Here is a 49170-nt window from a genome sequence, read left to right on the forward strand (position 1 = left end):
ACCAGATCATCGGTCAGCAATGCCTGCGCAGCCACCGCGGCGATGTCGGTTTCGACGATCGGCGCGGCCGACGCCGCGGCGTACGGCCCGCCGACGACGTCACCGGCGCGAACCTGCGCCGACCACATGCCGACAAAATTCGACGCAAACACCGCGGGCCGCAGACTCACCCAGTCCAGGCCGGAGTCGACGGCGAGCTGCTCGACCTCCTTGTTGCGGTCACCGCGAAACCGCGACGGTTGGCGCGAGAAGTCATCGTCGGCGTTGATAGCCGACAACGCAACCAGCTTGGTGACCCCGCTGCGCCGCGCGAGCGCAACCACGTCGGCGAGGTCGCCGCCTAGCGCACGGGAATTGAGGAACACCGCCGACGCGCCGGGTAACGCGTCGACGGCCGAGTACACCGCCTCGACACCGTCGGGAAATCCGGCGGCCTCGGGTGTGCGGGTGACCGCCCGCACCGGCGCACCAGCGGCGGCTAGTTCCGAAACAAGCGGGCGGCCGACATTGCCGGTCGCTCCGGTCACGACGATCGTCACGATGGTCTCCTTCGCAAAAGATGCTTTTCATCTATGACGGGCCAGAAGATGGGAAAGTTACTCACCGCACCGCGTAACTTTTTGGCCGACCAGATCGTCGTGAATGAATGAGCCAACCGCAGTCAGCGAAAGACCGGATCACCGAGGCCTGGCGTCGGCATCGCCCGTACCTGGTCAACCTCGCCTATCAGATGGTGGGCGACGTCGGCGAAGCCGAAGACGTTGCGCAGGAGGCGTTTCTGCGGCTCTCTCGCACCGATCCCGACGAGATCGATGATGTCCGCGCCTGGCTGACGGTGGTGGCCGGCCGGCTCTGCCTGGACCAGGTGCGTTCCGCGCGCGCCCGATACGAGCGACCCGGCGACATCAGCCCAGAGGTTGCCGCGCTCAACCAGTCCGGTCGGTTGGACCCGGCTGACCAGATCACCCTCGACGACGAGGTGCGCACGGCGCTGCTGGAGGTGCTGCGCAGGCTGAGTCCTGGCGAGCGGGTGTCGTTTGTGTTGCATGACGTGTTCGCGGTTCCCTTCGACGCGATTGCCGAGACGGTGGGCCGCCCGGTCGGCACCTGCCGTCAGCTGGCACGGCGGGCGCGGGCGAAATTCGCACTGGCGCAGCCGAAGCCGGGCGACGTAGCGGTGGCCGAGCATCAGCTCGTCACCGAGAAATTCATCACCGCCTGCGCCAACGGCGATCTGCAGGCCTTGGCCGCGGTATTGGACCCGACGGTATGGGGCGTCGGGACGGTGCTCCTCGAGCCGGCCCCGCCACCCCAGATCAACCATGGCCCGCACGATGTCGCCGTCAATCTGCTGCGCTACCTGGGGCCGGGTGTGACGATCGTCAGCGGTCCTGCGGGCCAGCCGGTGCTGTTGGCCTTCGCCGACCGGCGGCTTTTCGCCGTGGTCGTGCTGACCATCCGCGGAGACCTGGTCACCAAGATCGAAGCCACCGCGGACCCGTCGGCCCGAGCGCAATGATCAGGGTTGTTCCGGCTTTTCGTCTGGGCGTGCCGCGAAGAATCCCGCCACTGATGCGGCGATACGCAGGAATGTCCGTCGCGTCGCGCGAGCCATCTCGCCCCTCACGTCGATGACGCCGCCGGGCCGCAGGTGCGGGTCGAAGGGCACCTCCACCACGATCTGGCCGCGGTTGAGGAACTGATTCGCCAGAACCGAGCGGGTCTGCTTATCAGAATGCCCGTCGGAATCGTTGAGAACCACCACGGTGTGCTGAAGCAGGGCGGTGCGGCCGTGTGCCGCCAGCCATTCCATCGTCTGCGCGGCCGCGGAAGCCCCGTCTGCCCATGGCGACGACACCACGATCAGCGCATCGAGATCACTCAGCGCCTCCTGGGTGACCGGCGCGTCCATGGTCGAACCGCAGTCGACGATCGAGATCGTGAAGTGACGGTCGAGCCGCGACGTCGCTTCGCGATAAAGCGCGGCATCAAGCACGCGGCGCGGCCCGGCCGTCGGTTCTCCGGCCAGCACGTACAGACCCGCCGAGTTGCTGCCGACGCGCGAGGTGACATCGGCGAACGACTGAAGATTCCGATCGGACGTCAGTTCCCAATACGAGCCACTGATCCGCGGGTCGATCCTGCTGCCAAGCCGACCGAACGCGGTGTCGGCGTCGACCGCCACCACGCGGTCCTGCCGGCGCAACTCAGCGAAGATCGACCCGACGCAGGCGGCGATGGTGGTTTTCCCGACGCCGCCCTTGCCCAGCACGCCCACTTTGAAGCTGCCGTGAAGTGCGGCGACAATGGTGGCCTCATCCGTGGTTTCTTGCTTTTCCTGGGTCGATGGCCCGGGGTTGATCAGGCCGAAAGTCGCTTTGTGAACGATGCGGCGCCAGCCGTACTGGGGGCTGGGGCGCCGCGGTTTGGGCGCAACCGGCGAGATGTCGATGCCGCCCCATCCCGGCGGCTGAGGTGCAGGGCCGGGACGCGGCGGCGCGGTCCACGGCGGCGGCACCGCTCTTGGATCGTTGGCCTGCGGGCGTGGCGGTGGCCCCGCCGGGCCGGGGCGCTGCACAGGCGCTAGCCGGCCCCGCAGGAAATCGTCATGGTTGTTCATCGTCAACTCGAAATCGCAGTCTCGTTAGGTCAGGCGGTCAGCGGCTCGGATGTCCAGTATTCACGCAAGCTGGCGATCCGATCGCCGTCGCATTCCAGGATGGCGACCTCGCGCATGCGCTTGCGGTGTCCCTTGACGACGTCGTCGAACCGCGCCTCCCACTCGGCGATGGCGGTCGTGCCGTCGAGATAGAGGCTGAGCAACTCGGCGGAGATGTTGGCCTGTTCCTTGACGACCTTGGTCTGCCAGTACTCCCGTATGCCGTGGTGGCCGCGGATAGGCTGCTCCAGCACCCGTTCGTGGTAAGTCGCGGACGGGGTGAAGATCGTGAGGATCAGATCGGGGTCCTGCGTCGTCCATGCGCGGATGTAGATGTCGATGAGCCTGCGTGCGTCCTCTTTGGCCAAGCTCATGGATTCTCCGTTAGCTGCTCGAGCGGAATCGGTGCATCGAAGGGGCTACGCCCGACAATGGCATCGTAGATGCGCCGCGGCTCACCCAGCACCACGGTGTTCAGGTCGACACCTTCAGCCGACTGCGGTTCGACGCGGACCCATCGCCATCGTTCGGCAACGACCTGACTGTCACTGAGGAACCCGGTGTAGTAACCGTCGAGCATCGTTTCACCGGGCAGCACCGCAAAGTGCAGCGAACCGTAGAAGTAGCTGTCGTTGATATTGCGCCAGCGCCCGATCAAGTGCCTGCCGAACAGACCCGCCTCGATCTCGTTCGGGAAACCGGACGCGTGTGCTTCGGCGCGCGGTTCGGGCGGGTAATTCCTCGCCGTTACAGCGTTATTCGTGACAGTGATGGTCGACAGGTCCACATGATGTTTGGTGCTGTCGAACACATAGCCGGTAACCCACAGGCCCGCCAACTGGGCGGGTTCGACCGCCGGCGCGATTGACGCGAACAGCGCTTCGTTCGTAGTGGCGGCCTGCTGAGGATCGATGTGGCCGAACAGTTCTCGCGCTGTCCAGCCTGGGAACATCCGCTCCAGCACCAGGCAGTGATAGCCGCGCGGGAGATTCTGAATGTGGCCACCCACCCAGCGATAGTATTGCGCCTTCGTCGGCGCCGACGCATGCCGGGGCAGGTCCAATTCCTTTGCGCGCCGCTCATATTCGACCACGAATTCCGAGTACTCGTGCAGGTGCCGCTGCTGCAGCAGTGACTTCAGCGCGATGGTCACAAGAAGAGGCTAAGGCAAAAAGAGACCAAACGAGACTCGATTAGCGCAAAACGATATCGCCAGGTGGCTGCGGCGCGACTCGGCCCCGACGCACTGTGGGGTGAACTGGCCGCCACCTATGGAAGTTGGCACGTCCACCTATAGAAAGGCCAACAGGGAGGCAGAATGATCAGATCCCTGGCCGAGGTCTTGTCGCCGGAAGCCGTCGTCGGCGCCTGCGTCGACGATCCGGACCGCTGGATAACGACCATCGATGAACAGGCGAAGGCCGCATGCCTTAATTGCCCGCGGCGCTGGTTGTGCGCGCGGGAGGCCTGCGAGATGCCCCGCGCCGAGGGGATGTGGGCCGGCGTCCTCATTCCCGAAGCGGGGCGCGGGCGCACCCACGCGCTTCGCCGGCTGCGTTCACTGGCCGAGCGGGGTGGCTATCCCGTCCGCCAGCCGGCGTGGCGATCGTCCTGAAGGCGGTGGGCTTGCGGGCACTGGCGGCGCAAAAATCCGGGCAATGTCTTCGGCAAAGTTGTCCGGCCCCGGGCGCGGACGGGGTCGCAGAACCTGAAGTTGCTCTCCGAAGCGACCCGTAGATCGGCGCTGCCATGACTAATGGCGAGCTGAATCACCTGGCCTGGCGTGATTCCGGGCGAACCGCCCGGTCGATTTCGTGTCTTTGACCACTTTCACAGCAAACTGTCGCCGCGAGTCACGCGGACGCACGCCCGGGGCTGCCCGCCCAGCAAACGCCGTTCGGCGGGTCCAAACGCGCAGCGACACATACTGACCCGGCAAACCCGCCAACCGGTGCCGCCGCAGCGAAGCGGCGCCCCCGATCGACGGGTTAGTATTGGTCAAGTTGGCATGTCAGGCGGGTTTTGTCATATCGTTTTACGACTTGTCGAGACCGGGTACAGGGCCACCGTTCAGCGCTGCACGGATGCATCCCCAACCGGATCAACCGCCGCCAGGCGACCAGCGTATCGACAAGACCGATGGGGCCTAGCCCGCAAGCCTTCCGGGCGCGGCGCCAACGGAGTGATTGATGAATTCTGCGGCAGAAAGTTCTGGTGGAGGGTCAGGTGAGAATGGCGCCCAACCGCGTCGGGCTCTACAACCCCGCATTCGAGCACGACTCATGCGGTGTGGCCATGGTCGTGGACATGCACGGCCGCCGCAGCCGCGACATCGTGGACAAGGCGATCACCGCGCTGCTCAACCTCGAGCATCGCGGCGCACAAGGCGCCGAGCCGCATAGTGGTGACGGCGCCGGCATTCTGATCCAGGTCCCCGATCACTTCTTGCGGTCGATTGTGGACTTCGAGTTGCCCGAAGCCGGTAGTTACGCCACCGGCATCGCATTTTTGCCGCAATCGTCCAAAGAGGCGGCTGCGGCGTGTGCCGCGGTGGAGAAGATCGTCGAGGCCGAGGGTCTGCAGGTGCTCGGCTGGCGCGACGTGCCGACCGACGACTCGTCGCTGGGCGCGCTGTCGCGTGACGCGATGCCCACCTTCCGTCAGCTCTTCATCGCCGGCGCCGGCGGCATGGAATTGGAGCGCCGGGCCTACGTCATCCGCAAGCGTGCCGAGCATGAACTCGGCACCAAGGGCCCGGGCCAGGACGGTCCGGGTCGCGAAACCGTCTATTTCCCAAGCCTTTCCGGGCAGACCTTCGTCTACAAAGGCATGCTGACCACCCCGCAGCTCAAGGCGTTCTACCTCGATCTGCAAGACGACCGGCTGACCAGCGCGCTGGGCATCGTGCACTCTCGGTTTTCGACGAACACCTTCCCGTCCTGGCCGCTGGCGCACCCGTTCCGCCGCATCGCCCACAACGGCGAGATCAACACCGTCACCGGTAACGAGAACTGGATGCGGGCCCGCGAGGCGTTGATCAAGACCGATGTCTTCGGCTCCTACGACGACGTCGACAAGCTGTTCCCGATCTGCACCCCGGGCGCTTCGGACACCGCGCGGTTCGACGAGGCGCTGGAACTGCTGCACCTGGGTGGGCGCAGCCTGGCCCACGCGGTGCTGATGATGATCCCCGAAGCGTGGGAGCGTCACGAGTCGATGGATCCGGCCCGGCGGGCGTTCTACCAGTACCACTCTTCGCTGATGGAGCCGTGGGACGGCCCCGCGTCGATGACGTTCACGGACGGCACCATCATCGGCGCGGTGCTCGACCGTAACGGCCTACGCCCGTCCCGGATCTGGGTAACCGCCGACGGCCTGGTGGTGATGGCTTCCGAGGCCGGCGTGCTAGACCTCGACCCGTCGACGGTGGTCCGGCGGATGCGGTTGCAGCCCGGCCGGATGTTCCTGGTCGACACCGCGCAGGGCCGCATCGTCTCCGATGAGGAGATCAAGGCCGAGCTGGCCGCCGAACAGCCCTATCAGGAGTGGCTGGACAACGGGTTGATTCCACTGGATGAGCTGCCGCAGGGCGACTACGTGCGGATGCTGCACCATCGGGTCGTCTTGCGCCAGCTGGTTTTCGGCTACACCTACGAGGAGCTCAACCTGCTGGTGGCGCCGATGGTGCGGACCGGCGCCGAGCCGATCGGGTCGATGGGAACCGATACGCCGGTAGCGGTGCTCTCTCAGCGGCCGCGGATGCTGTTCGACTACTTCCAGCAATTGTTCGCACAGGTGACCAACCCACCGCTGGACGCGATCCGCGAAGAAGTGGTGACCAGCCTGCAGGGCACCACCGGCGGGGAGGGCGATCTGCTCAACCCGAACGAGAATTCCTGTCGCCAGATCTCGTTGTTGCAGCCGATTCTGCGCAACCACGAACTGGCCAAGCTGATTAACCTCGACCCGGACGTCGAGGTCAACGGCCGTCGGCACGGTATGCGGTCCAAGGTGATTCGCTGTCTGTACCCGGTTGCCGAGAACGGCGCCGGACTGAAGGCGGCGCTCGACGAGGTGCGTGCGCAGACCTCGGCGGCGATCGCGGAGGGCGCGCGGATCATCATCCTGTCCGATCGGGAATCCGACGAGAAGATGGCCCCGATCCCGTCGGTGCTGGCGGTCTCCGCGGTGCACCACCACCTGGTTCGCGAACGCAGCCGTACCAAAGTCGGGCTGGTGGTCGAGTCGGGCGACGCCCGCGAGGTGCACCACATGGCCGCGCTGATCGGCTTCGGCGCAGCGGCGGTGAACCCGTACATGGCGTTCGAGTCGATCGAGGTCATGCTGGACCGCGGCGTGCTCCAGGGCCTCGACCGCGAGACGGCGCTTAAGAACTACATCAAGGCCGCCGGCAAGGGTGTGCTGAAAGTGATGTCCAAGATGGGCATCTCGACGTTGGCGTCCTACACCGGGGCCCAGCTGTTTCAGGCCGTGGGCGTGTCCGAGGAGATTCTCGACGAGTACTTCACCGGATTGACCTGCCCCACCGGCGGAATCACCCTCGCCGACATCGCCGCTGATGTCGCGGCCCGCCACGCGCTGGCTTTCCTGGATCGACCCGACGAACGCGCACACCGCGAACTCGAGGTGGGCGGCGAATACCAGTGGCGCCGTGAAGGTGAGTACCACCTGTTCAACCCGGAGACCGTGTTCAAGCTGCAGCACTCCACCCGCACCGGCCAGTACAAGGTCTTCAAGGATTACAGCCGGCTGGTCGACGACCAGAGCGAGCGGATGGCATCGCTGCGCGGGCTGCTGAAGTTCCGCGAGGGGGTCCGCCCGCCGATCCCGCTCGATGAGGTCGAGCCGGCCAGTGAGATCGTCAAACGCTTTGCCACCGGCGCGATGAGCTACGGCTCGATCTCCGCCGAGGCGCACGAGACGCTGGCCATCGCGATGAACCGGCTGGGCGGCCGGTCGAACTGCGGTGAAGGCGGCGAGGCCGTGAGCCGTTTCGAGCGTGACCCCAATGGGGATTGGCGCCGAAGCGCCATCAAGCAGGTCGCGTCGGCCAGGTTCGGCGTTACCTCGCACTACCTGACCAACTGCTCTGACATCCAGATCAAGATGGCGCAGGGCGCTAAACCCGGTGAAGGCGGCCAACTTCCGGGCAACAAGGTGTATCCCTGGATTGCCGAGGTGCGGCACTCCACACCAGGCGTTGGGTTGATCTCACCACCTCCACATCACGACATCTACTCGATCGAGGATCTGGCCCAGCTGATCCACGACCTGAAGAACGCCAACCCGTCGGCGCGTATCCACGTCAAGCTGGTCTCCGAAAATGGTGTTGGCACAGTGGCTGCCGGCGTCTCGAAGGCCCATGCCGACGTCGTGTTGATCTCCGGGCACGACGGTGGCACCGGCGCCACGCCGTTGACGTCGATGAAGCACGCCGGAGCGCCGTGGGAGCTCGGGCTGGCCGAAACCCAGCAGACGTTGCTACTCAACGGGTTGCGCGACCGGATTGTGGTCCAGGTCGATGGCCAGCTCAAAACCGGCCGTGACGTGATGATCGCGGCGCTGCTCGGCGCGGAGGAGTTCGGCTTCGCCACCGCTCCGCTGGTGGTGTCCGGCTGCGTGATGATGCGGGTGTGCCACCTGGACACTTGCCCGGTCGGGGTGGCCACCCAGAACCCGGTGCTGCGGGAGCGGTTCAGCGGCAAACCGGAGTTCGTGGAGAACTTCTTCCTGTTCGTCGCCGAAGAGGTCCGCGAGTACTTGGCGCAGCTCGGTTTCCGCACCCTCAACGAGGCTGTGGGCCAAGTCGGGTCGCTGGACACCACCTTGGCCCGCGCGCATTGGAAGGCGCACAAACTCGATCTGACACCGGTGCTGCTCGAACCGGAATCGGCGTTCATGAACCAGGATTTGTACTGCAGTTCCAAGCAGGACCATGGGCTGGACAAGGCGCTGGATCAACAATTGATCGTGATGAGCCGCGAGGCACTCGACTCCGGCAAACCCGTCCGATTTTCCACCACGATCGCCAACGTCAACCGAACCGTTGGCACCATGCTCGGCCATGAGGTGACGAAAGCCTATGGCGGCGAAGGGTTGCCGGATGGCACCATCGACATCACTTTCGACGGTTCGGCGGGCAACAGCTTTGGCGCGTTCTTACCCACGGGCATCACGCTGCGGGTGTACGGCGATGCCAACGACTACGTGGGCAAGGGATTGTCCGGGGGTCGGATCGTGGTGCGCCCATCCGACAACGTGCCGTCGGACTATGTCGCCGAGGACAACATCGTCGGCGGCAACGTTATCCTGTTCGGCGCCACCAGCGGCCAGGCATTCCTGCGAGGAGTGGTCGGTGAGCGGTTCGCCGTGCGCAACTCGGGCGCCCACGCGGTGGTCGAAGGCGTCGGCGATCACGGCTGCGAGTATATGACCGGCGGCCGGGTCGTGATTCTGGGTCAAACGGGCCGCAACTTCGCGGCGGGGATGTCCGGCGGCATCGCCTATGTCTACGACCCCGACGACACGTTGTCGGAAAACCTCAATTCGGAGATGGTGGAACTGGAGGCGCTCGACGATGATGACCTGGCCTGGCTGCACGGGATGGTTCAGGCGCACGTCGACGCCACCGACTCCGCGGTCGGTCAGCACATCTTGAACGACTGGACGGACGGACAGCGCCGCTTCGCCAAGGTGATGCCCCGCGATTACAAGCGGGTGCTGGAGGCGGTCGCCGAGGCCGAGCGCAGCGGCGCCGACCCCGACCAAGCGATCATGGCGGCCGCCAGTGCCTGATCCGAAGGGCTTTCTGAAGTACACCCATCGCGAAACGCCGAAACGCCGACCAGTGTCACTGCGGCTGCGCGACTGGCATGAGGTTTACGAGGACTTCCCGCACGAGACGCTGCAGCACCAGGCGACTCGTTGTATGGACTGCGGGATTCCGTTCTGCCACAATGGCTGTCCGCTGGGTAACCTGATACCGGAATGGAATGACCTGGTCCGCACCGGTCGTTGGCGCGACGCGATCGAACGCCTGCATGCGACCAATAACTTTCCGGACTTCACCGGCCGGCTCTGCCCAGCGCCGTGTGAATCATCGTGTGTGCTCGGGATCAACCAGGATCCGGTGACAATCAAGCAGATTGAGCTGGAGACCATCGACAACGCCTTCGATGAAGGCTGGGTGGTGCCGCTGCCACCGGATCAGCTCACCGGCAAGACGGTGGCGGTGGTGGGCTCCGGCCCGGCCGGTCTGGCCGCGGCGCAGCAACTGACCCGGGCCGGACACAAGGTCACGGTGTTCGAGCGCGCCGACCGCATCGGCGGACTGCTGCGCTATGGCATTCCCGAGTTCAAGATGGAAAAGCGCCATCTGGAACGGCGGTTGGACCAGATGCGGGCCGAAGGCACCGAATTCCGTGCCGGTGTCAATGTCGGTGTCGACATCACCGCCGAGCAGTTGCGCGCCGAGTTCGATGCGGTGGTGCTGGCCGGCGGCGCGACCGCGTCGCGGGATCTGCCGATCACCGGCCGCGAGCTCGACGGTATCCACCAGGCGATGGAATACCTGCCCTGGTCCAACCGGGTGCAAGAGGGCGACGATGTGCTTGGCCCAGACGGCGAGCCACCGATCACCGCAAAGGGCAAGAAGGTCATCATCATCGGCGGCGGCGACACCGGCGCCGACTGCCTGGGCACCGCGCACCGTCAGGGTGCGGCCAGCGTGCACCAATTCGAGATCATGCCGCGCCCGCCGGACACCCGCGCCCCGTCCACGCCGTGGCCGACCTACGAGCTGATGTTCCGGGTGTCCTCGGCGCACGAGGAAGGCGGGGAGCGGATGTTCTCGGTCAACACCGAGGAATTCGTCGGCCGTGACGGCCATGTCACCGCGCTGAAAGTGCACGAGGTGACGATGCAGGACGGCAAGTTCGTCAAGACCGAGGACACCGACTTCGAAATCGAAGCCGATCTGGTGTTGTTGGCAATGGGATTCGTCGGGCCGGAGCAGCCGGGACTGCTGACCGACTTGGGGGTTGAGTTCACCGATCGCGGTAATGTCGCGCGCGGCAATAGCTTCGAAACCTCGGTGCCCGGGGTCTTCGTTGCGGGCGACATGGGCCGAGGCCAATCGTTGATCGTTTGGGCAATCGCCGAGGGCCGCGCGGCCGCGGCGGGCGCGGACCGATTCCTGATGGGTGAAACCGCTCTGCCTGCGCCCATCGGGCCGACCGCGGCCCCGCAACGCTAGTCACATCTGCCCCATCGGCAACATTTGATAAATTTTCCGGCGCGTCTTACACTGTTTGCCAGCTATAGGGTGTCTAATTGCTCGATATAGGGCGCCGCGGGGGCGTGGTGCTCGACCACGTTGATCAATCGCAGGAGTGAGCACCGTGTATATCAATCCGATGAGCCGGTCGCGGGTCGGCCGAATCGCCTGGTTATGGTTCCGACACCCAGTTAAGTGCCGGGAATTCCCGGCCAAGCACGAGCGCCTAGTAACCGCGGAAGAGTTGTTGCGCTTCGGCGTGTGAGCGCCACCTCCGTCGGGCTGCTGATTAAGCCGGGCGTTTGCTAAACGTCATCGACTCGTTATGATCCCCGACACGGAGATCTGGAGATTGCTGACAAGGGGTTAGGTGGTCAGCCCCGAGTCTCGGATCGCCTCGGCCAGCGGCTCGAGCACTGCCGGGTCGTGCGGCGGCGCGATGTACACGATGCCGAGGTCCAGGCCTTCGGCGGCCAGGCCGGCCGCATCCTCGACGACCTTCGCGTAGTTGCGATCTGGTTTCAGGCGAAGGTGGGCTGACAGCCGGATCTCCTTGGGATCGCGCCCGATGTCGGCACAGTGTGAGGCCAGCACGTCGCGCTTGTGGGCGAACTGCTCGGGAGTGCCGCCGACGAAATTCCAGTGCTGCGCGTAACGGGCGGTGATCCGCAGCGTGCGCTTCTCGCCGCTGCCGCCGATGCAGATCGGAGGGTGCGGGTGCTGCGGTCCTTTGGGCTCGTTGCGGGCGTCTTTGAGCTGGTAGTACTTGCCGTCGAAGTTGGTGGTCGGCTGGCTCAGCAGGCTGGTCAGCACCTCGCAGGCCTCTTCGAATCGGTCGAAACGTTCCTTGATGCTGCCCAGCTCGATGCCGTAGGCGCCGGATTCCTCCTCATTCCACCCGGCGCCGATGCCCAGCTCCAGCCGGCCGTTCGAGACGACGTCAAGGGCGGCAGCCATATTGGCCAGTACCGCGGGGTGACGGTAGTGGATGCCGGTCACCAGGGTGCCCAGCCGCAGTCGAGTGGTGGCCTGGGCCAGCGCGGTGAGGGTGGTCCAGCCCTCCAGGCACGGGCCGGTCGAGTTTCCGAAAATCGGGTAGAAGTGATCGAACGTCCACCCGGATTCGAAGACGTCGATGTCGTCGGCTTCCTTCCAGACGGCGAGCATCCGTGCCCAGGTGGTGTCTTGCGGGGAGGTTTTGAACGCGAATCGCATCACATCGACATTAGCCGGGTGTCCGAAACCCGCAGCTAGCTAGACTCGGCCGAGCAATGAACTGGCATCTGGGCATCGACACCAAAATCACCCTGCTGGCAGCCGGATTGATATTCCTGCTGGCGCTGGTCCTCGGTGTCTGGAAGTACCGCCAGATCATGGTGGCGCCGGATCACCGCGCGCATCCCTATGTCGACATCGCGCATCGCGCGGCCCTGCTCTACTCGTTCGCGACGCTGCTGCTCGCGGCGTTCGTGGAGCTGAGCGCCTGGCCGACCTGGGTAAACCTGACCGCGGCGGCAGTGGTGGTGTTCTTTTTCGTTGCCGCTATCGGCGTTTATATTGTCCACGGTGCCCTCCGCGACACCACCAACCAGTTCGAACACCCCACCCGAGGTTCGCAGGTGTCGATGGTGTTGCTCATCGTCGGTGAGATCGGCGGCTTCGGGGTGTTGCTTGCCGGTTTCATCGCCGGCCAACTGGTGACGTAAACCTTCGTCTGACGGGCACACTGAAGCCATGGATCCGGTGGTCGCGCTGCGACAGATCGCCTACTACAAGGACCGGGCGCGTGAGGACTCTCGCCGCGTGATGGCCTACCGCAACGCCGCCGACATCGTCGAACGTCTTGACGACGCGGAGCGGGAGCGCCACGGTCAGGCCAACAGCTGGCAGTCGCTGCCGGGTATCGGGCCGAAGACGGCGAAGGTGATCGACCAGGCCTGGTCCGGGCGGGAGCCCGACCTGCTGGTCGAATTGAGCGCTGCCGCTGAGGATCTCGGCGGTGGTGAAATTCGTGCGGCGCTGCGCGGCGACCTGCATCTGCATTCGAACTGGTCGGACGGTTCGGCAAATATCGAGGAGATGATGGCCACCGCGGCGGCGTTGGGCCACGAGTACTGCGCGCTGACCGACCACTCGCCGCGGCTGACCATCGCCAACGGGCTGTCACCTGAGCGGCTGCGCAAACAGCTCGACGTGATCGAGCAACTACGCGACCGGTTCGCGCCGATGCGGATCCTTACCGGCATCGAGGTGGACATTCTCGACGACGGCAGCCTGGACCAGGAGCCCGATCTGCTGGAGCGCCTCGACGTCGTGGTGGCCAGCGTGCACTCGAAGCTGTCGATGGATTCCGACGCGATGACCCGCCGGATGGTGCGCGCGGTCAGCAACGGCCACGCCGACGTGCTGGGCCATTGCACGGGCCGACTGGTCGCCGGGAACCGCGGAATCCGCCCGGAGTCGAAGTTCGACGCCGAAGTGGTGTTCACCGCCTGTCGCGATCACGGCACCGCCGTCGAAATCAACTCCCGACCCGAACGTCGCGACCCGCCAAGCCGGCTGCTGAACCTCGCTTTAGAGATCGGGTGCGTGTTCAGCATCGACACCGACGCGCACGCACCGGGTCAACTCGACTTTCTCGGCTACGGCGCGCAGCGGGCGTTGGACGCAGGCGTGCCGGTTGACCGGATCGTCAACACCTGGCCGGTCGACAAGCTGCTGGCTTGGACGGGTTAGCCGGGTCAGCCCGGAGCCACCAGGGACATCAATTCGGTTCCGTCATCGGACAACTGCACCAGCGTGGTGTTGATCCGCCATACGGCGCGGAATGAGCCGACGGCCGATTTGAGCGTCCACAGGGTGTCGCAGGTTTTGAGATCCATCGCGGTCGTGACGAGGCCGACGTTGGGATTGCCGTCCTCCAACACGCCGACCGCGCCATCGCTGCCGATGTAGCCGATCATGTCGGTGTCGCACGCCTTGCCTTCGGCGCCGGTCTGCAAGTCGTACTGCTGCCAGCGTTTTTTGATGCCGTCGACGGACACCTGCACGAAGAATCTGTTTCCCACCAGACGCGAATACTGGGGGGTGTCACCGGTTGCTTCAAGGAGCTGTCCGCCGTCGGGGGTGTACACCGCCCAGTGATCCGGCCCCGTCAACAACCGAACGATCGGCAGGTCCGGGCTACCGATCTTCGCCATTAACAGATCGCCGTGGATGCTGTGCCGGCTGGTCCGTTTGGCCGTGTCGTCGAAAAACTGTACCCGCGTGGACCTTTCGCTGTCGGCGATCTCAGCAGCGAACCCACCGGGGTAGACCGCAGTCTGCTGCTGCTGCGCGCCGGCGTCCAATTCCGGCGTGATCACTGCGCCGTCCTTGAGTGAAAAGACCTCCTCAGCGTCCGATCCTCGGCCCGGCGTTGTTTGACTGGCGATCGGCAGTGGCGCCACGTCACGGTTGCCGAGATATTTCTGGTCGACCGATCCGCGACCGGGAACGAACCAGGTCGTCTCGGCGTGTGGCCCCACGCCGTAGACGCCCTGCTGCTCCGTTTCGGCGACCGCGTAGATGCCGACCTGGTGGACTGTGAGCGTCGCCGGATCAACGCGAAGATCGGTCGGGCCGGCGTAGGACACTCTGCCGGTGGCCGCGTCGATCACCCATGCGGTGACGTCATGCACATCGTGCCGCAGGCACAACACCGCGTTGGGGCCGTTGACAAAGCAAGCGGGCGCGCGCGCCTCGGAACTCAGCGGCACCGGCGCAAAAAGGCGCCGACCGTCGCGCATGCCGATCCCGACCAGCCACCACTGGGTGTCCGGTGCCCCGGGACTGCCCGCCACGAAGTAGGCCTGATCACCGAGGTTCCCGACGAACGGTCTGGACGAGAACGGATCCGACTGCGTGGCGATTCTGCTTTGGCCGGGTAAACCCAGCTCCGCGAAACCGCTTCTCCAGCCGGGCACGGGCTGCGCGCGCATCGACGACGCCAGAAACGTCTGGGCCGGCGGCTGCCAAACGGGGCGCGAGTGGGTGGGGTTAGCGCGCGTCCGCCACACGATGAGAAGCGTCGCAGCGACAACCACAACGGCGACCACGACGAGCGAAGCCACTATCACCGGCCGACGCCGGCGTGGATGAGGCGTCGTCGTAGTTGCCGTATAGCCAACGGGATCTCCGGTGCGCAGTCAGTCCGGAAGATGCGGCATCTCCACGCCAGGGTCGCGGCCGACCAGCACGCCGCGGGTGAGCGCCGACTTCCCGTAGCGGCGACGCACCCGGTCGACAGCCGCGTCGACGGCCCCGACGTCCTTGGGCTGTCCTTGCGCCGCGCTGAAGGGCAGCAACAGCTGCTCGGCGCCGCTGCGGTCGATCTCCGAGACCGCGAACCCGACCAAGGTCAGACCCCGCTCGGCGATCAGCGGCGCGGCGGTTGCGACCAGTTGCCGCGCTGTGGCAAGGATGGTTTGCGTCGATGAGGTGGCCCACGGCAACGTGTGCGACCGGGTGGCCCGGCCGAAGTCGTTGAACCGCAACCGCAATGTCACCGTTCGACCGGTCCGCCCGGCCGCCCGCATTCGCCCGGTGATCCGGTCGACCAGGCCGATCACGACCGCGTCGACCTGGGCGGGTGACATGGTGTTGCCCGCGCGGCCAAGCGCACGCTGAGCGCCCACCGAGCGCCGGCGAGCGCCCGTCGAGACCCGACGGGGATCGACGTTGCGGGACAGCGCATACAGCCGGCCGCTCATCGCCCCGCCCACCAGCGAGGCGAGCATCGACTCACTGAGCTCGGCCACGTCGGCAACCGTTTCGATGCCGTGGACGTGCAGCTTGTCGGCGGTTACCGCCCCGACGCCCCACAGCCGGCGCACCGGGAGCGGATGCAGGAAGGCGAGCTCTCGTCCGGGCGGAACCAGCAGCAGGCCATCGGGTTTGGCTTCCTGGCTGGCGACCTTGGCGAGGAACTTCGTCCGCGCGATGCCGACGGTGATGGGTAGGCCGACGCGGTCGCGTACTTCGCGGCGCAGCCGGTCCGCGATTTGGACCGGTGTGCCGGAGACCCGACGCAGCCCGCCGACGTCGAGGAACGCCTCATCCACCGAAATCGGCTCCACCAGCGGGGTGGTGTGGCGGAAAACCTCGAAAACCGCGTCACTGGCCTGCGAGTAGGCGGCCATCCTGGGCGGGACCACCGCGGCGTGCGAGCACAACCGCCGAGCCTGTGCGCCCCCCATCGCGGTGCGCACACCGTAGGCCTTGGCTTCGTAGCTGGCCGCCAGCACCACCCCGCCGCCGACGATCACCGGCCGGCCGCGCAGGGTTGGGTCGTCGCGCTGTTCGACCGACGCGTAGAACGAGTCGAGATCCGCGTGGAGAATGCTTGCCTCGGTGCGCACGAACATATGTTCGCATCGAGCGGTGACTTCTAGCCAGGCGGTCCGTAGATGCTGCTGACCCATATATGGGCCAGGGTGTCGACGACGCGGTCCTCAACGACCGCCGGCTGTTCAGCGGACAGGGTCGCCATCATGGTGCGCTCATTCATTTGGTTCAGCGACGTCGCGAGGTCCGCTGCCGGGATCGTCTCCGGTGCGGCGCCCCGCGCTCGTTCGGCGATGATCATGGCCTCCGTGTGGTCGATCCACTTCTGCATGAAGCCCGACCACACGGCGCGGAACTCCGAGCTGGTGGCCAGCGCCTCCGTGCCAGCTCGGGCCACCGCACGGTGCGAGTCGAACGCGGTGAAAAACGCTTTGATGCCATTTCGCCACACCCGACGTGGATCCATTGGCAGGCGTTGCGCTGCGCCGTCGAACTCCGCGTCGGCACGGGCGATCATGGGCTCGAGCAGCGACAGCAGGACCGCTTCCTTGGACTTGAAATAGAAGTAGAACGTGGGCCTCGAAAGGCCGGCGCCCTTGGCCAGGTCGTCGACGGAGATGTCGGCAAATGAGCGCTCTTCGAGCAACCGCTCGGCAGTCGCAAGGATCGCCTGCTCACGGTCGTCGCCCGACGGGCGTGCCGAGCGACGCCCTCTCGAGGTGCGGGTGGAGCTGACGGTAGCCACGACCGCTACTTTACACGGTGTTGAGAAATTCGACAGGGTGTTGACGCACTCAACACGGTGTTGATACCGTGACGCCATGACTGAACACCTCGACGTCGTTATCGTGGGCGCCGGCATCTCCGGTATCAGCGCCGCATGGCACCTGCAGGATCGCTGCCCGACCAAGCGCTATGTGGTCCTCGAGCGCCGCGACGATCTCGGCGGCACCTGGGACCTGTTCCGCTACCCAGGCATCCGCTCCGACTCGGACATGTTCACGCTCGGCTTCCGGTTCAAGCCATGGGAGTCGGCCCAGTCGATCGCCGACGGGGCGTCGATCAAGGCCTACGTCAAGGAGGCCGCGGCGGAGAACGGCATCGACCGGCACATCCGTTACCGCCACCGGGTGCTGGCCGCCGAATGGTCCGACGCCGACAATCACTGGATCGTCACCGTAGACAACGACGGCCGCCAGGAAGAGATCACCTGTTCGTTCTTGTTCGCGTGCAGCGGCTACTACAACTACGACGAGGGCTACTCGCCGACGTTCGAAGGCGCGGAGGATTTCCAGGGCACGATCGTGCATCCGCAGCACTGGCCCGAGGACCTCGACTATGCGGGCAAGAGGGTCGTCGTCATCGGCTCCGGCGCCACCGCGGTGACCCTTATTCCGGCGTTGGTGAACTCCGGCGCCGGCCACGTCACCATGCTGCAGCGCTCGCCGACCTATATCGGCTCGCTGCCCCTGATCGATCCCGTCGCCGAGCGGGCCAACCGGTGGCTGCCGGCCCGTGCTGCGCATGTCGTGAACCGTTGGAAGGCAATCGCTTTCACCACGGCGCAGTACCAGCTTGCCCGGAAATTCCCCGCCTACATGCGCAAGACCCTGCTGACGATGGCCAAGCGGCGGTTGCCCGAGGGCTACGACGTGGAGAAGCACTTCGGCCCGAGCTACAACGTGTGGGACCAGCGGTTGTGCCTGGCTCCCAACGGTGACCTGTTCAAGACCATCCGGCACGACCAGGCCGAAGTCGTCACCGACACCATCGACCGGTTCACCAAGACAGGCATCAAGCTCAGCTCCGGTGACGAGCTGCCGGCCGACATCATCATCACCGCAACGGGTTTGAACCTGCAGCTGTTCGGTGGCGCCGCGATCCGGCGTAACGGCATGCCCGTCGAACTCACCGAGTTGATGGCCTACAAGGGCATGATGCTGACCGGCATGCCGAACATGGCGTTCACCATCGGCTACACCAACGCGTCCTGGACGCTGAAGGCCGACCTGGTATCGGAGTTCGTCTGCCGGGTACTCAACTACATGGATGCCAATGGCTACGACACCGTGGTGCCACAGCATCCGGGGGACTCGGTGGACGAGCGTCCGCTGATGGACTTCACTCCGGGATATGTGCTGCGGGCCCTGGACTACCTGCCCAAGGCGGGCTCAGTCAGCCCGTGGCGACTCAAGCAGAACTATCTGCTCGACCTGCAGCTGATCCGGCGTGGCCGCGTCGATGAGGAGGCATTGCACTTCGCCAGAAAGCCTGCCGCCCTGCCGGTTTAGCCGGTAGCCGCTGCGGCGACGACGACGATACCGTCGTCGTCGCTGTAGGCCATGTCGCCGGGCACGAATGTCACCCCGCCGAAGCTGACCGTGACGTCCCGCTCACCCGCGCCGGTCTTGCTGCTCTTGCGGGGGTTGGTGCCGAGCGCCTTGATGCCGAGGTCGATGCTGCACAGGGCCGCGGCATCCCGAACGGCACCGTGTATCACCAGCCCGGCCCAGCCGTTGGAGTGCGCCAACTCGGCGATCAGGTCGCCGACCAGTGCGGTGTGCAACGAGCCGGCGCCGTCGATCACCAGCACACCGGCGTCGCCGGGCGTCGACAGCACCGACTTCAGCAGGGCGTTGTCCTCGAGGCAGCGCACCGTGGTGATCGGCCCGGCGAATTGTGTTCGCGCGCCGAATTGGCGGAATTGGACGTCACAGCTACGTACGTCGGGCCCGATATCGTCGACCAGGTCAGCCGTGGGCCGGAATATCACCGTCACCGGGCCATGCTAGCTAGCGCGCCGACGCAATTGGCGCGCCAGTAGCAATGCCAGCAGACTGATCGCGATCGCCACCGCCAACGGCACCGGTGAGCGACCGGCTGACGACTCGCCAACTTGCCCGGACACCGGGTTGCTCGCCGCATCCACAGTCGATTTCGCCTGTGCCGCGGCATCTTTCGCTGCCGCGGCAAGCTGGCCGTTGGTCTCGATCCGCGATGGCGGTATGGGCTGGCTTTTCAGCGTGGCGGCGCTGGGTTCGACTTTTTTGGCCGGCGCCTTCTTCGCTGGCGCTTTTTTGGCCGGTGCCTTCTTGGCGGCCGCCTTTTTAGCTGCTGCCTTCTTCGGTGCTGCCGGCTGAGCCTTTTTCGCCGCTTTTGCCGCCTTGGCCGGAGCTTTTTTGGCTGGCGTCTTTTTCGCCGGTTTATCCGGCGCCTTCGCCGATGGCGGGGACGGTTCCGCGGCGCGCTCCGGCGGTTTTGCCGGTGCGTCGTCGGTCGGCAATGTGGGCGGCGCGGGCGGGGTGGGTCCGGCGCCGGGCGGATGTTCGGGTTCGCTGTCGGGTGTGTTGTCCGGGTGATCCTGCGGGTCTGCCATGCGGCTGCTCCTTTGCAGTTTCTCGTCGGGTACACCGGCCAGGTACATCAGCAGTCGAATCCATCATGCCAGGTGGGCATTCCGGGTTAGCCCGGCGACCGCCGGGCCGTCAGCGCCCCTTCCGCGCCGCCCATATCGCCGCGCCGGCCACGAGCGCCACCGCGCCGACAACGAACGGCCAGACCGGGAGGTCGCCGCTCCCCGTATCCGAGTTGTCCGCCGTCGGCCCGGGTGTGCCGGTGCCGGCTGTCGTCAGCCGAAACGACCAGGATCCGGTCACCACGTGCCCGTCTGCCGAGGTCACTCGGTAATTCGCGGTGTAGTTTCCGGCCGGTCCAAGCGGTCGTACGCCGACGCTGACGACCGCGCCCCGCACCTGCGGTTGCCCGGAAGACCATAGGTTGCGGTCCGGACCGATGACCGTCATCGCGGCGAACGTGGTTTGCAGATCCTCGTTGAAGGTCGCGCTGACGTGCGTCGGACCGATGCTGACAGCCGCATTCTCGGGGGGGTCGACCGACACCCGGGCGGCATGCGCACTGGCGGCTCCGGCGGCCAAGGTGGCGCCGATGGTGACCGCTAACAAGAGCAGACTCACCGCAACCAAGCGTGCTCGCCGGCTCATGTCCGTCGTGCCAGCAGCGCGACACCGATACCCAGGGCAGCGAAGAGTAGGGCGGCTCCACCAAGGATCCGGGCGGTGTTATCGGCTGCGGCCCTTGGCTTTTGCGTGGACGGCGATGCCACGGCGGTCGGCGCTGTGGTGCTGGTTGGATGTGGGTGATGGGTGGGCGGCGACGGCGTCCCCTCGGCGAGCGTCAGCATCGGCACCGGATTGGACGGCTCAGCCCCGCCAGGCTGCGGCGACTGATCCCACTTGACCACCGCTCCGTCGGCGTAGGTCTGGGTGGCCGGGAAGCTGACGGTGTCGGTGTCGGGAAACTTCACATTGATCCGGAACAGCCCGAACTGATCGACCGGAATGCCGCCGTTCGGTGCTGCCGTCCAGGTGACCGAGTGCACGACCCCGGACGCGGGATCGCGGTCGAGTTTGGCCGACCAACCGGGCTGCGTTTCGGCCTGTACGGAAGTGACGTTGGATAGATCGACCGTGAGAGCGGTGGTGGCCGCCCCCTTGGTGGACTCATTGGGCACCTGGAAGGTGACCAGCGCCATGCCGCCGCGGACAGCGTCGTCGCTGCTGGCCTGGACATGGGCCGACGCCAGCGCGATGGCGGCAGTCGATCCGAGGAGGTAGAGCGTGGTGGCGGCGGCAGCCGAGATCAGGGCGCGCCAAACCGTATTGCGGTGCCATGACATCCGATTGCTCTTCCTTTGTCGAAGGGGTGGAATCAGACCGCCCCCGGCGGGCGGCCATGGATTCAGGTCAATCCGAGCCGCGCCATCAGGTCGGCGTCGATCTCATCGAGTTGTCGGGAGATTGCGGCGTGGGCGGCACGGCGGCGTGCGGCGGGCATGTTCTCTGCAGCGGTGACGGCCGCCGACAAGTCGGTGAGACGTTCGGAAATGGCGGCCACGAATTGGTTGGTCTCGGCGTCCTTGGGCTTCTTTTCCTGCACCGTATGCAACGATTGCTCGGCGCCGGCCACGCGGGCCGACAACCGGCCGCCGTGCCCGGAAAACTGCCCGATCTGGGCTAACGGAACCCCGAGCTGGTCGGCGCGCCGCTGGTCGATCAAGCCGCGGGCGGCTATGGCGACGCGATAAGCCAGCGGCACCACGATCGGAGCGAGCAGCCGAGACACCGTCAGGATCCTGCGAATACGTATCGGCGAGAGCAACTTGCCCTCTCGCACCGCCTTGAGTTTGGTCTCGGCCACTTTCAACGCCGTAAGGTCGCTGTCCCGCTGTGCCCTCAAGTGGTCCCTGAGCGCCTTCGATTCGGCTCGCTGTGCGGTTTTGAACCGGCGAGCCTCGTTTTTCGCCGATAGTCTCGCCTCGAGTCTGGCCCGGGATTTGATCGCGCGAGCCTCGGCACGACGCGTCGCGCGGGTCTTTCGCTTGCCGAATAGGCCCATCCGCGGCCGCCTCCCCGGTATCTCGTCGACGATCGAGGTGCGCTGTGCCCCATCGATGGGCCAACCCTAACCGGCCCGCATCGCCGGCTAGGCGTCCAGGTGTTCCTTACGGCGTAGCTCGTCAACGCGCTGCGCGATGTCGTGTTGCGCCTCCGCGGACAAACCGCTGGCGCGAAGGGCGATCCGCCGAACACCCTCGTCGCGCATGGTCATCAGCCACGACAATTCCCTGTCGAGCTTTTCGTAGTACTCGTCGTCGGTGAAGTAGGCGGGCTTGATACGGAAGAAGTTGGCCAAGGCGGCCATGGTGGCGGCCGACGGATTTGTCCGGTTGCCGGAGCGTAGCTGCGACAGGTAGGGAGCCGACATCGTGACGCCCTCCGACTTAAGCGACGCGATTACCTCGGCGGAGGTGTGCGGCCCCCGCCCGGGCGGGTAAACCGTGTCGAACAGGCGGTTCAGGCGGGCAGAAAACGTCGTGCTCATCGATATGACCTCCACCGGGTCGGTAGAACAAATAACTCCATCCACGTATTTGCTGACCATCGTAGCGACAGTTATCGCCGCAACCAAGTGCAAACTTGTGGGCGGTAGCCGCCGACGGCCGCAGTGGTCGCTTGCGGCCCGGCCAATGTGCCGCGAGCTCTTTACGCAGCGAATTCACAAGACATGCCAAGCGAATTGTGTAGCGTTTCGTGGCCTCTGTGCTCAGCGACCGCTGCAGGTGGCTTCGCCGGTCGAGTGCATCCGACGCTACGGCAACCGGTGCGCTGCGCCGACATCTCGAAAAGCCGATTTGCTGTCACGCGCGGTGCGGTACTCGTGAACTCGGTTTCTGACCACGCCTCCGGCCACGTCCGCAGACCAACGGCGACCGGCTTCGTCCCGCGTGGACCGTCGTGGCGAGTTCGGGGAGCTTCAGGCGGCGAGCAGCATGGCCAGGATCGCAGTGTCGGGATGGCTGATGGGGTCGACGCCGACGCGACTCACCATCGAGGTGATCGTCCCGTCGGCCTCTGCCTCCACCCAGGCGGCGCGGTGCTCCAGCCCCAGATACGGCAGCCCCGGCAGCAGCACACATCCCGACGCCGCGCCGTTGCATTCGGGTAACGACGGCGTGGTCTCCGAGGGTGGATGCAGCATCAACAGAGCCGGCGGCTGATGGTCAGCGAAATAGCCTGGCCGAATGGCGGATTCGCCAACCACCGGACCCTCGGCCAGCACCAGTCCGACGGTGCCCGGCGCAGGAGCGTCCGGGAGTTCTTCACGAGCACCGAATACCGTTGTGGTGTTTAGCAATCCAGGTAGCGATGCTACTCTGACCGCAACCATCAACAGTTGTGCCCATTCTTTCGTCGAGTCGGGCCAACGCCCGGAAATGACAAACCCTTTCAGGGCACCACGAGAATGGAATGGGGCCACCTCGATGGCCCGGCCGGACCCGGTTTCCATTTCGCCCTCCGCCATACATCGGTTCGGGTACCCAGCGATACGCCGGTGGGTCGATCAACTCAGCATGCGTCAGCCGGTGGATACCCGCAAGCTGACACGAGCAACAAACTGCAAGAAGCAGTAAAAAGAAACACGGCCGAAATAGTGATCGGGGCGCCGCGCGAATGGCGCGACGCCCCGATCGGGTGAATTCAACTAAAGTCAGCCAGCGATCAGCCCCTTGGCCTTCGAAGTCGCCGCTGCGTAACGCGATTGGACATCCTCCCAGTTCACGACGTTCCAGAATGCCTTGGCAAAGTCGGCCTTCACGTTCTTGTACTGCAGGTAGAAGGCGTGCTCCCACATGTCAAGCACCAGCAACGGAACGATGCCGAGCGGGAAATTGGTCTGATGGTCGTATACCTGGAATACCAAGAGCTTCTGGCCGAGACTGTCCCAGCCAAGTGCTGCCCAGCCCGAACCCTGCACGGTGGTGGCAGCCGAGGTGAACTGACCGCGGAACTTGTCGAATGATCCGAAGGCGTCATCAATGGCGGCCGCGAGCTCGCCGGTCGGCTTGTCACCACCGTTGGGGGACAAGTTCTTCCACCACAGACTGTGGTTGACGTGGCCGGCCAAGTTGAAGGCCAGGTTCTTCTCGTACAGCAGAATCGCCGAGAAATCCTCTTTCTCGCGTACCTCTTCCAGCTTGGCCACGGCGTCGTTGGCGCCCTTGACGTAGGTGGCGTGGTGCTTGCTGTGGTGCAGCTCGTTGATTTGACCCGAGATATGGGGCTCCAGTGCTCCGTAGTCCCAGTCCAGGTCGGGCAAAGTGTATTCAGCCACGGGATTCCTTCCTTCGATGATCGTTGCCGAGCTACTTCTGACGCTCCACTCGCAGGCTGTTAGCGGCGCGGCGGCTTGGGTTGGTCAACCATGTCAACCCTGCTCCATCACCGCGCGCACCGCAAGAACGAGTGCGATGCGCGAATACCCCGCGGCGGGGCTTCAGACCCAAATGATGACGGCGAGGACGGCCAGCAAAACCAGGGCGATCAGGCCGGCGCGCAAACCGGCGAGCAAGTAGGAGCGATTGCACGTGGGCGAATCGGTGTACCAGCGCGACGAAGATCCCGCCGGCAGCGACTGCGGCCCGATCGGTTGCGTTGTCATCGGATGATCCCGACCTTTGCGTCCAACTCTTCCCCCAGTGAGATGAGTCACAGATACTCCCAGTGGTCGCGATCATAACCCCTTATGTACCGCCGTGAAAATTGAGCCGAAAGCGGATGGCTGACCAGCATCTTTTTGCTGGCCGACCTTGATGGGCAGGCGCGAGCCCGGCGGCTGGTCCCCGGGGCCGCTGCACTGTGACATCCCCGATAAGGGGGATGCGGCGGGGCGGCTTGACCCATGCTGAGAATTCGCTCAGCGTCGGGCGGATCTGTCGATCGCGACGCGAAATACCCGAGGTGTTATCCACAGCTGGTACCCGAGCCGGTCTATTGACCCCTTATCAATGCGACCGGTGTCGGATAGCCGGTTGTGGATAAACCTGTGGAAACTGTGGATACCGGTTGGTAGCTGGATGAGGCTTTCTGCGCAGCGGGATCCCGCGTGCCAAGATCAAGCGCATGGACGGTGAACCGGTGGTCGCACAGACAGATGTTGCCGACCTGCCCACTGAATTCGGCGTGGGGGCAGTGTTGCTAGATGTGCGGGAGGACGACGAATGGCGCCGCGGTCACGCCGCGGGCGCCCGGCACATCCCGATGGGTGACGTGCCGGCCCGGGTCGACGAGATCGACCCACAAGCGAAGTTGTACGTCATCTGCAAGGCCGGAGGCCGCTCGCAGAAAGTGGCGCAGTATCTGGCCCGCAACGGGTATGAACCCGTCAACGTCAGTGGCGGGATGCTGGCGTGGGCCAACGCCGGTCGTGCAGTGGTCACCGATGACGGCGGCCCCGGCAGCGTCTGACCGAGCCATGCATCGTCGCCCGGCTAGGCTGATGCGGTGATCCGCGCCGGCGACGATGCAGAGCGACGTGACGAGGGGCGGCGCCAATGATCCAAGTGTGCTCCCAGTGCGGCACACGCTGGAACGTTCGTGATCGACAGCGTGTGTGGTGTCCGCGCTGCCGCGGGACGCTGCTGGCGCCGTCGGGAGATACGCCCGGCGCCGATCCGCGGTGGAGCGCCGGCCCGCAGACACCGCCGCGGTTGCCACCGGGCTACCGGTGGATTGCGGTGCGTCCCGGCCCGCCGCCGCCGCCACGACGTCGTCGGCGGCCGCTCGGGCCGACGCCGCGATACCCGGTGATACCGCGCTGGGGTCTGCAGGATCGCATCGAATCGGATGGCGCCGGGCGCGGTTCGGCGGTGCGGCAATCCCCACCGGCGCGTCGGGTGCATGCGGCGTTCTTCGCGACGGCGATGGCGCTGGGCATCGCAGCCCTGGTTCATCTGCTGCGCTATGTGCTGCTGATCATCAACCGCAACACGTTGCTGAATTGGCTGGTGGCTGACGCAGCCGCGCTGCTGAGTGTGTTGGCCAGTCTGGCCGCGATCGCGGCGGTGATCACCTACGCCGTGCTGCTGACGCAATGGCTGATCGCGCGCCGCGCCGCTGCCTTCGCCCATTGCGGTAGGTCGGAGACGCGTAAGCCGTGGGCGCTGAGGGCCGGTTGTCTGCTTCCTCCATCGGCCGCGATGGCGCTGGCGATCATCTTCGCCGTTGCCCAGGCGACGTTCGGTCACTCAGCCAGCTGGGGGTTGATGGCCGCCTGTGTGGTGTTCAGTTGTCTGCCCCTACTCGCCGCGGTGTGGTCGCTGGTCTATGTCATCGAGCTGGCGAAAACGGAAGACAGCTACACCCGGCTGCGCGGGCCGATCTGGGCATGGTGGCTGCTGTGGCTGCTCAGCAGCGTCACTTCGGTCTTCACAACGATTACCAGCGGGGCGCAGGACGCCCAAGGCATCGCGAATAACACGGTGGCCATGATCGTCGCCTACCTGCTCGCGTTGGCCGCAGTGATTGCCACTTCGAGGGTCTTCGAGGGATTTGAGAGCAAACCGGTCGAACGGCCCGCCCATCGCTGGGTGGTGGTCGCCGACGATGGACCCGGCGCGCCGGGATCGGCTCCCGCAGTTGAGTTGGCGGGTGAGGAACCGGCAGCATAGTGGCATGACGCGGGCCGACGACGTGGTCTCTCGGCACCCGTTCGTGGTGGCCCATCGCGGCGCCTCGGCCACCCTGCCGGAACACACGTTGGCCGCATACGATCTCGCCCTCAAGGAGGGTGCCGATGGCGTGGAATGCGACGTCCGGCTGACCCGTGACGGCCACCTGGTCTGTGTGCATGATCGCCGCCTCGACCGGACGTCGACCGGCGCCGGTCTGGTCAGCGCGATGACGCTCGCCGAGCTGCGCAAGCTGGAATACGGTGCGTGGCACGGCAGTTGGCGCGCCGACGGCGCTCACGGCGATACCGGCCTGTTGACGTTGGACGCCCTCGTCACCCTGGTGCTGGACTGGAAGCGGCCGGTGAAGATCTTCATCGAGACCAAGCATCCCGTCCGGTACGGCGCACTGGTGGAAAGCAAGGTGTTGGCGCTGCTGCATCGCTTCGGCATCGCCGTGCCGGCGTCCGCGGATCGATCCCGCGCGGTGGTGATGTCGTTTTCCGCCGCCGCGCTGTGGCGGGTTCGGCGGGCAGCGCCGCTACTGCCCACGGTGCTGCTCGGCCGGAGTCATCGATACCTCACCAGCAGCGCGGCCAGCACTGTAGGGGCCACCGCGGTCGGGCCGTCGCTGGCCACCCTTCGGGAACACCCCGAGCTCGTCGACCGTGCTGCGGCCCAGGGCCGGGCGCTGTATTGCTGGACGTCCGATGAGTACGAAGATGTCCGATTTTGCCGGGACGTCGGAGTGGCATGGTTGGCCACCAACCACCCTGGCCGCGTCAAAGCGTGGCTGGAGGACGGCCTGCCCGGCGCCGACTCTCACTGATCAGAGCCGGCCCCCGGCCGCGGCCGGCGCGTCGGACGCAGCGTGCGGCGGGTCGATTTCGCGTGCGATGAAGTTCTCCAGGTCGAACAAGTTCGCTCCGGCGCGATCGGCGACCCGCACCAGCGAGGTCATCAGCGCCATCTCTTCGACCTGTTCCTTGAGGAACCACTGGATGAACTGTTCGCCGAGGTAGTCGCCTTCGTCGCGAGCCACCGCCGCCAGCCTGCCGACCTGTTCGGTGACCGTTCGCTCCTGATCCAGCGCCAACGCCAGCGCATCCCGCGGGGTGTCGAACTGATTGCGCACCCCGGCCACGCCGGGGATCTCGACGCGCACGTCGCGATCGAGTAGATACTGCACCAGCATCATCGCGTGATTGCGTTCCTCGACAGCCTGAGCGTAAAAGTGTTTCGCCAGCTGTCGCAGGTCGACGCCATCGAAATAAACGGCCATCGCGATATACTGCTGCGCATTGGTGAATTCGCTGTAGATCTGTTCCTGCAATAGTGCATGGAATTTGGTTTTGTGGGCATCCTGATAACTCATGACAAGTACGCTACCGCAGGTCAAAGGCCATTGTCATCCAAGGTAATACTTACTCAGGCCAGCTTTACCTAAGTAAAGAAAGGCTACGTTGAATTAATTCGTCGAGCGGTCGTGCGCATTTGTCAAATTCCGGTAGTCAGGCCGGCGTTATGGTCGGTCGCCGAGAACCGCCGGCGGTACCGTCTGGTCGGCCGCCAGTGCTTCGAACAGTTGGGCCGCCTTGTCGTGGTCCCACACCACGACCGAGCCGACGTCGGTGCCGGTGAACTCGCCGATCGGGACAGTCAACGCGACGGTGGATCCGTGCAACGCCCAGCCCAGCCGGGCCATGTCCCACACGTGATCGCCGTGGTCGACGGTCAGGGCGTCAGCCGCCGCGTGCGGCACCGAATACCACCGCCACGGGTTCAGCCACACCGCCGGGCTGGCGACACGATGCAGCAGCGCCGACATGAACCGCCGCTGGTTGATCATGCGGTCGAGGTCGGCGCGCGGGGTGTCGCGGGAGCGGACGTAGCCGAGCGCGTCGCGGCCGTCGAGTTTCTGGCATCCGGCCGGCAGGTCGATGCCGGCAAGGGGATCGTCCATCGGCGTGACCGGACAAACGGTGATCCCGCCGAGCGCGTCGACCAGGACGGCGAAGCCGCCGAATCCGACCTCGGCGTAATGGTCGAGCCGCAGGCCGGTGGCTTGTTCGACCGTCTGCGCCAGTAACGGCGCCCCGCCCATCGCGAATGCCGCGTTGATCTTGTCGCGGCCGTATCCGGGAATCGGCACGTAGGAGTCGCGCGGTATGGAGACCATCGTCGTTGGAGTGGGCGATCCCAACGCCGGCACATGGACCAGCAGAATGGTGTCGGTTCGGCCGTTGCCGGTGTCGCCGCCGGTCGCCAGTTCCTGCTGCTGTTCGACGGTGAGGCCCTGACGGCTGTCGGAGCCGACCAGCAGCCAGGTGGTGCCCCGCCCGGCCGCGGGCCGGCCGGGATAGTCCGTCAGCACCGGCTGGTGGTGCAGCGCGGTCTCCATCCACAACGTGCCGCCCAGGATGCCGGCACTGATCAGCAGAACGGCGATCACCAGGCTCAGTGAAATCAGTTGACCCCAGGCCCGTTTGCGCCGCGGCCGCCGCTTACGGGGGCGCGCGGGCGGCGGGCCGGCCGGACCTGGTCGCCGGCTCCGGGCCTCGGGTGTGGCCGGCGGCGGGGGTCGTCGGGTCGGGTTCCGCGGCGGGTAGCGCGGGATGACCGGCGACGGCTCGGGTGGATGGGGGTCGTTCATGTGATCGTCAGGACTCCATCAGTGCAGCCAGCGCAGATGACCGGCCAGCAGGGCATACCCGACGAACGCCACGGTGTCGATGATCCCGTGCGCGATCACCAGTGGCCACAGCCGGCCGGTGCGCCGCCAGGCATACCCGAACACCAGGCCCATCGCGACGTTGCCCAGTCCGGCGCCAAAGCCTTGGTAGAGGTGATAGGCGCCGCGCAGCACGCTCGACCAGACCAGCGCCGCACGCGCGCCCACACCCAGCTGCTCCAACCGGGTGAGCAGATAACCGACGACGATGATCTCTTCGGCCCAGCCGGCGGCGAAGGCGATCAGCATCAGCATCGGAACCCGCCACCAGGTATCGCTCAAGCCGGACGGGATGACCGGGGCATTGATCCGCAATGCCCGCGCCGCGAGGTAGAGAGCCAGACCGGGCAGGCCGATCAACGCGGCCAGGCCGACGCCGCCGGTCAGGTCGGTGCGCCACTGGAAGCGCGCTAAACCGATGCGAGCCGGGCTTAATCCACTGCGCCACAGCAGGTACAGGCCAAGCCCACCCCAGGCGGCCGATTGTACGACGACGGTCGCATTCAGGCCGAGGTCGATCAGGTCGAAGTAGGACCGCCGCGGGTTGAGCGGGATCCGCTGAGTGCTCAGGTTGCGCAGGACCGAGTCGGCGAGCTGCAGGATCGCGGTGACGGCGCTGAGACCGAACGTCACGCTCAGCACGATCGCGAGCTCGATACGCAACGCGCGGCGCTGCGTCGGCTGCCAGTCGGCGTCACCGCGGGACCAGGTCACCTCGACACGGTAACCGGGTGCGGGCGGCCGCCCGCCGGTCAGTCTCGGCGGGCCCGTAAGCCGTTTACGAACGGGCAGCCCATCAGCACCCGGATGGCCTGGCCCAGACCGGTGACGTCGTCAACCGGCTGGCGGAATGGCAGCCGGACGTCACGATCGCCTTCGGCGCTTTCGACACGTAACCGGACGCCGTAGCGATCCACGCCCAGCGGACGGACGTCTCCGCGCCGTAGCCGCGCGGGCAGCCGGGCGGCCAGCCGGGCGACCACGTCTCGATGAGCGGTGTCCAGGTGCCGAATCCAGCACGATTCAAACGCGCAGAACGGGTCCGGACGCGCGGCCAGCAGGCTGGCCACGTCGACGGCCTCAGCCCCGGTCGTGTCGGTCACCACCACCGACTCGATCTGCAGTCGCGCCAGCAGGTAGCGGGTGTCGTCAGCGCACTTATCAGTCACCGGGGGGGACCCGGATGTCTGCACTTGCAGCAGTGCCGGGTTGGCGTCCTCGGTGGCGATCCTGTCCAGCAACCCGTGCACGATCGGCAGCGGCACCTGGTGCAGCCGGCCACGGATCCAGACCAGCGAGCGGACCGGTTCACGCAGGGGCAGCGGCGCGTAATCGGCCAACTCCAGCACGGCCTGTGCGCCGTCGGCCTCACGGTCGCCTAAATGCGTGGCCAGCGCCCCGCCGACCGGCACGGTGACGGCGAACGACCCATCGCCGAGCAGATGGTGCAGGGGGGTGGTGAGCGGCTCGGCGCCTTCGACGGCCAGCAGCGCTCCGCTCGCCCGGACGCAGGTGCTGCGGATCCGCTCGGCCGTCGTGGGTGCCGGGCAGTCGGCAAGTGTCATCGTTGACCATCCTGGCTCGCGGGCAAAGTTAGTGAGGTAAGCCTAACTTAACTAGGGATGATGGGACGGCGCAAGACGTACGACCCGATAGGGTTTTGGTCGTGGGGAGCATCGCGTATCTCGGTCCCGGAGGGACCTTCACCGAGGCGGCGCTGCTGCAGATGATCGACACCGGCATGGTTCCGCAGCACAGCCCGGCCGCCGTGCGCCCGATGCCGGTCGACAGCACACCCGCTGCACTCGACGCGGTTCGCGACGGCACGGCCGCTTACGCCTGCGTACCGATCGAGAACTCGATCGACGGCTCGGTCATGCCCACCCTGGACAGCCTGGCGATCGGCACGCCGCTGCAGGTGTTCGCGGAGCTGACCTTGGACGTGGCGTTCAGCATTGTCGTCAAACCGGGTCGCACAGCCGTGGACGTCCACACGCTGGCCGCCTTCCCGGTCGCTGCGGCGCAGGTGCGGCGGTGGCTGGCCGCCCATCTGCCCACCGTGGAACTGCGCCCGGCCAACTCCAATGCCGACGCTGCGCAGCAAGTCGCCGATGGTCACGTCGACGCCGCGGTGAGTTCGCCGCTGGCCGGCGTCCAGCGCGGGTTGTCGACGCTCGCCGACGGCGTGGTCGACGAAGCCAATGCGCGCACACGCTTTCTACTGGTAGGCCGGCCGGGGCAACCGCCGGCACGGAGTGGTGCCGATCGGACGTCGGTGGTGTTGCGAATCGACAATGCGCCGAGCGCGCTGGTGTCGGCGCTCGCCGAATTCGGGATCCGCGGTATCGACCTGACCCGCATCGAATCCCGTCCCACCCGGACCGAATTGGGTACCTACATGTTTTTCCTGGACTGCGTCGGCCACATCGACGACGACGCGGTCGCCGAGGCACTCAAGGCGCTGCACCGGCGTTGTACCGATGTGCGCTACCTGGGTTCCTGGCCGACCGGACTACCTGCTGGAGCACCGCCACCACAGTTGGACGAGGCGTCGCGGTGGCTGGCGCGACTGCGTGACGGGTCGGCGGGCGAGGGGCAATCGCGATGAGCGGTCGCCTGGTATTAGTGCGGCACGGTCAGTCCTACGGCAACGTTGATCGCCGGTTGGACACCCGACCGCCAGGGAGCGAATTGACGCCGTTGGGCCGGGACCAGGCGCGGGCATTCGCGCGGGACGGGTTGAGCCGCCCCGGGCTGTTGCTGCATTCGGTGGCTACCCGTGCGGCGCAGACCGCGGCGGAGATCAGTGTCGAGGTCGACGTGCCGGCCAGCGAGGTGACCGGAATCCACGAGGTGCAGGTCGGCGAGCTGGAAAACCGCAGCGACGACGATGCGGTCGCGGAGTTCGACGCTATCTACAAGCGTTGGCATGAGGGAGAGCGGGATGTGCCGCTGCCCGGTGGGGAGACCGGCAACCAGGTGCTGGACCGCTATCTGCCCGTGGTCACCGATCTACGGATGCGGTATCTCGACGACGACGATTGGACCAGCGACATCATCGTCGTCAGCCATGGGGCGGCGATTCGGCTGACGGCCGCCGTGTTGGCCGGCGTCGAAAGCAGCTTCGTGCTCGATCATCACCTCAAAAACACCGAGGCGGTGGTGCTGACGCCGGTCACCGACGGCCGCTGGAGCTGCGTGCAATGGGGAACCCTGAAGCCGCCGTTCTACCCGGAGCCAGACGTCACTGCGGTGACTGACGCGGTGGAGTCGGGCAGCGACCCGATGGGCTGAGCGCCGTTGCGGTTCAGATCGCCAGGGTGGACGGCGCGCCCATCTCAGCGCAGTCGCAGCCGACCGCCTCGCAGTCGACGACGAAAGCGTGCGGCATCACCTCCGGGCTGGTGCACCCTTCCTCGGTGCACTCCGAGCGGCGCAACCAATGACGAATGATCGTGCCGTGGCAATGGTCCAAGCCTGCTCGGCAGTCGCGGCAGCCCCTGCTGATGCGCCGCTCCTCCTCATCGCTTCGTCCCCCTCGCCGCTGCGCGGCTGGGGGTGCCCCCACTGCATCGTCGCCGGCGGTGCTCATGCGCTGTTCTTAGCACCGATCGCCGACAGATCCGCGGCGCCGCGCCCGCCAGATCGCCGTGAAATTGGTCAGGCCCAACCCAGTTCATGCAACCGGTCGTCGTCGATGCCGAAGTGGTGGGCGATCTCGTGAACCACGGTGATCCTGACCTCGTCGACGACCTGGTCTTCGCGGTCGCAGATGTCCAACAGCGCCTCGCGGTAGATCGTGATGGTGTCGGGTAGCGAACCGGCGTAGTGGGAATCGCGGTCGGTCAACGCCACGCCCTCGTACAGGCCAAGCAAGTCGGCTTCGTCGGGGTGACGGTCGGCGACCAGCACCACCACGTTGTCCATCACGGCGGCCAGCCTTGGCGGGATCAGGTCGAGCGCGTCGGACACCACCTCGTCGAACCGTTGCGGATCCATCCGCACGGCCACCCGGCTATCCCCCCGGAGGGGGCGGTGGCGGCGGCGGTGGTGGCGGCGGCGGGGCTTCCGGCGCAGGCGGCGGGGGTGGCGCTTCGGGAGCCGGCGGTGGCGGCGCTTCAGGGGCAGGCGCCCCCGGGGCCGGCTGGGCCGGCGGTGGTGCGGCCGGTGCGGGCTGCTGCTGGGTTGCCGGCTGTTGCCCCGGAAGGTGGTTGTTGCCCTGCCTTGGTTGGCTGGCCGACGATCCGCTCGACGACGACGCGGATGATCCGCCGGTATCCGGGGTTGCCGGGATCGGCGGCAGGTTGAGCCGCTCCTGGGGGATGTCGGGCGGTGGAACGGGAGGCTGACCATTGATCCGCAGCGCCCCCTTGGCGCTGTTGAGCAACGTCGCCCAGCCGCCGTTACCCAGGGTCGCCCCGATGCTGCAGGCAACCTGTCGGCTACCGGCCGACCAGCTGGGCAGCGACAGCGTGCTGTAAATCAGCGTCAGGGTGGTGCTGCGCAACTGAACCGGGGCGAGGTAGGCGTCGGTCAGCCTGGTGCAGGAGTCCTTGATGAAGCCGTCCTGTTCGGGCTCCGGGGGCAGCGCGTCGGGAAACTTGGCCAGCAAGCTGACCGTGCCAGTGACCTCCATCGCGTGCGGCGCGGCGCAATCGATTGGAATGTCGGTGGGTTGATTGGTCGACGGGTCGATGCCCAGGCACGTACCGTCGGGCCAGACCTTGGACTGGTCGACGTCGGCGACCTTGCCCTTGAAAGCGATCTGCTCGTTACCCGCGCCCGGCAGCTGCAGGCCGCACAGCATCCGCCGCTCGCCGTTCTGCCGCCACGCTTTGTCGCCGGACCACAACATGCTGATGACGAACTTGCTGTTGGGGTCGAATTTCGCGCCCAGGTAGCGGCGCGCGGCCGACTCGCACTGCTCCTGGCTGATCTGCTCGATGCGGGTGGCCGACGGCGGCGGGGCGTCCGGGCCATACTCCGAACCCGGGAACGTGCGCATGTCGATCGATTCGGCGACCTCGAACCGGTGGTCGTCTTTGCAGTCGACGATGGTCGCAGCTTCGGGCATCCGATCCGGCCACATCAGGCAGTTACCGCTGGTGGCGTGGTTGAAGGCGTCGTTACCCTTCGATCCGGTGCTGGGCACGGGGTCGATGTAGCCGGCCAGCCGACCGGGACCACCCCCGATCGGAAGGGCGGTGACGAGCCCGGCAATCAGCAGACCGCCCAGCGCGGTCAGCAGCAGCGCGCGTCGGGTGGCCGAGGCCTGCAGAGCAGTCAGCCACTCGGCCCGCGGTAGCCGAAGTCCCAGCCGGCCGGCCGGCGACTTGTGCTGCTCGGTTGCGTTCGACATCGGTTCCATTCTGACAGGCCGACCGTGTCCCGTGACAGCTGTTGCAGAAGTAGCGTCATGTGGTTGTCGCCGTCGGGTGCCGCACGCGTAGGGTTCTAGGCCGTGATCGACCTGAAGTTGCTCCGCGAAAACCCGGACGCCGTGCGCCAATCGCAGACCAGCCGCGGCGAGGACCCGGCTTTGGTCGACACGCTGCTGGCAGCCGATACCGCACGGCGGACCGCGATCTCGAGAGCCGATTCGCTGCGCGCCGAACAAAAAGCCGCCAGCAAGAAGGTGGGAGCCGCCGCCGCCGACGAGCGTCCGGCGCTGCTGCAGCGGGCCAAAGAACTGGCCGAGCAGGTCAAAGTGGCCGAGGCCGAGCAGGCTGAAGCCGGGGCGCGGTTCACCGCGGCGCACATGGCGATCTCGAACGTGATCATCGACGGCGTCCCCGCCGGTGGCGAGGACGACTACCGCGTCCTCGACGTCGTCGGTGAGCCGTCCGCCATCGACAATCCGAAAGACCACTTGGAACTCGGCGAGGCACTGGGCCTGATCGACATGGAGCGCGGCGCCAAGGTGTCCGGTTCGCGGTTCTACTTCCTGACCGGTCGGGGCGCGTTACTGCAGCTGGGGCTGCTGCAGCTGGCGATCCGCCTGGCGGCGGACAATGGTTTCATCCCGATCATTCCGCCGGTGCTGGTGCGTCCGGAGGTGATGTCGGGCACCGGCTTCCTCGGCGCACACGCCGAGGAGGTGTACCGGGTCGAGGCCGACAACCTCTATCTCGTCGGGACGTCGGAGGTACCGCTGGCCGGCTATCACGCCGACGAGATCCTCGACCTGTCCGGCGGCCCGCGGCGCTACGCCGGCTGGTCGACGTGCTTCCGCCGCGAAGCAGGCAGTTACGGCAAGGACACCCGCGGCATCATCCGGGTGCACCAGTTCGACAAGGTCGAAGGATTCGTCTACTGCATGCCGGCCGACGCCGAGGCCGAGCATCAGCGCCTGCTGGGTTGGCAGCGAGAGATGCTGGCCCGTATCGAGGTGCCCTACCGGGTAATCGACGTGGCCGCAGGCGATCTCGGCTCGTCGGCGGCCCGCAAGTTCGATTGCGAGGCCTGGGTGCCGACGCAAGGGACCTACCGCGAGCTGACCTCAACGTCCAACTGCACCACCTTCCAGGCCCGCCGATTGGCGACGCGCTACCGGGATGCCGCCGGCAAGCCGCAGATCGCTGCGACGCTCAACGGCACGTTGGCCACCACCCGCTGGCTGGTCGCCATCCTGGAAAACCACCAACGGCCCGATGGCAGTGTGCGGGTTCCCGACGCGCTGGTGCCGTTCGTCGGTGCCGAGTTGGTGGAGCCGGTTTAGGTCCGGCCTTTGCTGCCGTCGTCGAGAGCAAAGACCGGATAGCGCTCTCCCTGCCTTATCATCTTGTGACCAACGTCCTGCATGCGTGGATGGGGCAACCGCGTCGGAGGGTGTAATGCGATGGGCCGGCTCACTCGGTGGTGGCGACAGTCCGACCACTACGACCGGCTGAGTTCGCACCTGCAGGCCCGCGGGATGGCCATCCTCACCCGCGCCACCATCGCGATGATCGCGGCCGGTTTGTCGGTCGACGCGCTGGGGACGATCTGGACCCCTACCGGTCCACGCGGCGTTATTCCGGTTGCCTGCACGTTGACCGCGTCCGTGGGCGCCGCGGCTGGCGCGTTGTTATGGGCCTTGCGCTGGCCGAGCCGCGCGATGGCGATTCGGTTCGCCGTGGCGGCCACCGCCTGCATCGCACTGATCGCACTGGCCCAACACCACACCGTTATCGGCATGCTGACCTGTACCACCTTCGCGGCCACGGCCACCTACATTGCGCTGTTTCACACCGCACCCTTGATGGCCTACAACTTTGCCATCGCCGGCTCGGTCGGCGCTGTCGAAGCCATCCGTATGGGGGCCAGGTACAACATCGTCACGGGCGCGTGTGCTTATTTGTTGCTGGTGATCCTCAATCTGGTGGTGCCCTTGGGTATCCAGGTGGTTGTGCACGTTCTCGGTTCCGACGCCGTGCGGGCCGAACGCGACGAGCTCACCGGCCTGCTGACCCGGCGCGCCTTTCGTCGGCGCGCGAAAGACCGCCTAGAGCAGGGTCGCGCCGAGCTGGCCTATTTCGTCATCGCCGTGATCGACTTGGACCGCTTCAAGGAACTCAACGACAACTACGGGCACGGCACCGGCGACGATGCGCTGGCCTCGGTGGCACGCGCGCTGCGTGACGCCACCGCCGACACCACGGTCATCTGCCGTTCGGGCGGTGAGGAATTCGTCATCGCCGACATCTGGCACCCAGACGAGGTGGAGCCGCGGTCACAGCAACTCTGCGAGGTGATCGCCGCACTCCCGTTCGGCATCACCGCCAGCATTGGCACCGCCGGCATTCACCCTGCTCGTCTTGCCGGTGACAGCGTCGAGTTACTTGCGGAGTTGATCGCGGCCGCCGACGGCGCCATGTATAGGGCCAAACGACGCGGTGGAAACCAGACCGGCCACCACCACTGGCCGCTTGCGCCGCGGCTGGACAGCTTCGATGCTGACGAAAGTGATTACCGCAGTGACGGACTCACCGCTTAGGCGGGCACCTTCTCGAGGGTGTGTTGGTGACGGCGCTGCCGTTCGATGGTGGCGAAGTACCAGGCGAGCGGGAAAGAAAAGCTGGTGAAAAAGCTGGCGAGGAAGAACAGCCAGGGACGTCGGATGCCGCGCCGATAGCCGTCGACGATGGTGAACACCGGTAGCAGAATGACGTTGGCGATGATGTAGTCCTGGTCGCCCGACCCTGCGGCCGGGTTTGCGAACTGTTCGCGTAGGAAGTGCGGGTAGCTGGCCGGGCCCTGGACGATGGTGCCCTGGCCGCCGGCGTCGAGCACGAAGTGGATGTTGAAGTACCAGCCCAGCGCGATCGAGGCGATGCCGGCTGCGTAATAAACGCATTCCAGCGGCGACAGCCACGGTCCGTCGGCCGGTCTGGCGTAGATCTTCGGGTTCGAGGCGATGATCCAGCCGATGACGGCGAGCCCGAGTATTGCGTGAACGTAGAGCCAGATCATGGGCGAAGTCTCACCGGGCCCCCAAGTTTTGTCAAGATTGACACAACAAAATCTGAGGTACCTTACTGCCATGGTCCGTCCGGCGCAGACAGCGCGCAGCGAGCGCACTCGCGAGGCCCTGCGTCAGGCTGCGCTGGTCCGATTTCTGGCCCAGGGCGTCGAAGACACCTCGGCCGAACAGATCGCCGCCGACGCCGGAGTATCGCTGCGGACGTTCTATCGCCACTTCCGGTCCAAACACGATCTGTTGTTTGCCGACTACACCGGGCTGCACTGGTTTCGCGCGGCGCTGGACGATAGACCGGCCGATGAACCGATCATCGACTCGGTGCAGTCGGCAATCTTCTTGTTTCCGTACGACGTTGAGGCAGTGACGAAAATCGCCGCGTTACGGGGCGGCGAGCTTGACCCGGGCCGCATCGTCCGGCACATCCAAGATGTGCAAGCCGACTTCGCGGAGGCCATCGAGGCACAGCTGCAAGGTCGTAGCTGTGCAGCGGACGTGACGCCGGATGAGCGGCTGCGCACGGCGGTGACCGCGCGCTGCATCGCCGCGGCGGTTTTCGGGGCGATGGAAGTGTGGATGCTGGGTGACAACCGGTCATTAGGCGAACTGGCGCGGGTCTGCCATGTGGCGCTGGAATCGTTGCGCGCCGGCATCACCGACGCCTGGACAGCCGACGCAGTTTCGTCATAATTGACAAAACTTTGGGTGCATGTCAGCCTGCATTCCTGGAGGGCGAAGCATGAGCGGACGTGAAACAAGATACGACGCGATAGTTATCGGCGCCGGACACAACGGGCTGGCCGCGGCGGTGCTGCTACAGAAGGCCGGACTGCGGACCCTGTGCCTGGAATCCAAGCTCTACGCCGGCGGGATGGCGTCCACCGTGGAGCTTTTCGACGGGTACCAGTTCGAGATCGCGGGCTCGGTGCAGTTCCCGACCGCACCGGTGGTCAGGCAGGAACTGGGCCTGGACACCCTGCCGACGATCGACCTGGACGTGATGTCGGTGGCGCTGCGCGGTATCGGTGACGATCCGATGGTCCAGTACAGCGACCCGATCAAACTGTTCACCCACCTCAACGAGGTGCACGGGGCCGACGCCGTCAACGGCATGGTGGGGCTGATGGCCTGGGCGCAGGCGCCGACGCGGGCGTTGGGCCGGTTCGAGGCCGGCGCGCCGCCCAAGACGTTCGATGAGATGTATGCCTGCGCGACAAATGAATTCGAGCGCTCGGCGATCGATGACATGCTGTTCGGATCGGTCACCGACGTGCTCGACCGCTACCTTCCCGACCGGGAGAAACACGGCGCCCTGCGCGGCTCGATGACCGTGCTGGCCGTCAACACCCTCTACCGCGGGCCGGCCACCCCGGGCAGCGCCGCCGCACTTGCCTTCGGGCTCGGCGTTCCCGACGGCGACACCATGCAGATGAAGAAGTTACGCGGCGGCATCGGCGCGCTCACGGCGCATCTGGCAGATTCACTGGTGAGCGGTGGCGGCGAAATTCGGCTGCGCACCAAGGTGACCGAAGTGCTCGTCTCCGACTCCCATGTGACCGGGGTTCGCACCGAGGCCGGTGAGAGCCTGATCGCCCCGATCGTCGTGTCCGCGATCGCACCGGACCTGACGCTCAACGACCTGATCGACCCGGCCGCCCTGCCTGGCGACATCCGCGAACGATATGCGCGGATCGACCACCGCGGCAGCTACATCCAGATGCACTTCGCGCTGGACGAGGCCCCCGTGTTCGCGGCACCGTATGAGGCGCTCAACAACCCGAGCATGCAGGCTTCCATCGGCATCTTCAACACGCCGGAGGAGGTCCAACAGCAGTGGGAGGACTGCCGGCGCGGGATCGTGCCCGCCGACCCGACGGTGGTCTTCCAAATCCCCTCGCAGAACGATCCTGACCTAGCGCCGCAGGGCAAGCACGCCGCGTCGGCGTTCGCATTGTGGTTCCCCATCGAAGGCGGCGCGGATTACGGTCAGGCGAAGGTCGAAATGGGTCAGCGGGTGATCGACAAGATCACCCGATTGGCACCCAATTTCGAGCGCAGCATCAGCCGGCACACCACCTTCACGCCCAAACACATGGGCGTGATGTTCGGCGCCCCGGGCGGCGACTACTGCCACGGCTTGTTCCACGCGCAACAGATCGGCCCCAACCGGCCCGGCCCGAAGGGCTTTATCGGGCAGCCGATTCCGATCGACGGGCTGTACCTGGCCAGCACCGGCTGTCACGGCGGGCCGGGGATCACCTTCATCCCGGGATACAACGCGGCGCGTCAAGCGCTCGCCGACGCCGGCCGCTGATCGGCCCGCTAGTCCCGCTGATCCAGCAGCCGGTCCAGCAGCGCGGTGAACTCTTCCGGATCCGCCGGTGTGAACGCCGGTCGCGGCCTGGTTCCCGGAACATCCAGGGTGATCAGCGTTGACCGTAGCGGCCGCCGCATGTCCAGCGGCAGCCAGCGGCGCAGGTCCGAGCTGCCCCAGATGCGGAACCGGTGCATGAACAGCCCCAGCGGTTCGGCCCGGTACCCACGGATCTTGTTCAGCGCGATGATCTTCGATGTGCCGGACGGAAAGTGATAGCGGCGCAATGTGATCGCCTCCCGGTCCAGCTGGACCAGGCCGTCATCGTATGAGCCGTAGCTAGATACGTTCATAGCCGGGAGCACCGAAGCTCGTGGCCGCGCGTGGTGAGGCAGCGGCCGTTCTCCAGGTTCCACTGCCACCCGTGCAGATTGCAGGTCAGCGTGGTGTCCTCGACGACGCCGAACCTGGACAGGTCGGCTTTCAGATGCGGGCACCGACGCTGAATCTCCCAGCCGTCCAAAGTGATCGACGCGGTATCGTCGTGCGCCTCGCCGAACCAGCCGTCGGCGTAGGCGATCCGCTCATCGGTCAGGCATTTGAAGAACGTATACAAGTATTCGTTGTAGCCGCCGACCCGCCACGCCTTGAACCGGGTGGACAGGAAGATGGTGTTGACCCAGTCGGGCTCGTTGTCGCGCAGCACCGTGCGGACCAGTTCCGGCGGGATGGCAAAGCCGTAGCGGAATTTCTCATCGGGGATCGCTTCCCGCACGGTGCGTTTGGGAAAGTCGAGCACAATTTTTTCTTGATGCGCTGCGGACCGTAGCACGAGTTCGACGGGGTAGCCGATACCATCACAGATCTCGTCACCGGCCAACATGATCGGCTCGAACACCGCTCGCAGCGGCTCGAGCAGCGACTCGCCGGCGGCGGGCGCCCAGCTGGCTTTCTCCGCCTCCAGCACGGGTTGCATGCGGGCGGCGTAGTCGGCGATATAGGCCGCCTTGCCGGTGGTGAAGATGGCCTCGACTTGGTCGCTGGGCAGCGGATGGTGCAGCGAGTTCAGTTGTGCACCAGAAAAATCAGCTGTCGACCCGGGCATCATCAGCAGTCCCCGGTCGTGTCCGTGCGTGCGCATCTGGTCGAGGAACACCATCTGGTCGGGGAAGATGTTGGCCGGGTCGTCGTGGTCGTCGTTGAGGTCACGCAGCTCGGGGTCCAGAAAGCACGGCGGGCCGGCCGATGGGATCACCCACGTCGCTGCGACCTGCGCGACGTACTGACGGGCCCGGTCCATCTGGCGTTGCCGCTTCTGACTGCCGAACGACTCCTTGGCGCGTGACGGCATGTCGTAGACCATCGGGTACCAGATCGCGCCGGAGTACTGCAGCATGTGCACGTCGATGGGACCGAACTCGGACGCCAACACCTCTAAGTCGACCGGGCGGGCGTCGTTCATATTGAACGCCGTCGTCACGCCGTCGGACACCACCAGCGCGGAATCGCCGATCGGCCCGTCGGCAGGTGCCCGCAGTGCGATGACCATGACGTCGAGGTCGCCTTTCGGCCCGCTGATCCGGTGTTTGACGGCGTCGGTGGTTTCGAAGAACCGGTGAAACCCCAGCATCTGCAGCGCATTTTTCAAGTCGGGCACCGGATAGTCCGGTAGCAGCACGACGGCGTCTTTGTTGACGTGCGCAGCCAGCAGCCCGGCGTCGAAGTGGTCCTTGTGCAGGTGCGAGACGTAGAGATAGTCGCAGTTCCCCAGGCTGTCCCAGTCCAGCCCGCTGTTGTCCGGGAAGGGGAACCAGGACGCGAAGTAGGCCGGATTGACCCAGGGGTCGCACAGAATGCTGCCCGCCTCGGTCTCGATCCGAAAGCCCGCATGGCCGATGCTCGTGACCTGCACTAATGCCCTTCAGTGACTGTTTCCGCGACGCTTTGTGCCGCAACGAGCTTAGCGGGCGGATGTCTGGTGTGCGGCCCGCCACCGCCGGTAGTCGCAATCGGCGCGTTGCGGCCTCGGCATGACGCCGTGGCGGCGAAGAACTCCGCATCCTACGGCCCGCGGGGATAATTCCAGCCCAACGACAGCATCGCTACCGCGGACCAGTCCCAGCATCAACGCACCGGCGTTTCGTAATATCTCGCAACAGAAAAACATGTCGCGCAACGGAAAACCGCGACGCGCCCGGGTCCACAATCTCGTCAAACCCAGCACGCCGGCGATCAAGATCGACGTTAAAAGGCCGGTAGCTTCTGATGTCTTCACAAACTCCGCACAATTGCCGTGTCACCGCTGCAACCAGCCAGACACACCGCACGATCTACAAATGCAGTACTACCTGATCAATAACTTGGTAACTGAACCTGGGTGACCGACTTTTAGTTAACTAAAGCTCCCTAAACTGGCCGTCTAGCAAGGTCACAATAATGTCTCGATCGCGTCACGTTTTGGCCATAATGCCGCATATTTACCCTCTGTTTAATATCGTTGGCCCCGCCCACATAGGGGCCTGACCTGCACGTAAGCCCCTGATGCGGACGCGATATTGAATAGCACAGACGTAGCTTCCTTGGCCTAGCCGGCAAGGTGCCACGCCTCGATAAGGCAGCGAGCACCGCTACTCCGCCGTTGCTGTGAGGGGGCGAATTGGTTCCGTTGAGGACGATTCATGATCGGGTGCCGGGCTCAAGGCCAGGCGTCTCTTGGGAGCCCTCACGGGCGCAGCCTGCGAAATCCAGGAATGCGCCGGTAAGTGGGGTGCCGGCGGGGTATACGGACACCCAACATCTTCGTGGTTTCTGCGGACACGCAGCGCTGGGGCTCGATTATTCACCGCTGCTCGTCGTCACCTGCGACGTACCTGACCCGTGCGATATTCGTGCCACGAGCCTTCGTCGGCGCGATATGTACCGAAGTTGGTTCGAGTATATGGATGCAAGGCGCATCGTTCGGCGAACCAGTCGCGACCCCCCGGATATTTGAGTTTACCCCGACTGAACATCGCGAGATGATATCGCGTTAATTGCGATATCTTATTTAGCGGCGCCAAATCCGCTGCATCGGGATTGCTTCAGCTTCGGGATTATTCAGGCGCGGACCACTTCACATTATACGTGAGTATTGATCATCTCCGCGCGGGGCCTGGATTGACGAGTTGGAGTTTTATATGATGTACGTCGCCCTGATGGGAAATAGTGCGCCTATTAGGTTGCCACAACGCAGCTATAACGATTTCCGCATCCGAAAGCATGGGTGCACATCCCTACTGACATCGGAGTCGCCGCGGGTTCGCGCAAGGACTGCGTTCGCCGCAAACAATAATGGAGGCTTTCCGGACTTCCCGTTGCCACTCGGTAAGCCGTATCTAGCCGCAATTAAATCCGTGTACGTCCGCGTCGCCGACGGCTGCGGCGCGGCGCGCCTGCGTAACGTCGATCATGGTTGACTTACGGCCTGAAATTAAAAATGGGGCGACCGGACCCCACGATATGTCGTTGCCTAATTTGAAGATGCAACGCCTGGATGATCGATGGATTTCAGCATTTCTTAGACGCGAATACAACTCGGTCAGGTGGCATTCCAACAACGGCATGCTGCCGTCGGTTCTGCTACGAACACGAAAACAACGTGGCCGGGGCGGCTGCGAATCGCAGGGGGGCGACAACCCGAGCGGAGCCGGTTGCACCGCCATTGTTCCCTCAGACCTCGCCGCGCCAAGCGACGGGGCCGGGCCTCCGGCCCCGAGGCGATCGCTGGGCGGCGGCCCTACCGGGCCCGCCCTTGACCGCGGAGCCTCTGCGGCTCTCCAGGCACAGCGGAAGGGCCGGCACCGGCGGCCGCGTCTGCCCGAACGCGCCCCGCTCGACCAAACATCCCATCAAGTCAAGTCTCTACGGTTCTTCAAGCGGATTGTCACAACCGGAGCCGGCGGTGTTTTCCAACGGCTAGGCGATTTAGTCGTGCGGTGGCCGCTGGTTGTCATCGGGGCATGGGTGGCGCTCGCGGTGGTCCTGACGCTGACGTTCCCGTCCCTGGACGACATGGTCGATGAACATCCAGTCGCTTTTCTGCCGGCCAACGCTCCAGTGGAGGTCGCGACGAAGCAGATGACTGAGGCGTTTAAGGATAAAGGGACCGACAACATCCTGTTGGTGCTGCTGACCGACGAAAAAGGGTTGGGACCCGCCGACGAAGGCGTCTACCGCACCCTGGTCGACAAGCTGCGCCAGGACACTCGACACGTCGTGATGCTGCAGGATTTCCTCAGCACACCGCCCTTGCGCGAGGTCATGACCAGTAAGGATGGCAAGGCCTGGATGCTGCCGGTGGGCCTCGCCGGCGATTTGCGCTCGGCGCAGGCCTACGTTGCCTACAAGCGGGTCGCGCGCATCGTCAAACAGACCCTCAAGCAGAGCCCAGCGAGATCCACGCTGACCGCAAACCTGACCGGACCCGCGGCCACCATCGCTGACCTCACCGACGTCGGTTGGCTAGACCGGGAGCACATCGAACTCGCGCTGACAATCATGTTGGCCGCCATCCTGCTGATGATCTACCGGAACCCGGTCACGATGCTGCTGCCATTAATAACAATCGGTGCGTCCCTGGTGACTGCACAGGCCGTTGTGGCTGGACTCGCCGAATTGGGCCTCGGCATGTCAAACCAGACCATTGTATTTCTCAGTGGGATGATGTCCGGAGCGGGCACAGATTATGCCGTCTTTCTTATCAGCCGTTACCACGACTACTTGCGGCTCGGCGCGGATTCGGATCAGGCGGTAAAGAGCGCGTTGGCGTCGATCGGCAAAGTGATCGCGGCGTCGGCGGCCACCGTGGCGGTCACCTTTCTCGGGATGGTTTTCGCCTCGTTGGGCGTGTTTTCATCGGTCGGTGTGGCATTGGCGGTTGCGATCGGTGTGGCGTTTTTGGCTGCGGTGACTCTGCTTCCAGCCATCCTCGTGCTCGCCGGTCGACGTGGTTGGATAAAGCCGAGGAAGGATCTCACCACTGGTTTCTGGCGGCGCTCGGGAATACGCATTGTGCGCCGACCCAAGCTTCATCTATTCAGCAGTCTGATGGTGCTGATCATTTTGGCCAGCTGCGCGAGCCTGGCCCGCTACAACTACGACGATCGCAAGACGCTACTGGGTACGGTCGAGAGCGGTGTCGGATATATGGCGCTGGACCGTCATTTCCCGATCAACACAACCATTCCGCAGTATCTCCTGATCCAATCCCCGCACGACTTGCGTACGCCGAAGGCCCTTGCCGACCTCGAGCAGATGGCGCAGCGGATCAGTCAGCTGCCCGGCGTCGCGATGGTGCGGGGAATTACCCGCCCTACCGGCCAATCACCAGAAGAGGCCAGAGCGACGTTCCAGGCGGGCATGGTCGGCGACAAGCTCCACGAGGCCTCCGGCGTGATCAGCGACCACGCTGGTGACCTAAACACGCTGACCAAGGGCGCCAACCAGCTGGCCGACAGCCTTGGCGACGTCCGCGCCGAGATGATGCAGGCAATGACCAATGTTCGCGGTCTAGTCGACCTCCTCTCCTACCTGCAGAGCCAGTTCGGCGGAGAAAAAACGCTCAAGGACATCGACACCGCGGCCAAACTCGTCACCAGCATGCGCGCACTGGGCGAAGCGATCGGCGTGAACCTTTCAGACGTCGCGGGCTCCTCCGACTGGGCCGGCCCGGTGCTGACCGCCCTTGATGCCAGCCCGATCTGCGCCGCCGACCCCTCTTGCCTGAACTCTCGCAGCCAGTTGCAGCGCCTTGTCACCGCGCAACAGGACGGGACTTTCGACAAGGTCGTCGGTCTGGCTCGACAGCTGCAATCGACACAGGACACGCAATCCCTCGCGTCGGCGGCAAACGGCTTGCGGCAAGCACTTAACACCGCCACCAACGCCATGCGTTCGTTGGGCGGCGGCGATCCCGGTGGCATCCAAGGCCGCCTGGCCCAACTGCAACAGGGCGCCGGTCAACTCGCCGACGGCAGCCGGCAATTGGCCGACGGTGTGAAAGAACTGGTCGAGCAGACCAAAAAAATGGGCGTCGGACTCAACGAGGCGTCGGGATTTCTGCTCGCCATGAAGTATGGCGCGTCGGAGCCTTCGATGGCGGGGTTCTACATTCCGCCGCAGATACTGACACGGGACGACTTCAAGGAAGTCGCGTCGGCTTTCGTCTCACCCGATGGACACGCCGTGCGGTACTTGATCCAAACCGATCTCAACCCGTTCAGCACCCAGGCTATGGATCAAGTCGATTCGATCACCCGGACCGCGCGAGGCGCTGAACCGAATACCGCGCTGGACGGCGCCTCGATGTCGGTGGCGGGATACACCGCAACGCTTCGAGACATGCGGGACTTCTACAACCACGACATCCGATTGATCATCGCCATGACCATTATGGTGGTGCTGCTGATTTTGATCGCCCTGCTGCGCGCGCTTGTCGCGCCGCTTTATCTGATCGGGTCCGTGCTGGTTTCCTACCTGTCGGCACTCGGTATCGGCGTCGTCGTGTTTCAAGGCATCCTCGGCCAAGAATTGCATTGGAGCGTTCCCGGCTTGACCTTCATCATTTTGGTCGCGGTGGGCGCGGACTACAACATGCTTCTTATCTCCCGGATCCGTGACGAATCTCCGCATGGCATACATTACGGCGTGATACACACCGTGGGCTCGACCGGCGGTGTGATCACTGCGGCGGGTCTCATCTTCGCGGCATCGATGTTCGGTCTGCTCTTCGCCAGCATCAGCACCGTCATCCAGGCCGGCTTCGTAGTCGGGATCGGGATTCTGATGGACACCTTCGTGGTGCGCACCATTACGGTGCCAGCCATTGCCGTACTGGTCGGACGCGGAAACTGGTGGCCGTCACGATTGAGGCTGCGTGCACCGGTGAGGCCGGTAGAACCTTCAACAACGCCCACCTGTGTGAATTCACGGACGCCGGTACCCGACGGTACCGATTTTGCCATAGCTGAGAGCTCTTCGGAAGGACAGCCACCGACCCAGTAGAACCGAATAGGTAGGCCCATCACGGCATTTCGAGCGGCCACGCTGCATATGCAAGCGGGGAGTTGGGCGATGCGCTAATAGCGATATTGCGAAAAATAATGTCAATAAAAAAACCGGAAAATTCGACGGATTCGGCCTTCGCCCGGCGTCAACGCGATAAAGTCTTCCATACGGTCCAATACACCGGAAAGGAAGAAAAAAGATGCACATCACCTCCAAGTCCCTCAAAGTGACAGCCGGGGCGCTCGCGATCGCGTTGGCGATTCTCGGATTGACCGCCTGCGGCGGCGGCGCTGCCAAAAAGGACGCGCTGAGCCCGATGCCCGGAACCTCGATCTCACATTTCGAGGTTGGCAACACGGTCAAATAGGATCGTTCGGGATTATCGCCGACCTTGCCGTGGGGTCAGATCGCTGACCGTTAAGGAGGCCTGCACCGGTGAACATCCGCGACGCGGACAAGATCACAATCGACACGCACACTGAGCGTTCTCGGGCTCAATTCCGTCACCTCACAACCACCCAAGTAACAGCGCTGCGAAACACAGCAATGTGTTCGAGACCAACCCAATAACTACTGGAAAGGAAGAAAAATGCACACCACCTCCAAGTCCCTCAAAGTGACAGCCGGGGCGCTCGCGATCGCGTTGGCGATTCTCGGATTGACCGCCTGCGGTTCGAGGGGCGGTTCGGGGGGCACTACCCCCCAGATGATGGCACCGGGCGCGCCCTCCGGAAGCTCGAGCGCACAGTTCGAGGCCGGCAATACGGTCAACTAGGGTCCTTCGGCTCTTTTGGCATTAACCCAAGAACCTATGGAAAGGAAGAAAAAATGCGCACGCACAACAGCTCCAAGTCCCTCAAACTGGCAGCCGGAGCCCTCGTGGTCGCGTTGGCGGTTTTCGGACTGACCGGCTGCGGCGGTGGCGGCCGCGGCGGCGGCGGCCACGGCGGCGGCGGCATGAGGTTGGCACCGAGCGTGATCTCCGGAAGCTAGAGCGCACAGTTCGACGGTGGCAACACGCTCAAATAGGATTCTCCGGAATTACGAACGGCCCGCGCCGATAGGAAATCGCTGAATGCAGGCGGTTTCGACAACGCGCTGACGATCAAACGCATCCGCTCGTCGGTGAAAGTCGGCGGCGCGGACAACAAGATCACGTTCGACACGATCTGCACGCAACTTGGCGTTGTCGGGCTCAACTGCGTCACCGATATAGGACCATGAGCCGAAAGTCGACAACACTGGTTCGGTATTAAACCACCGTAAGTAATCGCGCCGAGAAAAAAACCGAGTAATTCGAAGAATTCGGCCATGGCCCGAGGCCAACGCGGTAAAGTCTTCACACCTGTTCAATACACCGGAAAGGAAGAAAAAAATGCACACCACCTCCAAGTCCCTCAAAGTGACGGCCGGGGCGCTCGCGATCGCGTTGGCGATTGTCGGATTGACCGCCTGCGGCGGCGGCGGCAAGCTTCGCCGGGAGCTGAGCCCGATGCCCGGAACCTCGATCTCACATTCCGAGGTTGGCAACACGGTCCAATAGGATCGTTCGGGATTATCGCCGACCCTTGCCTCGGGGCAAATTGCTGAACGTCGGTGGCTCGCACAGCGCGTTGACCGTTAAGGGCGTCTGCCCGTCGGGCGGCAGTGGGTGACGCGCGAGGACAAGATCACGTTGTCGGCCTTAATTCCGTCACCTTCAAGGAGGCTGACGCCGAAACCAAGACAAACAACCTTGATTCGGTATCAACTAGCCCAATTAATCACACCGCGAAAAAACTAACAATCAAGCGGAAAGGAAGAGAAGAATGCGTATGCACATCACATACAAGTCACTCAAACTGACAGCCGGAGCGCTCATGCTCGCGTTGGCGGTTTTCGGACTGACCGGCTGCGGTGGCGGCGGCCACGACGGCGGCGGCGGCAACGACGGCGGCGGAGTCGCCAAATTGGCACCGAGCGTGATCTTCGGAAGCTAGAGCCCACAGTTCGACGGTGGCAACACGCTCAAATAGGATTCTCCGGAATTACGAACGGCCTGCGCCGATGGCAAATCGCTGAATGCAGGCGGTTTCGACAACGCGCTGACGATCAAGCGCATCTGCTCGTCGGTGAATGTCGGCGGGGCGGACCACAAGATCGCTTTCGACACGATCTCGTTCGACACGATCTGCACGCACGGGCATCATCAGCAGTCCCCGGTCGTGTCCGTGCGTGCGCATCTGGTCGAGGAACACCATCTGGTCGGGGAAGATGTTGGCCGGGTCGTCGTGGTCGTCGTTGAGGTCACGCAGCTCGGGGTCCAGAAAGCACGGC

The 49170-nt window shown here is 65.0% G+C and carries 50 protein-coding genes and 1 pseudogene; 22 read left to right on the forward strand and 29 right to left on the reverse strand.

The genetic code is table 11. The annotated features are described in order from the left end of the window. A partial coding sequence (locus tag VNW74_RS22540; protein WP_325680921.1) for an SDR family oxidoreductase occupies positions 1–539 on the reverse strand: 539 nt, incomplete at its 3' end. Positions 540–646: 107 nt separating this feature from the next. Here VNW74_RS22540 and sigI point away from each other — a divergent pair. Further along, on the forward strand, positions 647–1519 hold the full coding sequence (gene sigI / locus VNW74_RS22545) for an RNA polymerase sigma factor SigI (protein ID WP_325680923.1): 873 nt from the start codon (positions 647–649) through the stop codon (positions 1517–1519). Here sigI and VNW74_RS22550 read toward each other — a convergent pair whose 3' ends face one another. The 3 genes from VNW74_RS22550 to VNW74_RS22560 are packed head-to-tail and all read right to left on the reverse strand — an operon-like array spanning position 1520 to position 3812. After that, complete coding sequence (locus VNW74_RS22550) at positions 1520–2620, reverse strand: MinD/ParA family protein (protein WP_325680925.1); 1101 nt, start codon at positions 2618–2620, stop codon at positions 1520–1522. 29 nt (positions 2621–2649) lie between these two features. Beyond that, entirely contained in the window at positions 2650–3033 is a 384-nt protein-coding gene (locus tag VNW74_RS22555; protein WP_325680926.1) for a nuclear transport factor 2 family protein, read from the reverse strand. Next, positions 3030–3812, reverse strand: a complete 783-nt coding sequence (locus tag VNW74_RS22560) for a hypothetical protein (protein ID WP_325680928.1) — start codon at positions 3810–3812, stop codon at positions 3030–3032. Before VNW74_RS22560 ends, VNW74_RS22555 begins: the two co-directional genes overlap by 4 nt. Positions 3813–3977: 165 nt before the next feature. Here VNW74_RS22560 and VNW74_RS22565 point away from each other — a divergent pair, with 165 nt between their 5' ends. The 3 genes from VNW74_RS22565 (at position 3978) to VNW74_RS22575 (ending at position 10934) form a co-directional block, all read left to right on the forward strand. Then, positions 3978–4274, forward strand: a complete 297-nt coding sequence (locus VNW74_RS22565) for a WhiB family transcriptional regulator (protein WP_325680929.1) — start codon at positions 3978–3980, stop codon at positions 4272–4274. 617 nt (positions 4275–4891) lie between these two features. Beyond that, positions 4892–9475, forward strand: coding sequence for a glutamate synthase large subunit (gene gltB / locus VNW74_RS22570; RefSeq protein WP_325681006.1), 4584 nt, complete (start codon positions 4892–4894; stop codon positions 9473–9475). Beyond that, a complete protein-coding gene (locus tag VNW74_RS22575) occupies positions 9468–10934 on the forward strand; it encodes a glutamate synthase subunit beta (RefSeq protein ID WP_325680931.1) in 1467 nt (488 codons plus the stop codon). Before gltB ends, VNW74_RS22575 begins: the two co-directional genes overlap by 8 nt. Positions 10935–11321: 387 nt before the next feature. Here the strand turns inward: VNW74_RS22575 and VNW74_RS22580 are convergent, their stop codons facing one another. Beyond that, positions 11322–12170 carry an LLM class F420-dependent oxidoreductase gene (locus tag VNW74_RS22580; RefSeq protein WP_325680933.1) on the reverse strand — a complete coding sequence of 283 codons (849 nt, stop codon included), beginning with the start codon at positions 12168–12170 and terminating at the stop codon, positions 11322–11324. Positions 12171–12226: 56 nt separating this feature from the next. On the opposite strand from VNW74_RS22580, the gene VNW74_RS22585 reads away from it, so the two are divergent. Further along, a complete protein-coding gene (locus VNW74_RS22585; RefSeq protein WP_325680935.1) occupies positions 12227–12661 on the forward strand; it encodes a hypothetical protein in 435 nt (144 codons plus the stop codon). 28 nt (positions 12662–12689) lie between these two features. Next, entirely contained in the window at positions 12690–13691 is a 1002-nt protein-coding gene (locus tag VNW74_RS22590; RefSeq protein WP_325680937.1) for a PHP domain-containing protein, read from the forward strand. A gap of 5 nt (positions 13692–13696) precedes the next feature. Here VNW74_RS22590 and VNW74_RS22595 read toward each other — a convergent pair whose 3' ends face one another. The 3 genes from VNW74_RS22595 to VNW74_RS22605 all read right to left on the reverse strand — a co-directional run bounded on the left by VNW74_RS22595 (position 13697) and on the right by VNW74_RS22605 (position 17025). Then, the gene (locus VNW74_RS22595) at positions 13697–15073 is read right to left on the reverse strand and encodes a hypothetical protein (protein ID WP_325680939.1); all 1377 of its coding nucleotides are present in this window, start codon (positions 15071–15073) and stop codon (positions 13697–13699) included. Between the two features lie 69 nt (positions 15074–15142). After that, entirely contained in the window at positions 15143–16360 is a 1218-nt protein-coding gene (gene dinB / locus VNW74_RS22600; RefSeq protein WP_325680940.1) for a DNA polymerase IV, read from the reverse strand. A gap of 23 nt (positions 16361–16383) precedes the next feature. Further along, the gene (locus VNW74_RS22605) at positions 16384–17025 is read right to left on the reverse strand and encodes a TetR/AcrR family transcriptional regulator (protein WP_325680942.1); all 642 of its coding nucleotides are present in this window, start codon (positions 17023–17025) and stop codon (positions 16384–16386) included. A gap of 76 nt (positions 17026–17101) precedes the next feature. Here VNW74_RS22605 and VNW74_RS22610 point away from each other — a divergent pair, with 76 nt between their 5' ends. Next, positions 17102–18571: an NAD(P)/FAD-dependent oxidoreductase gene (locus tag VNW74_RS22610; protein WP_325680944.1), complete on the forward strand. Its 1470-nt coding sequence runs from the start codon at positions 17102–17104 to the stop codon at positions 18569–18571. Here the strand turns inward: VNW74_RS22610 and rraA are convergent. The 9 genes from rraA to VNW74_RS22655 form a co-directional block, all read right to left on the reverse strand. Continuing rightward, on the reverse strand, positions 18568–19059 hold the full coding sequence (gene rraA / locus VNW74_RS22615) for a ribonuclease E activity regulator RraA (RefSeq protein ID WP_325680946.1): 492 nt from the start codon (positions 19057–19059) through the stop codon (positions 18568–18570). The genes VNW74_RS22610 and rraA overlap by 4 nt on opposite strands. A 9-nt stretch (positions 19060–19068) precedes the next feature. Continuing rightward, on the reverse strand, positions 19069–19563 hold the full coding sequence (locus VNW74_RS22620; RefSeq protein WP_325681008.1) for a nucleoid-structuring protein H-NS: 495 nt from the start codon (positions 19561–19563) through the stop codon (positions 19069–19071). A 202-nt stretch (positions 19564–19765) separates the two neighbouring features. Beyond that, positions 19766–20281, reverse strand: coding sequence for a copper resistance CopC family protein (locus VNW74_RS22625; protein ID WP_325680948.1), 516 nt, complete (start codon positions 20279–20281; stop codon positions 19766–19768). Next, on the reverse strand, positions 20278–20976 hold the full coding sequence (locus tag VNW74_RS22630) for a YcnI family protein (protein WP_325680950.1): 699 nt from the start codon (positions 20974–20976) through the stop codon (positions 20278–20280). The genes VNW74_RS22625 and VNW74_RS22630 overlap by 4 nt, the downstream gene beginning before the upstream one ends. A 62-nt stretch (positions 20977–21038) precedes the next feature. Then, positions 21039–21695 carry a DUF6474 family protein gene (locus VNW74_RS22635; RefSeq protein ID WP_325680952.1) on the reverse strand — a complete coding sequence of 219 codons (657 nt, stop codon included), beginning with the start codon at positions 21693–21695 and terminating at the stop codon, positions 21039–21041. Between the two features lie 87 nt (positions 21696–21782). Then, positions 21783–22181, reverse strand: a complete 399-nt coding sequence (locus VNW74_RS22640; protein WP_325680953.1) for a transcriptional regulator — start codon at positions 22179–22181, stop codon at positions 21783–21785. Between the two features lie 432 nt (positions 22182–22613). Next, a complete protein-coding gene (locus VNW74_RS22645) occupies positions 22614–23147 on the reverse strand; it encodes a peptidase (RefSeq protein WP_324437854.1) in 534 nt (177 codons plus the stop codon). A 201-nt stretch (positions 23148–23348) separates the two neighbouring features. Beyond that, the gene (locus VNW74_RS22650) at positions 23349–23972 is read right to left on the reverse strand and encodes a superoxide dismutase (RefSeq protein ID WP_325680955.1); all 624 of its coding nucleotides are present in this window, start codon (positions 23970–23972) and stop codon (positions 23349–23351) included. A gap of 162 nt (positions 23973–24134) precedes the next feature. Beyond that, complete coding sequence (locus VNW74_RS22655) at positions 24135–24299, reverse strand: hypothetical protein (protein WP_325680957.1); 165 nt, start codon at positions 24297–24299, stop codon at positions 24135–24137. Between the two features lie 461 nt (positions 24300–24760). Between VNW74_RS22655 and VNW74_RS22660 the strand changes: the two genes are divergently transcribed. The 3 genes from VNW74_RS22660 to VNW74_RS22670 all read left to right on the forward strand — a co-directional run bounded on the left by VNW74_RS22660 (position 24761) and on the right by VNW74_RS22670 (position 27136). Continuing rightward, a complete protein-coding gene (locus VNW74_RS22660) occupies positions 24761–25105 on the forward strand; it encodes a rhodanese-like domain-containing protein (protein ID WP_325680959.1) in 345 nt (114 codons plus the stop codon). Positions 25106–25191: 86 nt separating this feature from the next. Then, positions 25192–26307, forward strand: a complete 1116-nt coding sequence (locus VNW74_RS22665) for a DUF4328 domain-containing protein (RefSeq protein ID WP_325680961.1) — start codon at positions 25192–25194, stop codon at positions 26305–26307. Between the two features lie 4 nt (positions 26308–26311). Next, the gene (locus VNW74_RS22670) at positions 26312–27136 is read left to right on the forward strand and encodes a glycerophosphodiester phosphodiesterase (RefSeq protein ID WP_325680963.1); all 825 of its coding nucleotides are present in this window, start codon (positions 26312–26314) and stop codon (positions 27134–27136) included. On the opposite strand, the gene VNW74_RS22675 is transcribed toward VNW74_RS22670, so the two are convergent. The 4 genes from VNW74_RS22675 to VNW74_RS22690 form a co-directional block, all read right to left on the reverse strand. After that, positions 27137–27682, reverse strand: a complete 546-nt coding sequence (locus tag VNW74_RS22675; RefSeq protein ID WP_325680964.1) for a ferritin — start codon at positions 27680–27682, stop codon at positions 27137–27139. Positions 27683–27829: 147 nt separating this feature from the next. Next, positions 27830–28960, reverse strand: a complete 1131-nt coding sequence (locus tag VNW74_RS22680; protein ID WP_325680966.1) for an LCP family protein — start codon at positions 28958–28960, stop codon at positions 27830–27832. Between the two features lie 18 nt (positions 28961–28978). Next, a complete protein-coding gene (locus VNW74_RS22685; protein ID WP_325680968.1) occupies positions 28979–29752 on the reverse strand; it encodes a type II CAAX endopeptidase family protein in 774 nt (257 codons plus the stop codon). A gap of 38 nt (positions 29753–29790) precedes the next feature. Beyond that, a complete protein-coding gene (locus VNW74_RS22690; protein ID WP_325680970.1) occupies positions 29791–30603 on the reverse strand; it encodes a DUF2470 domain-containing protein in 813 nt (270 codons plus the stop codon). Between the two features lie 101 nt (positions 30604–30704). Here VNW74_RS22690 and pheA point away from each other — a divergent pair, with 101 nt between their 5' ends. Next, the gene (gene pheA / locus VNW74_RS22695) at positions 30705–31646 is read left to right on the forward strand and encodes a prephenate dehydratase (protein ID WP_325680972.1); all 942 of its coding nucleotides are present in this window, start codon (positions 30705–30707) and stop codon (positions 31644–31646) included. Continuing rightward, positions 31643–32332, forward strand: coding sequence for a histidine phosphatase family protein (locus tag VNW74_RS22700; protein WP_325680974.1), 690 nt, complete (start codon positions 31643–31645; stop codon positions 32330–32332). The genes pheA and VNW74_RS22700 overlap by 4 nt, the downstream gene beginning before the upstream one ends. A gap of 13 nt (positions 32333–32345) precedes the next feature. Here VNW74_RS22700 and VNW74_RS22705 read toward each other — a convergent pair whose 3' ends face one another. The 3 genes from VNW74_RS22705 to VNW74_RS22715 form a co-directional block, all read right to left on the reverse strand. Continuing rightward, on the reverse strand, positions 32346–32630 hold the full coding sequence (locus VNW74_RS22705; RefSeq protein ID WP_414686751.1) for a hypothetical protein: 285 nt from the start codon (positions 32628–32630) through the stop codon (positions 32346–32348). Between the two features lie 68 nt (positions 32631–32698). Further along, complete coding sequence (locus VNW74_RS22710) at positions 32699–33049, reverse strand: metallopeptidase family protein (RefSeq protein ID WP_325680976.1); 351 nt, start codon at positions 33047–33049, stop codon at positions 32699–32701. Between the two features lie 4 nt (positions 33050–33053). Further along, the gene (locus tag VNW74_RS22715) at positions 33054–34406 is read right to left on the reverse strand and encodes a septum formation family protein (RefSeq protein WP_325680978.1); all 1353 of its coding nucleotides are present in this window, start codon (positions 34404–34406) and stop codon (positions 33054–33056) included. A gap of 93 nt (positions 34407–34499) precedes the next feature. On the opposite strand from VNW74_RS22715, the gene serS reads away from it, so the two are divergent. After that, positions 34500–35756: a serine--tRNA ligase gene (serS, locus tag VNW74_RS22720; RefSeq protein ID WP_325680980.1), complete on the forward strand. Its 1257-nt coding sequence runs from the start codon at positions 34500–34502 to the stop codon at positions 35754–35756. Positions 35757–35876: 120 nt separating this feature from the next. Then, positions 35877–37013: a GGDEF domain-containing protein gene (locus VNW74_RS22725; protein WP_325680982.1), complete on the forward strand. Its 1137-nt coding sequence runs from the start codon at positions 35877–35879 to the stop codon at positions 37011–37013. Here VNW74_RS22725 and VNW74_RS22730 read toward each other — a convergent pair. Continuing rightward, on the reverse strand, positions 37010–37489 hold the full coding sequence (locus VNW74_RS22730) for a DUF2834 domain-containing protein (protein ID WP_325680984.1): 480 nt from the start codon (positions 37487–37489) through the stop codon (positions 37010–37012). The genes VNW74_RS22725 and VNW74_RS22730 overlap by 4 nt on opposite strands. Positions 37490–37559: 70 nt before the next feature. Between VNW74_RS22730 and VNW74_RS22735 the strand changes: the two genes are divergently transcribed. Both VNW74_RS22735 and VNW74_RS22740 read left to right on the forward strand, forming a co-directional pair. After that, positions 37560–38186, forward strand: a complete 627-nt coding sequence (locus tag VNW74_RS22735) for a TetR/AcrR family transcriptional regulator (protein WP_325680986.1) — start codon at positions 37560–37562, stop codon at positions 38184–38186. Positions 38187–38235: 49 nt separating this feature from the next. Beyond that, positions 38236–39810, forward strand: coding sequence for an NAD(P)/FAD-dependent oxidoreductase (locus tag VNW74_RS22740; protein WP_325680988.1), 1575 nt, complete (start codon positions 38236–38238; stop codon positions 39808–39810). Between the two features lie 8 nt (positions 39811–39818). Here VNW74_RS22740 and VNW74_RS22745 read toward each other — a convergent pair whose 3' ends face one another. Then, a complete protein-coding gene (locus VNW74_RS22745) occupies positions 39819–40163 on the reverse strand; it encodes a hypothetical protein (protein ID WP_325680990.1) in 345 nt (114 codons plus the stop codon). Beyond that, a complete protein-coding gene (locus VNW74_RS22750) occupies positions 40160–41722 on the reverse strand; it encodes an MBL fold metallo-hydrolase (protein ID WP_325680992.1) in 1563 nt (520 codons plus the stop codon). The genes VNW74_RS22745 and VNW74_RS22750 overlap by 4 nt, the downstream gene beginning before the upstream one ends. Positions 41723–43779: 2057 nt before the next feature. Between VNW74_RS22750 and VNW74_RS22755 the strand changes: the two genes are divergently transcribed. From VNW74_RS22755 to VNW74_RS22770, 4 genes are all read left to right on the forward strand, one after another. After that, a complete protein-coding gene (locus VNW74_RS22755) occupies positions 43780–46851 on the forward strand; it encodes an RND family transporter (RefSeq protein WP_325680994.1) in 3072 nt (1023 codons plus the stop codon). A gap of 202 nt (positions 46852–47053) precedes the next feature. Then, positions 47054–47221 (forward strand): hypothetical protein, encoded by a 168-nt coding sequence (locus VNW74_RS22760; RefSeq protein WP_325680995.1) that lies wholly within the window; start codon positions 47054–47056, stop codon positions 47219–47221. Between the two features lie 222 nt (positions 47222–47443). After that, positions 47444–47629 carry a hypothetical protein gene (locus tag VNW74_RS22765; protein WP_325680996.1) on the forward strand — a complete coding sequence of 62 codons (186 nt, stop codon included), beginning with the start codon at positions 47444–47446 and terminating at the stop codon, positions 47627–47629. Between the two features lie 53 nt (positions 47630–47682). Beyond that, positions 47683–47847, forward strand: coding sequence for a hypothetical protein (locus VNW74_RS22770; protein WP_325680998.1), 165 nt, complete (start codon positions 47683–47685; stop codon positions 47845–47847). Here the strand turns inward: VNW74_RS22770 and VNW74_RS32040 are convergent. Continuing rightward, the gene (locus tag VNW74_RS32040; protein ID WP_325681000.1) at positions 47844–48167 is read right to left on the reverse strand and encodes a hypothetical protein; all 324 of its coding nucleotides are present in this window, start codon (positions 48165–48167) and stop codon (positions 47844–47846) included. The two genes, VNW74_RS22770 and VNW74_RS32040, sit on opposite strands and share 4 nt — an antisense overlap. A gap of 62 nt (positions 48168–48229) precedes the next feature. Between VNW74_RS32040 and VNW74_RS22780 the strand changes: the two genes are divergently transcribed. Together VNW74_RS22780 and VNW74_RS22785 are read left to right on the forward strand one after the other, a co-directional pair. Further along, entirely contained in the window at positions 48230–48397 is a 168-nt protein-coding gene (locus VNW74_RS22780; RefSeq protein WP_325681002.1) for a hypothetical protein, read from the forward strand. 265 nt (positions 48398–48662) lie between these two features. Beyond that, entirely contained in the window at positions 48663–48833 is a 171-nt protein-coding gene (locus VNW74_RS22785) for a hypothetical protein (RefSeq protein ID WP_325681004.1), read from the forward strand. A 201-nt stretch (positions 48834–49034) separates the two neighbouring features. On the opposite strand, the pseudogene VNW74_RS31960 reads toward VNW74_RS22785, so the two are convergent. After that, positions 49035–49170 (reverse strand): annotated as a pseudogene (locus VNW74_RS31960) (hypothetical protein); the annotation flags it as partial.

The sequence above is a fragment of the Mycobacterium sp. genome (genome assembly GCF_035570115.1).
In the GTDB taxonomy this organism is placed as follows: Bacteria; Actinomycetota; Actinomycetes; order Mycobacteriales; family Mycobacteriaceae; genus Mycobacterium.

Excerpts from the sequence above, each read along its gene's own strand:
- sigI (WP_325680923.1), top strand. The coding sequence starts at position 647 with ATGAGCCAACCGCAGTCAGCGAAAGACCGGATCACCGAGGCCTGGCGT.
- VNW74_RS22550 (WP_325680925.1), bottom strand. The coding sequence starts at position 2,620 with ATGAACAACCATGACGATTTCCTGCGGGGCCGGCTAGCGCCTGTGCAG.
- VNW74_RS22555 (WP_325680926.1), bottom strand. The coding sequence starts at position 3,033 with ATGAGCTTGGCCAAAGAGGACGCACGCAGGCTCATCGACATCTACATC.
- VNW74_RS22565 (WP_325680929.1), top strand. The coding sequence starts at position 3,978 with ATGATCAGATCCCTGGCCGAGGTCTTGTCGCCGGAAGCCGTCGTCGGC.
- gltB (WP_325681006.1), top strand. The coding sequence starts at position 4,892 with ATGGCGCCCAACCGCGTCGGGCTCTACAACCCCGCATTCGAGCACGAC.
- VNW74_RS22580 (WP_325680933.1), bottom strand. The coding sequence starts at position 12,170 with ATGCGATTCGCGTTCAAAACCTCCCCGCAAGACACCACCTGGGCACGG.
- VNW74_RS22585 (WP_325680935.1), top strand. The coding sequence starts at position 12,227 with ATGAACTGGCATCTGGGCATCGACACCAAAATCACCCTGCTGGCAGCC.
- VNW74_RS22590 (WP_325680937.1), top strand. The coding sequence starts at position 12,690 with ATGGATCCGGTGGTCGCGCTGCGACAGATCGCCTACTACAAGGACCGG.
- dinB (WP_325680940.1), bottom strand. The coding sequence starts at position 16,360 with ATGTTCGTGCGCACCGAGGCAAGCATTCTCCACGCGGATCTCGACTCG.
- VNW74_RS22610 (WP_325680944.1), top strand. The coding sequence starts at position 17,102 with ATGACTGAACACCTCGACGTCGTTATCGTGGGCGCCGGCATCTCCGGT.
- VNW74_RS22625 (WP_325680948.1), bottom strand. The coding sequence starts at position 20,281 with ATGAGCCGGCGAGCACGCTTGGTTGCGGTGAGTCTGCTCTTGTTAGCG.
- VNW74_RS22630 (WP_325680950.1), bottom strand. The coding sequence starts at position 20,976 with ATGTCATGGCACCGCAATACGGTTTGGCGCGCCCTGATCTCGGCTGCC.
- VNW74_RS22635 (WP_325680952.1), bottom strand. The coding sequence starts at position 21,695 with ATGGGCCTATTCGGCAAGCGAAAGACCCGCGCGACGCGTCGTGCCGAG.
- VNW74_RS22640 (WP_325680953.1), bottom strand. The coding sequence starts at position 22,181 with ATGAGCACGACGTTTTCTGCCCGCCTGAACCGCCTGTTCGACACGGTT.
- VNW74_RS22645 (WP_324437854.1), bottom strand. The coding sequence starts at position 23,147 with ATGGAAACCGGGTCCGGCCGGGCCATCGAGGTGGCCCCATTCCATTCT.
- VNW74_RS22655 (WP_325680957.1), bottom strand. The coding sequence starts at position 24,299 with ATGACAACGCAACCGATCGGGCCGCAGTCGCTGCCGGCGGGATCTTCG.
- VNW74_RS22660 (WP_325680959.1), top strand. The coding sequence starts at position 24,761 with ATGGACGGTGAACCGGTGGTCGCACAGACAGATGTTGCCGACCTGCCC.
- VNW74_RS22665 (WP_325680961.1), top strand. The coding sequence starts at position 25,192 with ATGATCCAAGTGTGCTCCCAGTGCGGCACACGCTGGAACGTTCGTGAT.
- VNW74_RS22670 (WP_325680963.1), top strand. The coding sequence starts at position 26,312 with ATGACGCGGGCCGACGACGTGGTCTCTCGGCACCCGTTCGTGGTGGCC.
- VNW74_RS22675 (WP_325680964.1), bottom strand. The coding sequence starts at position 27,682 with ATGAGTTATCAGGATGCCCACAAAACCAAATTCCATGCACTATTGCAG.
- VNW74_RS22680 (WP_325680966.1), bottom strand. The coding sequence starts at position 28,960 with ATGAACGACCCCCATCCACCCGAGCCGTCGCCGGTCATCCCGCGCTAC.
- VNW74_RS22690 (WP_325680970.1), bottom strand. The coding sequence starts at position 30,603 with ATGACACTTGCCGACTGCCCGGCACCCACGACGGCCGAGCGGATCCGC.
- VNW74_RS22700 (WP_325680974.1), top strand. The coding sequence starts at position 31,643 with ATGAGCGGTCGCCTGGTATTAGTGCGGCACGGTCAGTCCTACGGCAAC.
- VNW74_RS22705 (WP_414686751.1), bottom strand. The coding sequence starts at position 32,630 with ATGAGCACCGCCGGCGACGATGCAGTGGGGGCACCCCCAGCCGCGCAG.
- VNW74_RS22715 (WP_325680978.1), bottom strand. The coding sequence starts at position 34,406 with ATGGAACCGATGTCGAACGCAACCGAGCAGCACAAGTCGCCGGCCGGC.
- VNW74_RS22725 (WP_325680982.1), top strand. The coding sequence starts at position 35,877 with ATGGGCCGGCTCACTCGGTGGTGGCGACAGTCCGACCACTACGACCGG.
- VNW74_RS22730 (WP_325680984.1), bottom strand. The coding sequence starts at position 37,489 with ATGATCTGGCTCTACGTTCACGCAATACTCGGGCTCGCCGTCATCGGC.
- VNW74_RS22735 (WP_325680986.1), top strand. The coding sequence starts at position 37,560 with ATGGTCCGTCCGGCGCAGACAGCGCGCAGCGAGCGCACTCGCGAGGCC.
- VNW74_RS22740 (WP_325680988.1), top strand. The coding sequence starts at position 38,236 with ATGAGCGGACGTGAAACAAGATACGACGCGATAGTTATCGGCGCCGGA.
- VNW74_RS22745 (WP_325680990.1), bottom strand. The coding sequence starts at position 40,163 with ATGAACGTATCTAGCTACGGCTCATACGATGACGGCCTGGTCCAGCTG.
- VNW74_RS22760 (WP_325680995.1), top strand. The coding sequence starts at position 47,054 with ATGCACATCACCTCCAAGTCCCTCAAAGTGACAGCCGGGGCGCTCGCG.
- VNW74_RS22765 (WP_325680996.1), top strand. The coding sequence starts at position 47,444 with ATGCACACCACCTCCAAGTCCCTCAAAGTGACAGCCGGGGCGCTCGCG.
- VNW74_RS22770 (WP_325680998.1), top strand. The coding sequence starts at position 47,683 with ATGCGCACGCACAACAGCTCCAAGTCCCTCAAACTGGCAGCCGGAGCC.
- VNW74_RS32040 (WP_325681000.1), bottom strand. The coding sequence starts at position 48,167 with ATGGCCGAATTCTTCGAATTACTCGGTTTTTTTCTCGGCGCGATTACT.
- VNW74_RS22780 (WP_325681002.1), top strand. The coding sequence starts at position 48,230 with ATGCACACCACCTCCAAGTCCCTCAAAGTGACGGCCGGGGCGCTCGCG.
- VNW74_RS22785 (WP_325681004.1), top strand. The coding sequence starts at position 48,663 with ATGCGTATGCACATCACATACAAGTCACTCAAACTGACAGCCGGAGCG.